This window comes from Phaeobacter italicus, from assembly GCF_001258055.1.
GTDB lineage: Bacteria > Pseudomonadota > Alphaproteobacteria > Rhodobacterales > Rhodobacteraceae > Phaeobacter > Phaeobacter italicus.
The window spans coordinates 1-45,801 of record NZ_CVRM01000008.1; the positions used below are offsets into that span (position 1 = coordinate 1).

A 45,801-nucleotide genomic window follows, 5' to 3' on the forward strand; every position below is an offset into this window, starting at 1 on the left:
GAAGGCCAGATTTGGCCTGCCAAATCTCTGCCGCAAAAACCGGGAGGCCCTGGCCTGCCTGTTTTTGTGGATGGCCCCCTTGAAGCTGACTGGCCGGTCTGTCGCGGCCTGATCATACCGGGGGGCGTGCGCCCCTTGACCGCGCAGCGCCCGGCACCAAGAGGAGGTCGCTGTAGGCGATCACCCGCGCCGGTGACGGCATACCTGGAACAGGGATCGGGCCGCCCCAAGATCGTCCCGGGGCGGCCCGTCCTCGTCAGAGGATTTAGTCCTGGGGATCTTTCGCGCTCGGTGGGAACATCACCAGCTCAGAGACCGCGACCGGGAAGTCGAGCTTGAGGCTGAAGAACTCCGATCCATCCCCGTTGCGGGTGTTGCGGAACATGGCACCCACGCGTTGGAAGCGGGTGCGCTCCTGGCCATCGGTGTCGGTGAACTTGACGGGGACGGTGACGACGTAGTGGTTGGTCATTTGGGTTACTCCTTGTTGCGATGGGGATCACCCGGCACGGGGGCAAGAGGCCCGGTCGCAAGCGCAAATGCGGAGGGTCCGCGGCCCCGCAGTGGAAGCCGTATTTGTGCTTGCCGAAGCGTCAGCGGAGGGCACGAACGGGCCGACCCCGTGCGATCCACATGCATAGCAAAAAGGAGGGACCCGAATGACCTCTGCCATCACGCAGTCGCCACCATCCGCGTCCACGTCCTGCCGAACCTGGCCGGGGTGCTGATGACGCCCGCCCGCGTGGGTGTGATGTTTAGAAACACACCCCGAGGGACGTGCAGGTCTTCAGCCTCATGTGCGACGTCTCGACCCCTCGCGTCTTGCTATGCTGACGATGTGCGAGAGGTGCGCACCATCCCCAGCCCGCACCGATGCGGATGGGCCAAACTCTGACGGACCGGATAGAGCGATGACAGTGCTGGCCGCAGCGAGTTACTGATCAAGTGTGACCGATCGCACGCGCCATGAGACATGACGAAAGGGCCGCCCGAAGGCGACCCTCTCAATTCACTTCTCCGCAGAGCTCTTCGCCGGGTCAGCAACCCGCATGACCGTCAGACCTTTCGCTTCCGCCTTCTGCCCGAGGTTCAGCGCGACTCCGTTGCCGCCGAAGAGGACAACCCCCGTCGCCGCGAACTTGTCGTCCAGCATCTCGTCGTTGCATTTGAACGGTGCCGCCCGCCCATGCGCAGACCAGCGAGGATCGAAGCGCGCCTGTGCTATCCCGCGTGCCCGGGCCCACCGAGCCGCGATCATCTCCGCCCCGTGCTTGCCACCTTTGTGGCAGAGGAAGATCTCCTGGTTGCGGTTCTGCTTGATCCGTTCGCGAACCTTGTCGAGCGTGTCGAAGATCACATCGACATCGGTCCAGTCGGTGGCGCCTGAGACGATCAGAGGCACCCCCTCGACTTTCGACTTCTCGGCGGTTTCACGGTCGTGCTGCTCCAGCAGTTGCCGCGCCTCGAAGACAGCGCCTGTCTCCTGCGCCCGAACACTTGCGCGCGACCCGGCTGCCGGGATGAAGGCGTGACCGGTCTCGATCTCGTAGCATTCCGCCGCCGCCTCGCTCATCACCTCGATGGCCCCGACGATCTCGCGCAGCTGCAGAAAGCGCGCCTGCGCCTCTTCGAGCGCGGTCTCAGCGATCTCTGATCCGTCATGGGTTTTTGCCAGGGCGCCAATCTTGTCGGCGGTCCGGTCGACCTCCTTGCCGAGCGCCACCTTGCGGCGCTGCAGGATCGTGGCGAGCCCGTGCGCCAGCGGTTCGATTTCTGCTTCAAGCCCAGTCCCTCGCAGCGGAGCGAGCAATGCCTCGAAGCTCTCGCGGATGATGCGGTCGGTCAGGATGTGATCCTCCGGGATCGGCAGCTGTGCGTCTTTCTCGGTCAGCCCGAAAAGCTCGATGGTCTCGTAGGTGTTTGCGGTGTCGTAAGCCATGTCTGGTCTCCAGTATTCGGTTGAGGAGCCACCACGCGAGTGTGGGGGCATGGCCGAATGCCTGGTTTCCGAATCTGCCCGGGTCAGGGACGGCGCAGCCGCCGGCTTGCCGGGCGCAAAAGTTTTCCGCGCGCGACACCCGACATACGCACACCCTCACGCACTGGACCGCCCCGCGCCACAGTCCCCGCCCTGGCCGAAAAGTTTTGCGATCCTTGACGCGGGCTGATTTGGGGGCCATCCGGAGGATATGCTTCCGCACTCATGTGTGTGTGTTTTGACGGTAGGTTTGCCCGACCCGAGCAGGCAAACGGCCCGACCGGGCGCGGGAGACGGATGAAGCGGCGGGATCGTTTTGGCCTCGGGCCAAAACAGACCAGAGCGCAATCCGGCGGAGCGGCCGGGGAGGGACGTGCTCGCGAGGCGGGCAAACCGGGACGCCAGGCGCAACGCCGCGGTGAGGCCGCATGGCCGAATGCGCGACGGACCGAAGGGCCGTTCTCCCCTGCGACACGCGAAGCCGAGCTGGGGAGGCCGCAAGGCTGTTGACGCATTTCACATTGTCGGCCTGCCCGGCTTGCCAGGTATAGCAATACTTGGTAGTCTATTGGAGCACCGAGGAGTTTGCCATGAGTGTTCAAAAGCAATCCGTCAGTTTCACCGACACCGCCTACACCTTCGCAAGGGAACTGGTCGAAGCAGGCGAGTACCCCAATGTGAGCGCCGCAGTATCGGGTGAATTGGCGAAGGCTAAGGCTGAACGTGACCGTGAGCGTACTTTGCTTGAGGCAGAACTGGAGCGCCGACTGTCCCTGCCACTCGACCAATGGGAACCCATCGGCGAAGCCTCCGACGTCACTGCAGGCGCACGGGCCCATCTTGCCGCGATGGCCAAAAAGACCTGATGCGTTTTGTTAGGCATCCGTTCTTCGAACGGGACGTTATCGGTATCGTTGATCATATTGTCGAGGTGACCGACGGTGACGTTGCAGCTGCAAGCCGCCGCCTGGATGAAATCGATGCCCTTATCCAAGAAATTTCTGCAAACCCAACATCTGGTGCTCGGCTCAGCGGCAAACTAGATGGATGGCTGGTGCGCCATGGCGGCGCCGGTCAGCGACTGACCATCGTATTCAAACCGGATGTAGACGCCGGGCAGGTTTATCTTGCTCTTGTCGCGTTCGGCGGCCGGGATTGGATGCGACTGGCGTCAGCGAGACAGGTGTTCGCTGACCAGCCTTAGAGCCATGGAGTGGCGGGGAAGTTTTAGACCGGACCTTCGCTGCGCTCAAGTTGAACGGACAAGATGCGGGACAAACCGGGCCTTTGTTCGATTGGCCAAGACTGGTGCGACCGGCCCTGACCTGCCATTCACAACGACACAAACATGCTGCACCGCGGCTCATCATTGCTGCCATTAGCCGCTTTTGCGAAGTCGGTGAACGGATGCCCGCTGCATCACTCCTTTGGCGCAGAATTTGCCAACTGCTCTGCAAAGGTGGTCAGCAGCTTGTGTTTCAATATCTTGCCGGTCGCGGCGGCGGGCAATTCGGTGGTCAGGATTATGCGTGACGGACGCTTGTAACTGGTCAATCGGTCGGAGACGAAAGCCCTGAGCTTTTCGGGGTCCAGTGCCGCTGGATCGGCGCATTGGACGAAGGCAAGGATTTCCTCGTTCCCCCCTTCAACGGCGCGGCCGATCACGGCAGACTGGATGACCTGAGGATGGTCGTTCAGGGCCGCCTCGACCTCAGGCGGATAGACGTTGAAGCCGCCGCGGATGATCAACTCCTTGCTGCGGCCGACCACGTGCAGGTTGCCAGCCTCGTCGATCTTGCCGAGATCTCCGGTGCGAAGCCAACCCTCTCCATCAATGGTTTTGGCGGTTTCGTCTGGGTTCTTGAAATAGCCTTTCATCACGTGTGGGCCACGGGTCAGGATCTCGCCGGTCTCGGTATCACTCTCGGCGCCGACCGATGTGTCGAGCCAGATCTCGATGCCTGGGAGAGGCGGACCGACGCTGGTGTCCGGCGTTCCGATCGGGTTGCGCGTACCGCAGATGCCGGCGGTGCTCTCGGTCATGCCGTACCCGTTCTGCAAGGCAAGACCATAGAACGCTTCGGCCTTGCGCTTCCAGGCGGGGTCCAGCGGGGCGGCGCCCGACGAGACATAACGCAGCTTGCTGTTTTCAAGGCGCGTGAACCCCTGATCGCGGGTGTATTGCATCAGCAGCGCGTGCATCTGCGGTACGCCGGGGAACACTGTTACGCCGTCCCTCAGCGCCTCGTAGACGCGGTCGGGACGGAAGCGGGTCTCAAGCTGTACGGTGGCACCGGCATGGCTCGCCGCCATCAGCATCGAAGCAAGACCGAACACGTGGGTCAGCGGCAGCACACCATAGACGCGGTCGCCGGGCGCCATGCCGCGGAGTTCGGCGGAAATGCGCCCGGCGAACAGCAGGTTGGCATGAGTCAGCATCACACCCTTGGGTACACCGGTCGTGCCGGTGGTATAGAGGATCACAGCGGTTTCATCTGGGCCGTTTTCCACCGGCTCCGGATTGCTTGGTGCGGTCACGGCCATGGCGATGGTGCCGAAAGACGTACGTTGGTTTTCGGACTGGGCGGTTTCTGCGTGGGCAGCAGCCGCGGTGGACACGGCGGTGGTGAAGATCGTGACACGAGGTGTCGCGTGATCCAGCACGCGACTGATTTCCGCCGGGGTCATGCGTGCGTTGACCGGAACGGCATAGGCACCCACTGTACTGGCGGCGAAGATGAGGACCGCTGTTGCATGGCAATTCTCGGAGACGATCGTAACTCGGTCACCGGGTTGAACGCCGTGACCGCGGAGGATCGCAGCAGCCTCAGAAATGGCTTCAAGGTGTTCGGCATAGGTCACCTCGCGCCCGTCACAATCCATGACGGCTACGGCGTCGGGCATCCGATGGGCCTTGTCGGCGACCAGGTGGTGAATGCGTGTGATTTGATCATTCATGAGGTTATGGCCTCGGCATGCTGTGTTGCAGTTTGGTGCGGGCGCAGACGCGACAGCGCCGTTTGCGCTTCCTGTTCCAGCTGCGCCACGATGTCGGCCAGTGGCGCGATACGATCCGTCAGGCCCAGCGATTGTCCGGCCGACAGCATCCCGCGCGACACGTCGCCGGTTTCATATGCCTTCCGGCCAATCGCGCCAGAAACGTGGGGCATAAGCGCCGCAATTCCGATATTCGGATCGTCAGCCTCAAGCTGTTTCACCATCTCGGTCGTTTCATTGCAGAGCGTTCGGACGGTGTTGCGCACGCTGCTCATCGTCAGCGTCGTGTCGCGTTCACTGGCTGCGACCAATGCCTGTTTGTACCCGTCGTGCGCGGTGACTTCCTCGGCCACAAGAAAGCGGGTGCCGACGACGACCCCGGACGCGCCACAGGCGAGCGCGGCAATGATCTGGCTGCCCGTTCCGATGCCCCCACCGATCAGGAACGGGATATCGAGGTCCCGCTCGGCCAGCGCCTGATTGACCATGCTTCCGATGAGATCCAGCCCGGGATGCCCGCCGCATTCTGCGCCGACGATCGAGACCATATCGACGCCAACCGCCTGCGCCTTCAGGGCGTAGCGCACGCTGGGCACCTTGTGCAGGACGGTGATGCCAGCCTGCTTCAGGATCGGCATGAAGGCTTCGGGGTTGCGGCCGGAGGTTTCGACGAAGCGGATGCCCTCGTCCGCGATCAGGCGGAAGATGTCGGCGATGTTTTCGCCTTCGACCAGTTTCGGAAGCATCGAGATGTTCACCCCAAAGGGGCGGTCGCCGCTCAAGGCGCGGCATTTCGCGATTTCCGCTCGCAGGACAGCGGGATCGGGAAAGCTTGCGGCAGTGATGAAGGACATGATGCCGGCCCGAGCGCCGGCGGCGACGTAAGACGCATCTGACAACCACATCAGACCACCAGCGACGATCGGCAAGCGGCAACCAAAGGCGCGTGTGACGGCGGTATCGAAAACCGGATCGGTCATGTATTCCGCCTCAGTTGCGCATATTCAGGCGTACGTTTCTCCAGGAAGGCGGCGATACCCTCTGCGGCCTCGGGCGCTGCGACGGCGTCAGCCATGGCATCGCGCTCGGCGTTCATCTGATCGCGTGGAGAAGCGGAGCGGGCGGCATTGACAAGCGCCTTGATCCTGCTCTGAGTGGCAGAGGGTCCGTCGCTGAGCCTGTCGGCAAGCGCGAGTGCGGCTGCAAAAACGTTTCCTTCTTCCTCCACCTGCGAGATCGCGCCGAGGGCGTGCAGGCGTTCGGCCGTGACGGGGTCGCCCAACAGCGCCATCTGCATCAGTGCGGCGCGCGGCAGATGGGCCGACAACGTGCTGGTCAATCCGCCATCGGGAACAAGCCCGGCCTTGACATAGGCGACGGTGAATTTCGCATTCTGATCCGCGACGATCAGATCGCAGGCAAAGGCGAGCGAGACGCCGGCCCCCGCGGCGCCGCCTTCGACTGCGGCAATCACGGGTTTGGGGCAGTCCATCACGGCGCGGATCACATCATGCAGGTCTTCGATTTTGGCCAGGCGTTCTTCTCGGGGCAAGTCGCGGCGGGTGGCGAGCAGGCCGAGGTCTCCGCCGGCACAGAAAAAGCCGCCCGCGCCGCGCAGGATGACCGAAGTGATGCGGTCTTCGCGGGCGGCAAGCTCCATCGCGTCGCGCAGAACCCGGTAAAGGTCGGGCGACAGCGCGTTGCGCTTGGCGGTGTTCTCGTTGACGACGACGAGGCGATCGCCGAGGTCCTGGAAATGGGCAAGCGGTTGCATCAGGCGTCCTTTCGTTCTGTTGGCGCCAGACGGTCCTGCGGCACTCGTTTGAAAACGCCGGTTGCCGTGGCGATGAGGGTGCCGTCGGCATCCCGTACCGTGCCGTCCAGGAACAACAGCGCGCGGCCGCCGCCGACCACGTGGCCGGTTGCCGTCAATTCGGCCCCCTTCCGGGCCGGGGCGACGAATTGCATACTGAGCGAGATCGTCAGAAACGGCGCACGCCCTTCGGGGTCCACCGTCAGGCTGGCAGTCGCACCAAGCGCATTGTCGAGCATGGCTGTTGCTATGCCACCGTGCAGCACACCGTGGCGGTTGAGGTGCTGATCGGTCAAGGACAGATGACACCGGGCGCACCTGTCCTGCTGGCCGACGTCCAGAACGTAGCCGATCAGACGCTGCGCGCCGGTTTCGTCTGTGATCAATCCCTCTGCGTTCATGGCTCAGGCAACGGCCAGCGCAACGAAACGTTCAAGGTGATGGATCGCGTCGCCAAAACGATGGTCGACCATGATCAGGCGCTTTGCCAGGTGGCCGAGTTCGTATTCTTCGGTCATGCCGATCCCGCCATGCATCTGGATGCTTTCCTCGGCCACCAGCTTGGCCGCGTTGCCGATCAGGTTCTTGGTGGCGCTGACATGCATTTCCCGTGTGTCGGCTGCGCTGTCGAGATGTCCGGCGAGGTTGATAACCGCCGACCGCGCCTGTTCGATTTCGATCAGCACATCGGCCATGCGGTGTTGCAGCGCCTGGAATTTCCCGATGGGCTTGCCGAATTGTTTGCGGGTTTTCAGATAGTCCGTGGTCAATTCCCGGATGCTTTCCATCAGGCCCAACGCCTCGGCGCAAATCGCCAGCGTGGCGCGGGCATTGACCTCGGCGATTGCGTCATAGGCACCGCCTTCGGGCCCCAAACGGGCAGCGGCACCAAGCCTGACATCCTCGAGCAGGATCTCGGCGGCCTGACCGCCCGAAACCAGGGGATAGCTGCGCAGAGCAATGCCGTCGATACCGGCGGGAACCAGGAACAGGCTGATGCCGTTCCGGTCCGCCGCTTGGCCGTCTGTGCGGGCGCTGATCAGGATGTGATCGGCGGCAGGCGCGTTGACAACGACGGCCTTACGGCCGTTCAGGACATAGCCGTCTCCGTCGCGGGTCGCGGTGGATTCGACCTGCGACATGTCATAGCGGCTGGATGGCTCGGCATGGGCAAAGGCGAGCTGGGTCGTGCCCGCAATGACGGACTCGATCTGCTGTTTCTGGACTTCGTTACCCAACGCCGCGATCAGGCCACCGCCCAGTACGGCCGTGTCAAGCAGGGGATCGACCGCGCCAACGCGGCCAAGCTCTTCAAACACAAGCGAAATGTCGAAGCCGCCGCCGGCAAAGCCGCCGTCATCCTCGGAAAACAGCGCGCCGATGACGCCCATTTCGGCAAGGCCGCTCCAGACATCCCGCGAAAACCCGCAATCGGCCTCGACCAACTCGGCCCGCAGCGCCGGCGTGTAGGTTTCCCTCAGAAAGCGGCGCAGGCCGTCCTGAAGCATCTTGCGTTCTTCTGTCAGTTCAAAATTCATGGTCTGTCCTTACAGTTCCAGAATGGCCTTGCTGATGATCGTGCGCTGGACCTCGTTCGATCCGCCGTAGATCGACAGTTTCCGGTTGTTGAGGTATTGCGCCGTGGCGCTTGCGGCGTAATCCGGACCGATGGGGCCCAGGTTGCTGCCCTCCTCCAGTGCCTCCGAGACAAACGGCATCGCGTACGGGCCCACGGCAGTACGGGTCAGCGCGTTGATTTCCTGGCGGATGGTGGTGCCCTTGATTTTCAGCATCGAGCTTTCCGCGCCGGGCGCCTGACCTGCGGCGGCCTGAGAAATGACGCGCAGGTTGGTGATCGACATGGCCATCAGATCGATTTCAACACGCGCAATCCGGGCCGCGAAATAGGGGTTTTCGATAAGTGGTCGGCCGTTTGACCGTTCGGCACGGGCTATTCGTTTCAGGTTTTCCAGACCGGCATTCGCAAAGCCCACGCCTGCGATATTGGTGCGTTCATGGGTCAGCAGGTATTTGGCATAGGTCCAGCCCTTGTTCTCCTCGCCCACCAGGTTTTCGACGGGCACTCTGACATCGTCGAAGAAAACCTCGTTCACCTCCGGCTCGCCATCGATCAGGATGATTGGGCGAACCTTGACGCCGGGGCTGTTCATGTCCACCAGCAGGAACGAGATACCCTCCTGCGGTTTGCCCTCTTTCGACGTGCGGACGAGACAGAAGATCATGTTGGCGTGCTGGCCGAGCGTCGTCCATGTCTTTTGCCCGTTGACGACATAGTGATCGCCGTCGCGGACCGCCGTCGTACGCACCGAAGCAAGATCCGACCCTGCGCCGGGCTCCGAATAGCCCTGACACCACCAGTCATCGCCATTCAGAATGCGCGGCAGATAGTACTCCTGCTGCTCCTTCGAGCCGAATTTTTGCAAGACCGGCCCGAGCATGGCCAGACCGAAGGGTACGATGCGCGGGGCGGCGGCCCTGGTCATCTCGTCCTCGAAAATGTGGCGCCGCACCGCATCCCAGCCGGCACCGCCGAATTTCTTGGGCCAATTGCCGGCGAGCCAGCCTTTCTCATTGAGAATGGCGTGCCATTCCTCGTGATCCTGCTTGGTCAGGGTCTTGCCCTGCTTGACCTTGTCCGCAAGTCGGGCCGGCAGCTTTTCAGCCAGGAAGCGTCGCACTTCGTCGCGGAACGCCTTTTCTTCGTCGGTGTAGTTCAGGTCCATCGGGCGGTCCTCTTCAGTAGATTTCAAACAAGCCGGCAGCGCCCTGGCCGCCGCCGATGCACATCGTCACGACGCCGAGTTTCGCGCCGCGCCGGTGGCCCTCGACCATCAAGTGACCGGTCATCCGCGCTCCGGTCATGCCGAACGGGTGGCCAACGGCGATCGAGCCGCCGTCCACATTGCAGATGTCGTTGTCGATGCCGAGCCTGTCCCGGCAATAGATCGCCTGACTCGCAAAGGCCTCGTTCAGTTCCCACAGGTCTATGTCGTCGACCTTCAGACCCTGCCGTTCCAGCAGGCGCGGAACAGCAAAGACCGGGCCGATTCCCATCTCGTCGGGTTCGCACCCGGCAACGGCAAACCCCCGGAAGGCGCCAAGCGGCGTTAGGCCCTGCCGCTCGGCCTCTTTCGCATCCATCATCACCAGCGCCGCTGCGCCGTCGCTGAGCTGCGAGGCATTACCGGCGGTGATGAACTGATCCAGACCGCGAACAGGTTCAATCTTCTTCAACGCCTCCAGCGTGGTCGAGGGGCGGTTGCATTCATCCTGCGCGATTGCCGTCTCGACCTCTGAAACCTCTCCTGTTTCCTTGTTCTTTTGCGCCATCGTGACGGTGATCGGGGCAATCTCCTGATCGAAGCGACCCGCCTCTTGCGCCGCAGCGGTGCGCTGCTGGCTTTGCAGGCCAAGTTCGTCCTGCGCCTCGCGGCTGATGCCGTACCGTTTGGCGACGATATCCGCAGTCTCGATCATCGACAGATAGAGTTCAGGCTTGTTTCCCTCGATCCAGGCCTCGCGCGAATGGCGTACCGGAGGCTGCACCATTGATATGCTTTCGACGCCCCCCACCAGCACGGCCTTTGCGCCTTCCCGTTCGATCAGATGCGCGCCCATGGCGACCGCTTGCAAGCCGCTGGCGCAGAAACGGTTGACGGTCGTGCCGGCGATGCCGACCGGCAGACCGGCGCGGATCACGATCTGGCGTGCGATGTTGCCGCCGGTGACGAATTCCGGATAGCCGCAGCCCCAAATGCTGTCCTCGATCAGTCCGGGGTCGATCCCTGCGCGCCGGACGGCTTCGGCTGCGGCGTGGCCGCCCATGGTCGCGCCGTGGGTGATGTTGAAACTGCCGCGCCCGGCCTTGCCGATCGGCGTGCGGGCGATGGAAACTATAACGGCGTCGGTCATGTGTCAGGTTCCTTTCAGCGCTGGTTCAGGCTGTCGAATGCGCGGCCCTCAGCCACCAGCTTTTCCAGCAGAGGAGATGGCGACCAGAAATGATCGTCCTCCTCGGCATAACTGCGAATGTCGGCGAGAATGGCGTCCAGCCCCGTCATGTCGGCGTATTTCATCGGCCCGCCGCGCCAGCGCGGAAAGCCGTAGCCGTAGAGAAAAACCACATCCACATCCAGCGGGCGCTGCGCGATCCCTTCATCCACGACGCACGCGCCTTCGTTGACCATCGCCGCCATGTAGCGGCGCACGATCTCGTCGTCCGTGAAGGTACGGGGGGTGATGCCCGCATCCGCGCGCGCTTGATCGACGATACGTTCCACCTCGGGGTCTGGGCGGCCCTTGCGGTCGCCCTGATCATAGATGTAGTAGCCGCGGCCGGTCTTCTGACCCAGCCATCCCTTGTGATAAAGCGCGTCGGCAAAGGACGGGTTGCGGTCGCGCGGATGCGCATCCGCGGCCTTGCGCTGGCGGGTGGCATAACCGATGTCCAGCCCGGCAAGATCCGAGACCTGATACGGTCCCATTGCAAATCCGAAATCCGTCATCGCTTTGTCGATCTGGTAGGGGCTTGCCCCGTCCAGAATCATGTGATCGGCGGCGGTGCGGTAGCGGGACAGGATGCGGTTGCCGATGAAACCGTCGCAGACGCCGGCACGCACCGCAGTCTTCCCAAGCTTCTTGGCAAGGGAAAAGGCGGTGGCGACCACGTCTGGGGCGGTCTTGTCGGCAACGACGACCTCCAGCAGTTTCATGATATGCGCGGGAGAAAAGAAATGAAGGCCGATCACGTCCTCGGGCCGCGACGTGGAGCCCGCAATTTCATTGACGTCGAGGTAGGAGGTGTTCGTCGCCAGAATCGCACCCTTCGCAAGGGTTGCGTCCAACCGCGCGAACACGTCCTTTTTCACATCCATGCTTTCGAACACGGCCTCGATCACCAGATCGGCACCGGACAAAGCGTCGTAATCCGTGACAGTCTTCAAAGCGTCCTGGAGGATCGCGTCACGTCTCTGTGCGCTGAGCTTGCCGCGCTTCACCGCGGCGTCCAGATTGTCGGCGATCGTCTTGCGAGCCTTGTCAGCCGCCGCGGAATCGCGCTCCACAAGCGCTACCGCCAGGCCGCTCAACACCGCCGAAGTCGCGATGCCTGCGCCCATTGTTCCGCCGCCAACGACGCCGATTTTTTCCACCTCGCGGGCCGCGATGCCGTCGATCTCCGGCAACTTGGCGACAGCCCGTTCGGCAAAGAAAGCGTGGATCAGCCCGGCGCGCTGAGGCGTGTCCATCAGGTGCAGGAACAACCGGCGCTCTTCGGCCAGACCGTCGAAGAAGGTGTTTTTCGTTGATGCTTCGACCGCGTCCACTGCGGTCAATGGCGCGACTTCTCCGCGGACCGTTTTCTTAAGTTTGGCGCGCCAGACAGCAATTGCGTCATCGGCCTTCGCCGCCGGCAGATCCTTGGTCGGACGGGCGGGGGCGTTGTCGGCCAACAAGCTGCGTGCATAGGCAAGCGCGGCAGCGCGGATGTCCGAACCTTCGCCAAGGTGGTCGACAAGGCCGAACCCGATGGCCGCATCCGCCGTTACGGGCGTGCCGCTGGTGATCATCTCAAGCGCCTTGTCGACGCCGACCAGACGCGGCAGCCGTTGCGTTCCGCCCGCGCCCGGCATGATGCCAAGCTTGACTTCGGGCAGGCCAAGCCGCGTTCCCGGCAGGGCCATGCGGTAATGCGCGCCAAGCGCGACCTCCAGCCCGCCGCCCAAGGCCATTCCATGCATCGCCGCGACGACCGGCTTGGTGCATGCCTCAATGTGGGTGATCACGTTGGGCAAGCTTGGGCTTTGCGGCGGTTTGCCGAACTCGGATATGTCCGCGCCGCAGATGAACATACGTCCAGCGCCGAGGATCACCGCGATGTCGGCGTCGTTGTCCGCCTCGAACCGGGCGAAGGTTTCGGACAGACCGCTCCGGACATCATGGGACAGGGCGTTGACCGGCGGATTTTCCACCGTCACTACCGCTACCCGGTTTTCGACCTCATAGGACACAGAACCCATCGTTATGCCTTTTCCTTTTTCAATTTCGTGATGCCGAATTCTGCCGTCACAGGTCCCGGTTGGCAGGGGCCGAGCCCTGACCCATGATCCGTTCAAGCTCCTGCACCGTGGCGTGAAGCTTGGGGCCGACCTCGGTCCGCATCCGCTCCACCGAAAGCATTTCGGGCAGCGCACCGCAGGTGAAAATCACGGATTCACTCAGGTCACGGGAATGGAACGGTACTGCGACGGCGTGGATGTTCGCCGCAAAATACTCCGCCGGATCGGCGATGACGAAACCGGAGGACAAAAGCTGCTGCTGAGCATCCTGGCGCACGGCGACCGCGCGGTCGGGCGTCAGCCCTCGGTCACCTTGCACCTCCGCCACCACGGAGTCCAAGTTCCCCTCAGACAGCGTGGCAAGAAACGCGTGACCAGACGATGATCCGTTGAACGGCAGGCGGTGGCCGACCTCCAGCCACAGCGACGCGACCGATCGGGGGCGCCAGGTCTTGACGATGAGCATCTTGCGGGCATCGCGCACCAGCAGAAGGCAGAGTGTCCCGGTTTCATCGGCGAGCCTCTGCATCAGCGGTGCAGAGAGATCCACAAACGTGATCGACGCGCTGGCCATGTTTCCGAGCGCGATCAACGCCGGGCCGGGGCGGTACCTGTCATTCCTGCGGGCATGGTTCAGATATCCGAGCGCCTGCAGGGTGAACGTCAACCGCGAGACCGTTGACTTTGGAATGCCCGTGCGCTCGGAAATTTCGGCATTGCCAAGACCGTCGTCCGAAGGACGAAACGCGCGCAATACGCTCAGCCCCCGCGCCAGTGTGGTTGCAAATCTGCGGTCTGTTGCTTCGTCCTTCATGCCTTTTTCGTCCGCCTTCCGTTTCATGGAACTCACATCGAATACGGGATCAGTAGGGAAATGATCGGGAAGGCCATGATCACGATCAGCACGATCACGTCGATGACCAGAAACCTGAGAATCCCGGAAAAGATCCTGTCGATCGGCACCTCTTTGCCCACCACGTTGGCGATGACAAAGACGTTCAGGCCAACGGGCGGCGTGATCAGCCCGATCTCCAGCAGCTTGATCACGACGACGCCGAACCAGATGAGGTCGAAGCCATAGGTTTCCACAAGCGGGATCATCAAGGGCAGCGTCAGAACCATGATGCCGATGGGATCAAGGAACATGCCGAGCAGCAGATAGATCACAGCGATCGCGGCCAACAGCAGGATTGCGGAGAGCTGCGCTTCGGTCACGAAGCTCACGATGGCCGGGGCGACGCCGGTCAGGGCGACGAAGGCGACGAAAATCTTGGCGCCGGCGGCGATCAGGAAGATGCTTGCGGTTTGGATGCAGGTTTCCCGAAGCGATTCAACCAAGCCGCGGAAGTCGAGCTTTCCCTGGACAAAACCGATGGCGACTGCAGCCGATACACAGATGGCCGCCGCCTCGGTGGGGGTGAAGAACCCGCCATATATGCCGCCGACAATGATTACGAACAGCGCGATCGCCGGCCAGGCTTCGAGCGCTGCACGGCCCCTGTCGCCCAACGAGATTTGCCCTTCGAACGCGGGGGCCGCCGCCGGGTCGCGGTGAACCCAGAAAAAGATGACCAGTACGAAGCCCAGCAGTGAGATGATGCCCGGAAGGATACCGGCAAGGAACAAGGCGCTGATCGAGGTTTCAGTGAAAATGCCGTAGATGATGAACAGGACCGACGGTGGGATCAGTGACCCCAGCGTACCCCCTGCTGCGACGCTGGCCGTGGCAAGACGTTTGTCATAACCCATCCGCAGCATCTCGGGCGAACAGATGCGGCCCATTGTGGACGCACATGCAATTGATGAGCCGGTGATCGCCGAAAACCCGCCGCAGCCGACCACGGACGCCATCGCCACGCCGCCCGGAACCCGGGCAAGCCAGACTCGCGCGGCATGGTAGATTTTCGTCGTGATTTCGGCGCGGTAAGCGATATGGCCCAAGGCGATGAACAGAGGGATCATCGACAGGTCGTAGGAATGGATCAGATCGAACGAGTTCGAGAAAACCAGCGAAGTCGTCGGCTTCAGCGCCCTTTCCGGCGTGAACGTGCCGGTGCGCAATGCGAAGACCGCGAAGGTGCCAACCGTGGCCACTCCGGCAAGCGCAAAGGCGATGGGTACGCGGATTGCCAGCAGCCCGATGACTGCTCCGAAGGCAATAATTCCGATCAGGGTGCCGTCCATCAGACGCTTTCCTCATGCTCGTGTTGGGGGGCCATCACGTGGTCGCCGGCACGGATCGTTCGGATGTCGCCGATCACCATCAGCAAGAGGCGCAGCCAGCAAAACGAAATCCCGATCAGAAAGACAACCCGGCCGGGCCATTTCGGCAGGTTGAGCTGGCCAAAGAAAAAGGCGCCGCTTTCCCAGGTATGCGCGACCTCTCTCCACCCTGCGGAGATAAGAGGGGACAACGCAAACAATCCGAAGATGCTGCCAAATACCACCAGCCAATCCTGGGCCCGAAGGGGCAGCTTTTTGCTGAGAAACTCGACTACGATATGCGCTCGGTCCAGTGTGGCTGCCGCCAAGGGCAGAACGATCGCGACCACCATCAATTCGCGCACCATCACGATGGTATCGGGGATGCCGGAGTTCACCGTGATCCGCAGAAGAACGCTGAGCGTGATCAGCGCCCCAAGGCCGAACACGGCGATGACGGCAAGGTCAAGCAGCAGTCTTTCGATACGACGCAGCATCCATCCACTCCGCAAGAATATTCAGGTAGGTATGTGTTGCGGCGCCGGTTTCAGGCGCCGCAACGTTGTGTGATGAAAAGGTCAGCTGCGGACCCAGGGATAGCCCTTGCTGTCACGCTCTTCGGTGTATTTCGTCAGCAGGGCGCGGTACTGTTCCAGCAGCGCCGCACCGTCCAGCCCGGCCGCATTCGCGCGCTCGACCCACTCGTCGACGTATTGCTTGCCCTGTTGCACAAGCTTGTCGCGCTCTTCCGCGGGCAGTTCGATCACCTCTACGCCTGCGTCCTTCATGGTCTGAATAGCGGCTTCGTTGTCGGCAGTGATCAACTCGCCCAGCTTGTCGGCCATGGCGACGCCAGCATCGGCCATGGCGGCTTGGGTTTCGGCGTCCAGCGCGTCGTATGAGTCCTTGTTCATGAAGATGCCAAGCGCGCCAACCTGGCCCCAGTCGAGGATGGTATAGCTGGTCATGACTTCCTGCTGCTTCAGCGCGGCCACCGCATAGGAATAGCCCTGCGAACAGTCGAGCAGCCCGGTGTCGAGCCCCTGGTAGGCGTCATAGATCGACATCGCGATCATGTTCGCCCCGAAATCGCGGAACGCGTCGCCATAGGCTCCGACGCCGCGGACCTTGAGCCCGTCAATGTCATCGACGGAGCGGATCGCGGTGTCCTTGCATCCGATATTGACTGCCGAGGTCGTGAAGGTTCCGAGGTAAACGAGGTTCTGGTCGGCGAGGCTTGCCTGAATCGCCTCGTTGGTCCGCATCAGTTCATCCGTTGCGCGCATCCCGACCCAGGCGTCGGCGTTGCGCAGCGGCAGGTCGGCAATTCCGTAGGCCAGCATTTCCTGCGGGAAATAGACGGCAATGATGGTGCCCAGATCTGCAACGCCATCGGCGATGGATTGTGCCGCCGCATTGGCTTTGAACAGCGCGCCGCCCCATTGGATGTCGAGTTTGACCTCGCCATTCGTGCGGGCAGTCACGTCGTCGGCGAAGGATTGCAGAGCTTCGGCCCGCGCTCCGCGGTTTGGGCCTGCCTCACCCAGAATCAGGGTCGTTTCGGCGGTCGCGATGGACGCAGCCGCCAGACAGAGAGCGGTTGCAGTGCTTGCCAGTAGGGTCTTCATTGGGTCTCCTCCCCAGAATAATTCCACTATGCGGAATTCTATTCTAACATGCGGCACAATAGAATCGACGCCAGCAGAAATCAAGGGAAAGTGTCAGAGTAAGAGAAAACCCGCTTTCCGACCGGTAGGAGAGCCAGTTCACATGTTCCGCGCAATGGCAGCACTGTTCGGTGCAATTGGCTGGAAACTTCAAACCTGGGTTTCAAGAAAATGCGTCTGTGGCGCCGTAGGACCGGTCGCTTGGAGGACTTTGGATCAGCACAATCTGGCGGCAGAAGAATATCGGGCTTGGAGTTGTATTTCCTGGTACGCAGCGGAGCGATGCAAGAGGAGACCGTGCCTTTGACCTATTGGAAGTCGCAGACGCCTCCGAGCGCGGTACCTGAGTAATAACCGCATAAGAACACGGCGACGGTCAGCTTGGGCAAACCGGTCCAGCACGGACAGCCTTAGTATTCCTTCTCCGGTGATTGCACTAACAGGTCAGATTGTACCAATGTCAGCTTTTCAGAATTCCGCCCGCTGGTTCGCCTATTGCGGCGAAAGTCCGGATTCCGCCCTTCGCGACTCATGCTGCGGGATACATCAATGAGTTATATGGGCTCGGAGCGGGCCTTCTCTGCGACAGACACGAACGACTGCAATTCGGAGGCGTCACCATGGACGGCCACAACACAGCAAAAGGGGAGCCGTGATCCCACGGCTCCCCTTTCGGTTCAGATCGTCTACCCCTCCCGGGCTGATCACGCGACCAGCGACAGCCCCGCGCCTGCGTCCTGCGGCTGCTCGCCGCTGTCGATGAACGGGATGATCGAGAAGGCCTGCCCGCCGCGCTGCTCTTCGTTCTGCACGGCGTTGACGCGCAGGTCGCCATCAGGCGTGTTGATCAGCAGTGACAAGTAGTCATTGCCCGTGCGGCTGCTTTTCGCCATCCAGGCCGAGCCGACGCGGATCGGTGTGCCCCGGGGCGAGCTGACCTCGATCCGGTAATCCGGGTGGGTCTCTTCGGTTTTGTAGCTGTTCTCGATCAGCGTGAACTCCAGATCGAACATCATGTTGGCGATGTAGCCGGTGAAGGCGTTGTCGGCGTCCATGGCGGTCAGCTCGCCCGAGATCGAGCCAGATTTCATCAGGCCGTTGGAGACCAGCGGGATGATCTCGAATTCGCCGCTCTCGGCCGCGCGCGCCTCTTTCGTCTGCACCGCGTTGACCCGGAAGGGGCCCAAGCCGACATCGATCTGCATCGAGATGTAGGGGTTGCCGCTGGTGTTGCCGGTCTCGTTCCAGGCCGTGCCGATGCGCACTTTGCGGCCGGACTTGTTGATCGCCGTCACGTCGTAATCCGGGCTGCGCGCGGACATCTTCGGGCGGGTTTCAAGCTGGATGGCGATATCGAAACGTGTCGAATGGATCATGCCGGTGTACTGAGCGGTTGCGGTCTCGACGTTGCGGGTGAGGGTTCCTGCGAACATGGGATAGTTCCTTCTTGGATTGGCCGGTGCCTGACGTTCTTGCCAGCGCATCCGGGATTGCTTTCTCGACCCCTTGAGGGATCACAGAACAGAAAGCTCGCTTTCCTTTCTTCCCAACCTTCAGTTCAGCGCTGGTGCCTGAGAGACTGTACCACCTCCCCGCCGGGTATGACGCCCCTCCCCTGCCCGTCTGGTCTTGATTGGCTGCCCGGATTTTCCGCGCTGTCCTCCGATCGCGCGATGAAGAACTCCGCTTCTCTTCCGTTCAACCGGTTCCCGCCCCGGTCGGTCAGGCCGATGCAGCTGCCGTTCGGCAGATAGGTGATGAGGTACTGACCGAGCCGGTCCTTATGAACAACGTAACCGGTATTGGCCCAATGAACGGTCTGCCCGGCATCGACCGCAGCCTTGATTTCTTCGAGTGTCATGCGATCCTCCTCGCTATTCTGCTGCCACTGGAGCCACGTCTTCTGTAGCATCTGGTGCCAGCCCAACGATCCGGTCCAGAATGGTCCCCGTGTCGATCCCGCCCCCATGCGGTAGGAACACCCGTAGCTGGAATGCGATGATCTCGGTGAAACACCCCATTGCCTTGAGGCCTTCGATCATGCCCCGATCAGCACCAGCGAGCTCGAGGCGCATCTCACCTGCGACCCGGCGACGGGTCAGGGTGAGACCCCGGCCCAGATCGACCGGCGCGGTGGTGCCGAGGACAGCAGTCAACATCTCCTGCGGTGTTTGCGGGTTGGAGACGAGGAAGCGGGCGCGCAGCGCGGCCCCCCCTTCTTCGCTCAGCGTGCGCCCGATCATGGCGGTCGCCCCGTCCGGCGTGACGCGGTAGATACGCTCATTGGTGGTCGGGATGTCCTTCCAGATCGGCAGCAGGAGACCGGTCAGCAGATAGAGCTTGGTCGTGGTGGTTTTTGGCAGGGCAGCCGCCTCTTCATCCCAGAGCCGAATGAACTCAGACTTGCCGATCTCTTCCCAGGCCGAGGACTCGAAGCGCATCTCCTCAAGGTAGCTCGACCCGTTGGGCCGTACCGCCTTGCGCATCAGCGTCACGATATCCTCGTCATACATCTGCATGGGGCGGGCCGAAATGAGCGCGGCGCGGCCGGAGGCGCGATTCACCATCTTGGTCTTGTCCAGATTGCGCGATATAGCCTCTTCGGCCCCAAGAACGTGGACAGGGTCCGTCACCTCGAGCCCGATGATCCGCGTCACGGCGCCGGATTTCGGGCAGGTCCAGAGATCCTCGGTCGAGACCTGTTCGATCTTTTCGCCGCGCAGGGTTTCCACGCCGAGATCGAGCGTGCCCGCCGCGCGCGCCCGTTCGGTCTGATCAGCGATCCGGCGCATGAACTCGGCAAAGAGCGCGTTCTGCATGTGGATGGGAAGGGCCAGCACCCGATTAAGGAAGCGCTGGATCGGCGGCAGCTCCTCAAGGAGCACCCCGTCCTTGTCGATCAGCCGCAGGGCCGTCCAGTCGGTGAAGCTCTCGTAGCTCATCGCCTCGGCGCGCCCGGCGGCAAGATCGGCGAAATACCCACGCAGCGCCGCTCGCGCGATCGGGCTTTCGAGATTGTCCTCCTCCCGGAACATGCCCTGCGAGCCGGTCTCGCGCTGGCCCTTCGTCAAGGCCCCCAGCTGGTCGAGGCGCTTGGCGATCGTCGAGGTGAAGCGCTTCTCGCCATGCACATCGGAGGTGCAGACCCGGAAGAAAGGCGCGCTGACCTGGGCCGATCGATGCGTGCGCCCCAGCCCCTGGATCGCCGCATCGGCACGCCAGCCAGGCTCCAGAAGATAGTGCCGCCGCCGCTTCTGGTTCTTCGCCGTTTGGGCCGCGTGATAGGATCGGCCCGTGCCGCCCGCATCGGAGAAGATCAGGACATCCTTCTCGCCGTTCATAAAGGCCTGGATCTCGGAGGAATTGCTGCTGGGGCTGCGCTTTTCGATGAAGAGATGGCCGTCCTCGGCCTTGAGGGGCCGGATCGATCGGCCCGTGACTTCTGCGACGGCCTCGTCGCTAAAGGCCCAGAGGATCTGGTCGAGCGCCGCGGGGATCGGGGCCAGCGTCATTAGCTCTATCATGGCCGCGTCACGCAGGGCGAGCGCCTCGCGCGAGACAACCAGCGCCCCGGTCTCATCCCGCAAAGGTTCCGCCACCATATTGCCGTCGATTTCCACGAGCTTTTGCGCGTGGATCGGGAAAGCCTGTTCGAGGTAGCCCAGAACATAGTCGCGCGGCGTCAGGGCACCCTCGACGAGCTCGTCGTCGGGGTCCATCGTTTCAAGCCGGCGTTTCAGCAGGCTCTCGCCTGTCGAAACCACCTGAATGACGCAAGCGTTGCCCGCCGCGAGGTCATCCTCGATGGCGCGGATGATGGTCGGGGCTTTCATGCCCATCAGGAGGTGGTTGAAGAAGCGCTGCTTCGTGCTCTCGAAGCGAGATTTGGCCGAGGCACGTGCGGCCGAGGCATTGGTCTCGCCAGAGGCGTCGTTGACGCCAGTCGCCGTCAGCGCCGCCTCGAGATTGTGGTGGATCGTCCGGAACGCGCCCGCATAGGCATCGTAGATCTCGATCTGGGCCGGGATGAGCGCGTGTTCAAGCACGTCGTACTCCACCCCATCAAAGCTGAGGGCGCGGGCCGTGTAGAGCCCGAGCGTCTTGAGATCGCGCGCGACCACCTCCATGGCCGCGACACCGCCTGCCTCCATCGCCGAGACGAAACTCTCGCGGCTCGGGAAGGGGTATTCCGGCCCCTGCCCCCAAAGACCAAGACGCGCAGCATAGGCGAGGTTGTGCACGCTCGTGGCACCCGTGGCCGAGATGTAGAAGACGCGAGCCCGGGGTGCTGCCAGTTGCAGCCGCAAACCTGCAAGGCCCTGCTGGGAGGGTTTGACCCCCCTGCCCTGCTCGGACCCGGCGGCGTTCTGCATGGCATGAGCCTCGTCAAAGGCCAGCACGCCCTCAAAGTCGTCGCCCATCCAGTCGAGGATCTGGCTCAGTCGCGTGGTGCCGCATTTGCCCGCCGAGCGCAGCGTGGCGTAGGTGACAAAAAGGATACCGTCCCCCATCGGGATGGGCTGGTCGGGTTTCCATTTGGAGAGCGGCTGGATGTCGGCAGGCGAGCCGCCAAGATCGGTCCAGTCGCGGATCGCGTCCTCGATAAGCGTGGCGGATTTGGAGACCCAGATCGCCTTCCTGCGCCCGGCCAGCCAGTTCACCAGGATCAGCCCCGCGCATTCGCGGCCCTTGCCACAACCGGTGCCGTCACCGAGGAAGTAGCCGAGGCGATAAGCATTGGCGTCCGGGTCATCATCGGCCCGGGTGAGCTTGGTCTGGTCGTCATCGATGGTAAACCGACCGGGCAGGTCGCGCCCATGGGCATCATGCGCCATGATGATGGTCTCGAGCTGTGCCTCGGAAAGATGCCCCTCCTCGATCAACCGTGCGGGCAGGCGCAAGTCATCACGGCCCGTGTTTGAGGGCACGGGCGGCGCGACAGAGGCCATGGCGATGCTTTCGACAAGCGGCGTTGGATGTTCCTGCGCACCCGGGATCTCGATCCGCTGCGGACGGTAGCGCGCATAGATGTCCGAGACGGGCGTGTTGTCGCGCGGAGCCTCAAGGCTTGTGAAAGTGAGCGGTATGGCGGCGTTGGTCTGAGCGTTGGACGCCGCAACTCTGGCAACTGGGCGCTTGCGCGTGACAGGTACTGGACCGACCGATCGCGCATGAGGGTTTTTCGCCGCCTGTTGTGCGGGGCGCGTCTCAGACCGGGTTGCGGCCACGGCGTCGACAAAAGGAAGGGCTTCATCCAAGTCGCTGACGCTGGCGCGGATCATCTCGCCGTCCTCCTGCACCTTGTCGAAGACCATCAACTGGGTTTCCACAGAGGTGCCGAGCTTGCGGTAAACCTGTCCCGGCATCGTGAGGGCCAAGCGCGGCGTCAGGAGACCGCAAGCGCGGGACCAATGCGCGGCATCGCGTTCGGGCGTGAATCCCGGCGGCATGATCGCCACCAGCCGCCCGCCATGCGCGAGACGCTTTGCAGCCGCAATGAGATGTTTGGCGGCGATGTGCTTGTCGCGGGAGCGATCGACCGAGGAGGCGAAAGGCGGGTTCATCACCACGATGTCGGGTAGAACCGGCGTCTGCAACAGATCGTCGATATGCTCGCCGTCATGGCTCGTCACCTCGCCACCGAAGACAGCGCGCAGGAGGCGCTGGCGAAAGGGATCGATCTCGTTGAGGAATAGCGTGGCACCAGCCCGTGCCGCGAACGCGGCAAGGGCACCGGTGCCAGCCGAGGGCTCCAAAACAGTCTCGCCCTTGCGGATCGCCGCCGCCCGCAAGACCAGCGCCGCAAATGGCAGCGGCGTGGAAAACTGCTGCAGCCGGGTTTGCTGCTCTGACCGGCGGGTTTCTGTCAGCAGCCGTGAGGCAAGGAGCTTTGCGGTGGCGATGTCACCCGCCGAGTTGTCCCCACGAAGCAGCACCTGGATGGCCGCGGCCTGCATCAGGTCGTAGGCCATCCGCCAGTCCCATGCGCCGCTGGCATCACTGCCGTTGAACGTCTCGCGCATTATGCGCGCAAGCGCTGAACTGCACAGGGGCTGGTTGTCGATTTCCGCGCCAATCTGTGCGAGGGCGGAGACGAGGTCAGCGGCGGAGATTAAGAGAGCCGAGTTTGCCGGTTTGGGCTTGGACATGAGGTTTTCCTTTGGATCAGGGTCTGAGTTCCAAAGGACAAAAAGCCTGCTCTACACTTTTTGAGCGCGGAGCAGGCAGTCATGAACCGCAAGTGAATAGCGGTCCTGTCGCTCAATTCCCCTGCCCCGCCAAAAACTCGGCGATCACCGGGCTGGCCTCGCCCTTTGCGGAGCTGAGCAGCTCCGAGCCCGCAAGCGAGGCCTTCGACAGGCGTACGAGCCCGCCGGTTTCCTCGATGCGGTAGCAGCGTCGTTTTTGCCGCCCCCGCCTGTAGTGGGTCGCGGTGACGATCTGGCAGGCGCTGCCATCGGTCAGGGTCACAGGCGCGGCGAGCTTGATCCTGTCGCCTTCCTTGTAGCTCGGGATCGCGGCCCAGTCCCGGCAGCGCTGGCGCCATGCATGGGCGTAGCTGTCCGGGTCTTTCAGGTCGGAGAGGAGCTCGATCAACCCAAGGGGGGCAAGCGACTCGTTCGGGCCAGCGCTTTCCTCCATGTCCTTGTAGCCCCAGCAGCCATCATCGTATCGGGTGAGGAAGACAGCCCCGAAGGTGATCGAGCCATCCGCATCGGTCACATAGGTCGCGTCTTCGACAGGAGTGCCGTCGAGATTGGTGACCCTTGCCGCCGCATACCAGGTGGAGCCGACCTTACAGGCTTTGACCAGTTCGGTCTTGCGCGTGTCGCTCTCGAAGCTGCAAAGCCGGGTGATCTCCGCTTTCTCATCCGCATAGGTCTGGACGCGGCGATCAGTATAGAAGAGCCATCCCATCAAGCCACCCTCCGGTCATCGATTTCCATCAGCGCATCGAGCGGCACGCGATACGGCTGCATGGCGTCGAAATCCTCGCAATTGCCGCAGTTCTGCACGATCGCGAAAGTATCGCAGGCATCCTTGAGGATAACCCTGAAGGTGCCACCGAGGCCCGAGGGCACGTCGTAGGTCCCGCCGATGAGATAGTCCGAGGCCCGGCGCACGAAGACACGGATGCTGTGACCATCGGTGGCAAGCCGGACCGTCCCTTGGCCACGGTCGATGAGCACCTGCACATCGTCGAGAATGTCCGTGTAGAACTGGCCGGTCAGATCGCGAAACGCCATGCGGCGCTGCGCCATCCAGTCAGTGTCCCGAAACGGGTTCATGCCGTCGGCAAAGGCAAAGGAGGGATCGGCCTGTTCGGTGGTGACAATGCGGGTGGTCGTCCCATCAATGCCGTTGGAGCGCAGATGCACACCATTGCCGACGATGAGGATCAGGGCGGGTCTGTCCACGGGTCCGTTCCAGTTGGGCAGGAAGGTTTTGCAGGCGCGCGCATGTGCGATCTGCGCCGCGACCGCAGACGCAGAGAATTTGAGAATAGCCATGGGGATGTCTTTCCGTTGGGTGTGTGAGAGGCGACCCGCACGAGCGAAATGCTTCGCGCGGGTCGCGTGAGGACTCAGGCCGCTTGCGCGACCTCACTGTCAGGCTCCTGGGTTTCCGCAGCGGGCTCCGCCTCATCACAGGCGATACCGGCGGTCTGCATCATCGGCGGGCACCAGGCGGCCACGGCAGCGCGCTGCGCGTCCGTGAGTGTGGCGAAGGGTTCGGCGAAGAGCTTGTCGCAGAAGGCGACGATCTCTTTCTTGCTCGACGAGGCGAGCGTCACCGCCTCCTGGGCGAGACCCAGATCCTCGCCGAGGATCTTCAGAAGCCAAGCCTTCTTGAAGCGGTTGAAGAGCGCCGCATTCGGCGTCCAGTGGGCGCGGATGTCGGGCATGATCTCGATCTCGAACGCATGCATCAGGCTGTCGCGCTGGCGGTCCCGCGCGAAGCAGGACTGCGTGGTGCTGGCCGTGGCATAGGCCACGAGCTTGGCCTTCTCGCCGACCTCCAGCGCGCGAAACGCCGCGAACTGATCGGCGGGCGCGCGGGTGTCATCGAGCCACGAAAGGTCAAGCGCATCATGCGCCGCCGCCACCTGCTCGAGCGAGGTCTCGTCGATCTCGTCCATCTTGGCATGGCTGCGGTATTCCTTGCGGGCATCGATCTTGATCGCCTGCGTGACACTCATGCCGCTGGCCAGAACGTCACTGACCAGCTTGAAGAGCGTCAGATCGAGCGTGGCTTCCGGATGCAGCGCCATCGCGGCCCCAAGCGCCATGGCTCGCTCGGTCTTGAGGTCCTCAGCCAGCGAGGCCGGATAGGCGATCTCGCCTGGGTCGGGCTCATCCTTACTGGTCTGGTTACCGGAAGGGCTCTGAGACGCCTCTTGCTTGTCCTCCGGGCGCACGAGGCCCACATGGAGCGTGACCTGACCGCCCGACCACGACGCAATCACACCGGCGCGGGCAAGGTCCTCGGCGCTGTAGGCCTCCTGCAGGTCGCGGGCTTCCTCTTCCAAGGCGTCCACACGTTCGTAGAGCGCCGTGTAGGCGTCGTCCTCGAGCCCCTCATCCTCCATCTCAAGCTGGAGTTGCTCGAGCGCGGCGGTGATCTCATCGATGCGCTTCTGGGCAGCCTCATCCGGCTCGATCGGGCTGGGATAGACGCGGCCATAGTCGGCCATGGTCGCGTAATCATAGCGCACCATCGCATCGGCCCAGGCAAAGCCCAGTTTTGCGCGGGCCACTTCGGCGGCAGCCCCGAGTTTCTCAAGCAGGATGGTCTCAACCAGCGCGGCGTCTTCCAGCACGGAATGCTCTTCTAAGAGATCGGCCGCGATGGCCCCACCCCGCGCTTCGTAGTCCTCACGCACAAAGGCCCCGATATCGTCGCTGACCTGCACCCCGCGGGATTTGAGAGCCTGGCGGACAGTATAGGCCTGCAGGTAGCTGTCTTCCTTGGTCAGCGCGTCATAGACTTCGCGTTGCACCTCCTGGCTCGGATGCTCAGCAAAAGCCTTCATCGTATCGAGCGTGATCGTCTTGGCCCGTGCAGCCGCGCGGATGTCGGGGTGGATCAGCCCATAGCGCAACCGGCCTTTGACGGCGACAACGGTGGTGCCGAAGGTCCTGGCGATGGTCTCGGGCGTCTGGCCGTCGACCTCCATCATCCGGGCGAACGCCTCGAACTCGTCGATGGCATTCATCGGCGCCTGGGTGACGTTCTCGGCGAGCGACAATGCCGTGGTGACATCGCAATCCTCGGGCACGAGGCGGCAATCTACCTTGGTCTTAGCGGTGAACGCCTTGGCGGCCTTATCTGCCGCCAGCTCCTTCAGGGCGGCATGGCGGCGACCGCCTGCGAGTACGGCATATTTGCCGTCGATCTTCTGAACCAGTAGCGGCTGGAGGAGACCCAGCACCGCGACGCTGGCTTTCAGATGTGCAATGTTCTCGGGGTCATAGGTTTCCGGGGAGTTGCTGCGCACATTGGCGGGGTGAGCTGTCAGATCGCCGATGGCAACGGAGACAGGTTTGAAACTTGTGGTCATGGGATATCCTTCTCGATGGCTGGAACACGGTCTCACCGCGGATCTCGACCGACCCGAAATCATGCCAGCCTTCTGGATCGTTCTCAGGCTCGAATGTATTGAACTCCCCGGTCGCCTTCACCGCCTCGGCCATGAAGCCGTCACCAGCCTCCATAATCGAGCGGGTGACATGCATGCGGCCCTGGATGGGCTGCGCGGGCGGTACTCCAAGGCATGCGAGCCTGCGAAACGCGTCGTTCTGCGCCGCGATCACACTCGGATCAGGGCGGTCTGTCTGGGGTTGCGCGGTGATGGTCATGGGGCATTCCTCTGTGAAGTTGAAACACCCTTCCCAAAGCCTGCTTTCCCTTTACTGGCACAAACTGCTCAAGCGGCCTGGACGCCCGCCCCTGCCCTACCCGCCTCTGACCGTGCGATCAGGTAGTCGCAGGCGCGCTGCGCGTCAGCGGCGTGCTTGAAGATGGCGCCCTTGTCCGAGCGCAGAACGCGCAACCAGTTGTGGAGATAGGCGGCATTCGTCTCGAGCGTATGCGCCGTGAAGCCGAGCGACTGACCCAGGAACACCGAGGCCAATTCCGCGACGATCTCCTCGCGCGCATAGGAGGTGTTGCCGAACTTCGATAACCCGAAATCGCGGTTCAGTCGATGGGGGGCCTTCGTGGCATGGGCCTTATGCCGACATCGGCATAAGGCCCATAATGCCGAGGTTTGGATTATGCCGCGCCGATCTCCAAAACCTGTTGTTCAGCGAGAAGACTGGCGCGGCATGTCGGCATAATTCAGAGTGCTTCCAGGAAGGCGAGCAGTTCATCTCTCGGTCGATACCGTCCGCCAGTGCTGTCGACGGGCTTCGTCAGCGCCATGGCTCTTTCCTTCAGTTCGATATCGGCATGGATATAAACCTGCGTCGTCTCAATCGATTCATGGCCGAGCCAAAGAGCAATGATTGTTCGATCCACACCGCTCTGCAGAAGCTGCATTGCGGCGGTATGGCGCAGAACATGGGGCGTGACGCGTTTCAATCTGAAGGTGGAACTGGTCGAGGCGGCGGTGGCCGCGTGTTTTCGAACAATTCGCTCAATCGCATCTCTGCTGAGCGGCCTGCCACGGATCGTTGCAAACAAAGGATCGCTGGGTTCGGCTTCAATCTGGGCAAGCCAGGATCTCAACGCATCCCGACTGTCTGCCCGAAGTGGCGTCGCGCGTTCCTTACGGCCTTTGCCCATGCATCTCAGATGCGGCCCCGTACCGAGTTCAACATCCCTGACGCGCAAGCCGATCAGCTCCGATACACGCAGACCGGTTTGGAGCATTGTGAGGAGCAGGACCCGATCTCGCCGACCAAACCAGGTCGATTGATCTGGTGCCTTCAGCAAGGTCTCCATTTCATCACGGGTCAGGAAGTCCACGACACGTTTTTCATGCCGCTTGGAGGGCATCGCCAGAACCTTTTGGCAGTGATGCAACAACTGGGGCTCACAGCCCGCGACGTATTTGAAGAAGGATCGAATGGCCGCGAGGCGCGTGTTGCGGCTTCGCGCGCTGTTGCCGCGTTCCTCCTCGCAGAAGGTCAGGAACTGCCCGATCATGTCGGCGTCTACGTGGGCGACGTGCAGGTCAGTCGGCGGCAGCTTGGTTTGCGCCTCCGCGTATTTTAGCAAGAGACGGAACGTATCGCGATAGCTGGCAATCGTGTTTGGGCTTGCCCGCATCTGGGTCAACAGTCGCTCGGTGAAGAACCGCTGCACATAGACGGGTAAAGGATAGGTTGCGATCATGATGTACTCTCCAAAACCCGTCGTTCTGCACGCTCCGCGGCCAACTGCATCAGCTCGGGCACGGCCTCGATGTACCAGAATGTGTGCTTGGGCTCGGAATGGCCGAGATAGGTGCTGAGCTTGTACATCTCAGTCTCAATGTCCCGTCCATCCTGGAACCAGTCCAGGATGGTGTGAACAGCAAATGTGTGCCGCAAATCATGGATGCGTGGCCCATGTCCGTGGCGGTTGAAGGCTTGTGGCGACCGCAAGCCAAGGTTTTTGCTGACCTGCGCGAAGTTGTAGCGCGCGCCGCAATCCCCTGCTGGTTGACCGTCTTCTTTGATGAAGAACCGCGAGGCTTGCTGGGCAACCAGCCGATCTCGCAATCCGGCATAGTGGGCAAGTTGGGCAACGGTGTCCCCTTTGACAGGCAGCTGACGGTCCTTGCCGTTTTTGGTGTTTCTGAGCGTGAGCACGGCCCGATCCAGATCGACATCCTGCCGATCAAGCGACAAGGCTTCGCTGACGCGCATACCCGTTACCGCGATCAGGCCAAACAGGGTCTGCCACAATGCGGCACGGAGACCATAGGGTGACGGCAATCGACCGGCCTCAGCAACAATATCTGCAATCTGCTTGGGCGCGTAAATGTATGGCACGCGTCTTCGATAGCGCCCGATGACAAGCTGACTGGATGGAACCTCAGTCCGATCATCGTGCTCCGCAAGCCAAGAGGCGAACCTGCGCACCATACCGAGGCGATGAGACCATGTGTTGTTATCCGCACTGCCGTAGTTCGCTTTCCAGTCGAGGAACAAGGGCGTCGTGATTCGATCGAACCCATTCTCATCGCCATAGTTGGCGAACTTGCGCAGGACCCGTTCGTCAAAGGAGAGAACAAACCCCATCGAGCGCCGCAGGGCCAGATATTCATCAAGTCTTTGGGAAAGCGTCTTCATTGGGCGTCTCCCGAAGTTGGCCAAGGCCGCGAGATCGAGCGCAGGGCATCAACATCATGCTGCGCATAGATCGTTGTGGTCATCGCCGACCTGTGGCGCAGAACGTCGCCGATCTCGGCCAACGAAGCACCTTTTCGCAGCATGTCGGTGGCCAGGCTGTGCCTGAGAATGTGGCTACCGACATAGGCTTGTGGTGGACTGATACCGGTTGCGTCATAAGCATCCCGCAATATCCAGCGCAGGATTTGTGCGTCCTTGAACCTCTTGAACGGCGGTTTGACGGAGACGAACAGCGCCCGATCCGGACCTCGGCGCTCATGCTTGATGTAATCAACAATTGCCTCGCCAACTTCCGGCGACATTGGCATTCGGTCGTGCAATTGCCTCTTGCCACGGATCAGGATTTCTCCGGCCCGCCAGTCGATATCATCCAGTTCAATGGCCGTAACTTCCGGCGCTCGAAGGCCAAGCCGGGCGATCAGCATAAGCATCGCATAGTTGCGTCGGCCCGTTTTCTTGTGGCCGCGCACCACCTCGATGAGACGATTGACCTCTTCCGGCTCAAGATATCGCGGAATGCCGGTTGGTTTGGGTTGGCGCGCCTTTGGCACGGCGGCGCTCAAGTTGCGCTCGGTCTTGCCGCTCCAGAACAGGAACTGGAAGAGATTGCGAAGATGCGATGGGCCTGTCTTGTCCCGCGGCGCGTTTTGCTTCTCGCGCAATCGAAGTATGAAGCCCGTGATGTCGTCGGGCTTGATGCTATTGAGATCACCTAGACCGGCACCGAACTTCGCTGTCAGGAACCGATCAAAGAACCGCAGGCAATGGTAGATGGTCTCCTCGGAGAGGCCGCGTTGGACGCGAAGATAGGACTCGTAATCACGTTTTAGGACTGCCCTGGGCGACATGTCGAGCGGCGGCTCAGAGCGCGGCGGTGCGCCCGCGTGTTCGATCAGATAATCCCTGAACCGGTTGAGTCGGTATCGACAGTGCTTTTTGTCCTTTGCTGATGCAGCTTTGATGATCGGGACCGCAAGCTCGTCCATGATGTCATCTGTAAGATCAGCAGGACTGAGCTTGGCCGACAACAGGGCTTCACAGAGCGCCAGAGCATTTGACTTGTACTTGGCTATCGAACCTTTGCTGTATCCCTCATCTTCGATGCGCTCGCCGAAGAACTTCGCATATTTGATCAGGTCTGGCAGAGATTGGTCTGCGCGTGATGGCTTCGTTTTCATAAGCATTTCCTTCAGTTGGTTGAAGGTCGTGCTTATGGCAGCTCTCCGAACCGGACGTTCAAAACGCAGGCAAGCACAGTCACCATGCGGAATTTGGTTGGGCGGTGGTTATTGATTGGAGCAACACCTGTCATATAGCTCGTCCAGAAAGGGCGATTTGCCGTCGAGATATTCGGCAATGCCCGTTTGATTTTGTTTTTCGAGACTTAGCTTCAAAGTTGCATAAGCGGCTCGGTCCTCAGCGTTCGATCGCAGGTGATCGCGTATTTTGAGCATCCTCGTAACTTGCGGATGCCCTTGTATGCAGACATGCAACTTGTGGGTTCGCACGCCATCCACATCGCGTTTAAAGAAGTGGTGGCCTTGGACCAGATCACCGCCGCGCCTATAGTCCAAGTAACTCAGCTTATCCTGCCAAATTTCTAGAGGTTCACTGTCTGTAACAATCACCAAGACGTCAATCTCAGGTTTTGCCGCCAAGCCTTCGACAGCGGTACTACCGACGTGATGGATGGAAACCAGTCGGCTGGCGAAGATCGGTCGAAGGCGCTTGGCTTCGATCTCAAATTCAAGCGGCCAGCGGTTGTTGTACTTCGTGATCTTCCTCGTAAGGGGCATTCTGCGACCCTAATCCTAGAAGGGCTGTTGCTAAAGGGGTTCTCTGATTGCAGTTTCGTCAAGGGCAGCGTTTATGCCGTGTCTGGTCGCCAAAATCCCTACAAAACATCAGGTTTTGGAGATCGGCGCGGCATAATCCAAAACTCGGCATTATGGGCCAGCTCATGGGCCCAGACCCCGTAGAAATTCCGCGGGTTCTCGAACCGCGTGATGGGCGGCATGAAGACCTTGTCCACGGGTGGTAGATAGTAAGCTTCCGTGCCGGTAAAGACGGTTGTGATGTCGATGGCATCGAAAAACGCCTGCATGTGCGGGATGGGTTCGGACGGCGGATGTTCAGGCGCTGGCTCGGGGTCCGGATAGAAGCTGTCCGGCAGACCCTCGATCTGGCAGGCATTGAACACGCGGTAGGATTTCTGGAAGCGGAAGACGCGGGCTTCCTCAGAGCTATCATCCCCATCGCTGCGACCGTCCTCATCGGCGGCGTTCGTCCGGCTTTGTCCGTAGTAGACGACGACAGACGACTTCTCGCCCTTGCGAACCTTTGCGTCCAAGGCATTGGCCTGCGGCAACGTCATCCAGAAGGGCGAGCTGTGGCCCGCCATCACCGTTCGCATCGTCAGCAGGAAGTTGTTCACGCCCTGGTAGGGTTCACCGCCCACGCGCAGGGGACGAGAGCTGCCGCCAGCGGTCCAGGGCTTGCGCCAGGGCAGGACGCCGCGCTCAATGATACGGATGATTTCGTTTGTGATGACCTCGGAGGCATCGAATTTGGGCGTGCGAGATCGGGCCATGGCTGGCCTCCTTTCGAGTGTTGGTGAGAAAGACAGACCGGAGCCCGGCCCGGACCCGTCCGAGGGACCCCCAAGGTCCCTCATCTGTCAGTCACAAAACCGGAAGGACACTTTCCCTTTCTGCCAACCCGGAGGCACAGGCTGAGGAATTCTGGGGCCGTCAAAACCGCGGTTCACCTTCATTGCATACTACACCCAAAGATCGGCAAGCCTCACCGGTGCTTGGCTGATACTTCCTTGGAGTCGGCGTTTCGGGCTTCGCGTGTGACAAGCCTCTTTACGTCGCCGTCAGGGAATAGCTGGTGCTGCGTCCACCAGCCTCATCTTTCTCCAAGGCGCCCAAGTCGATCAGATCGAGGATGTCGCGATATGCCGTGTCCTGCGAACACTTTGCGATCTTTGCATATTTCGACGTCGTGAGTTTGCCTTCGAACCCATCCAGCAGGCGGTTGAGCATGTCCCGCTGCCGGTCGTTTATGTTCGCCGCTCCGTATTTCTCCCAGAACCGCGCCTTCCGGAACACGGCCTCAAGGATGATCTCGGCACCATCGAATGCGCGGTCCAGGCAAGCCAGGAACCAAATGAGCCACGCCGTGACATCAAGCCCGCCTTTCTGCGTTTTCTCGAGCATGTCGTAATAGTCGCTCCGCTCCTGCCGAATTTGCGTCGACATGCTGTAGAACCGCTGGGCGCTGCCTTCCGATCGCGCCAAGGCCATGTCTGCGATCGCGCGCGCAATGCGCCCATTTCCATCATCGAAGGGGTGGATGGTGACAAACCACAGATGAGCGATGGCGGCACGTATGACGGGATCTGTTTCGGGGGGCTGGTCAAACCATTCCAAAAACCGCGCCATCTCCGCTTCCAGTCGGTTGGCCGCAGGCCCCTCAAAATGCACGCGTTCGCGGCCATAGGGTCCTGATACAACCTCCATCGGACCGTCACGCCAATTTCCCACCCTGATCCGGGTCATTCCGCTTCGCCCGGTCGGAAAGAGAGCCGCATGCCAGCCAAACAGACGCTCCGCGTCCAGTGGCTGGTCATACGCTTGGGTCGCGTCCAGCATCATCTCGACAACACCATCAACATGGCGATCAGACGGGATCAGTCCGCCAATTTCCAGACCCAACCGCTTTGCGATAGATGAGCGAACCTGATCCTTGTCGAGCGTCTCCCCCTCGATCTCGCTGCTTTTGACGACATCACTGGTCAGTGTTCTGAGCATCGCCTCGTTGCGAAGATCGAAGCCAAGACCCTCCATGCGCCCCAGGAGCTTGCCTTGGCGGTGACGGACCGCAGCAAGTTGTGACGACAGCTTGGCCTTATCCCAGGTAAACTGGGGCCAATCAGAGAGTTGGTGAATATAGGTCATATTTTACGCATTCCTTGCGGAGATTATACGGCACAATCTCCGCAAGACAACTCCAAACACCGCAAATTGCGCGGAGAATAAGGGTGGCAATCTCCGCATACTCGCCCTGGAACGTAAGAAAACTACTTCCCTTCCCATCACGCCGCCTGTCCGCTCAACCGGCCATAGAAGCTGCGCTCGAGATGCAGCTCTCCTGCGCCGGCCTTCTCCACAATACCCCGCAGATATCCGCCTGGAGACGCCACTTCGCCGGCGCAATGCTTGTCGAACGTGAGAACCAGCGCTGCTGTCGCGACCTGGGGCCCGAGGCGTTCCTGAGCAAGGTTCCAGGCATGTTCGGAAACGCCGATCATCGGCCTCAACTGCCCTGCAACCCGGTGCAAATCGCCCCAATCCTTCAGATACCCGCCCATATTACGCGCCCAGGACGCAAATTCCGGACAAGCCTGCATCAGAGTTGGTAAATCGAGCGCTACCCCGCGTTTTTTCCGGGTTTCAGCAACCCAATCTTCCAACTCCCTATCCAACTTCTCTTCCGGTGGCGCATTGGGCACCACGCCCGCCGCTTGCTCAGGTTCTGAGCGATTACAGGTTACAGGATTAAGTTGGGTTGTAATTAGTATATGAGGTTCAGAAATGACCTCCTTGGGGTTCATTTCTCGAGTCTTTTGAAACCCTTGTTCAGTGGTTGCGGGCATGTTTTCCACAACTTCATCCCCTCGAACTGCCTTGAGATAGGTCGCCTCGACACGCTCCTGAAGTTCCCTGAACCATTCCAGAAGCCGCACAAGCGTCTCAGAGGCCGTGTTCCGGCGTGGCAGGCGGTCCAGAAGATCCTCAAAGAGGCTTGAGAGCTGTGTCCAGGGGCCTCTCAGAGCACCGTTGAGGGCTGCCTCGATCCTCGCGCGGATCATTCGGCGCGCAACTGTGATCTGCCGCTTCAGACGCTGGCAGAGTTCACGTTCGGCCTGCAGTTCAGCATAGAGCTGCTCAAATTCTTCGGCGCGAGCCGACAGCGGCGACAAATCAAAGCCGTAGGCCTCGATGATACGGCCTTCAGCGTCCCTGTGGCCCCACCGCTTGCCATTGGGGCTGTCCTTGAAGGCAATCACGCCGATCTCGGCCAGACGCCGCGCATGGCGCTTGAGCGCCGAGAGCGAGAAGCCTGTTTGCTCCATCAGATAAGAGTTGGACGCCCAGACGATCGGACGCTGTCCCTCTTCCCAGTCCTGGGCCTGTGTGAAGGCCCCAAGCGTGTCGAGAAGCAGCATGTCGCCCGCCTTGAAGCCAATATGCGCTCCAACGCGTTTCACGGCGACAAAAGCCTGTGTCTTGGGCACGGCGGCTCTTTCACCAGCTTGTGCGTGTTGTTCAGCAACCGCGAGTCCGGCCGTCGCTTTGCGCCACCCCGAGGGTTGGTTGATATTGGACAAACCTCCACCGTTCTGAGGCATGACTGTCCCAGTCACTCCTTGCGGAGCATCATTGAATTTTGTCATTTCTTAGCTAGGCACAGAAAACCTGTTCGCCCGAAGACGTTTTTCGTTGTTTAGCGATTCGCGGGCTGCTAGGATTGTAGTGTCAAAACAAATCGCGCCTTGTGCGCAGCAGCCCTCGGGACTTCGGTTTCGAGGGTTTTTCTTTTGTGCCGTCCTCCTTTCTGCTCATTGCCTCCGTCTTGGCGGTTAACAGTTGTTAACCGCCGCTATCCTTCTTGGTTCTCTGATTGGAACCGATTGAAGGAATCTTGAATGAGCTGGTCCAGATTCTGATCCAGCCAATTCGCGAATCTTGTGTTCTCCCCTGCCCGCTTAACGGTCACTGAGAGACCCGATTTTCCACTCTTGATCTGCACACCGGGAACGGGCGAGCGCTCATCGACGGATCGCTCTTGCTTACCACGCTTGCCAATTTCCTTGATGACGAGGTCCAGCCGCCCGTCGGAATCAAGGACGTCAGATTGACCAAGCACATCCAATACACGCTTCTCCGTGAGTTGTTCCTTCTCGAACGCCGTTGCGAGAGTGGTCCACTTTGGGCGCCCTGCGCCTGGAGCCGCGCCGATTGCCTCACCGACCGCTACGGGCACAAGCCGATTGATACGCTCAAGCTGCGAGAGAGTGTTCTTGCTGATCGCCAAAGCTTGGCATGCCTCCGCACGGGAGTATCCCTGCTCCAAGATCGCCTGTGCGAACCGAACACGTTCATAGTAGCTCAGCTCCGCACGGCCGGCATTCTCGAGCCCCTTCGCCATTAGAGCATCGGTATCATCGAGTGTGCGGATCAGAGCCCGCACCGGCATCCCTAGGTGGCGACATGCAAGTATGCGTCGCTGGCCATAGATGACTTCAAAATGGCCGTCACGATCCTTTGATGGACGCAAAAGCACTGGAACTTGCTGTCCGGACTCAGCGATGCTGGCGGCGAGATCTTGAATGGATTCATTTGACGCGTCACTGTTAACAGCTGTTAACTCGATATCCAGCCGATCCTTTGGACCCCAGGCGAGGATCAAGTTGGTGTCGATTTCCTGAATGCCCCCGAGGCCTGCGCGGACCGAACCGACAGTTCCCTTCGGCAAGGTCCGGTGGGCCCTGTCGGACGCACCCTCCTTTGAGGCCTCGCTTGCCGCTGTTATCGCTGCCATGATACCGGTCTTATTCTTTCCCATTGCCATGACTAACGCCCCCACGCCTGTTGAAGCATGCCTGCGATTTCCGCACCTACTGCATCCATGCTGTTTTTGGCCCGATCGTAGGTTGATCGCGTCATCTCGGATCGTGCAACCTCATAGATCGACATCTTGAGCATCGACGCATCGCCAATTGCCGTACTGCGCAGTCCAGTCGCCCCAACGACGCGATCTTGGAACAGGGCGCGCATCAAGCTCACAATCTGCTGACTGGGAATGTCGCTCGGATCGTCCCGCGTAATGAGAAAAGAGAAGAAATCATGATCGAGCTTGACGCCCGTGTCCTCGATCACCCCGAGATAGGCAGATGTCATTTCGACAAACTGCTGTGTAGAGGCGAGGTCGAGCATGCTTGGCGTCATCGGCACGATGACAGAGGTCGCGGCATAAAGGCCAGTCAGGGTCAAAAACCCCAGAGCTGGCGGGCTGTCGATCACCACCACATCGTAGTCGCTCTCAACGGACTGGATCGCTAGACTGAGCTTCTCAAAGAACGCTACACCGCGTCCTGCATTGACCGCTGTTTCGGTCTCAAACTCGCTCAGCACAAGCCGGGCAGGTGCCAAATGCAAGCCAGGGAAATAGGTTTCCACGACAGCTTCTGACATCGGCACTGGATCGTCATAACGCAGTGCGTCGTAAATCGACGCGCCTTCAAACTCCAGTTCAGTTTGAATCCCGCAAAAGCCCGTGAGGCTCCCTTGTGGGTCCAAGTCAATTGCCAGCACCCGGTAGCCGCTCAAAGCAAGGTAGTGACACAGATGGATCGCAGAGGTGGACTTTGCAGATCCACCTTTGAAGTTCATCAGCTGAATGACCTGAAGCTTGTCACCCTCGCGACGCCCAGGAAGATACTTACCCGGCTTTCGAGAGCTTGCCTCCAAGAAATGGCGCACTTGCAGGATCTCTTCCCCGGAATAAAAGCGCCGTCCGTTCTTGATGACTTTTGGCTCAGGCAACGATCCATCGCTATGGCACTTGCGCAAGAATTGACCGGTCACGCCGAGCAAGTCAGCAGTCTCTGTTGCGCTGAATAGTCTCAAATTTTTACGCTGATCGGGCGCGTACGCCTGTTGAAGATGCGTCGTGAGCGCCGTGTGTAGACGCGCGGCCATCTGGCTTGTAAGCTCGGATTGGGACGCCGCTTCGATGGGTGCCGTCTGAAACATAGTTGCAATTTCTCTGCTCGAACGCGCTTATTTGCGCAACTTGACTCTAATGGCCGTGATTCACCCTGTTAAGTCAAGGATTTTATCCACAAATTGTGCTGTTGAACCAAACCGCTACTAGGGAAGCCACGCACCTTTCTGAGTTAACAGCTGTTAACAGCACCCACAAACTTGTGGTTCACGAGCGCATCTGGCGCAGACTGAATGTCGCTAGCGCCTGACTTCTCAACGGTGTCGTGACCAAAATTCGGTTGGCGTGAGATACAGTGAACTCAGGACGGATCAGACATCGCACCGACAGACCTGCGACAGATCCACGGCCCAATTGAATCTACATTCAAAGTTACATTTACGCTTGGGTGCCGAGTGACCTGCCTCTGAACTTTCACCCAGCGGAAACCGGAGTCCTTCGGGTTGATACGCCGAGTGGCGCAGGTGGAGCAACCGACAGATGTGCGAAGCTTTCAGGTGGCGCAGCGCGGCTGTCGGTTGCGGTCAGCAGGTCCTCGGCGAACGCCTTTGGGGTCTGGTAGCCGAGAGCGGAGTGGGGCCTTTCTTTGTTGTAGTCTGCGGCCCAGGCCCGGATTGCGGATCGGGCATGGGCCATGTCGCGGAACATGGTCTCATTCAAAAGCTCATCGCGCATTCGGCCATTGAAGCTCTCCACGAACCCGTTCTGCATCGGTTTGCCGGGGGCGATGTAATGCCATTCGACGTCGCGCTCGGCCGCAAAGGTTAAGATCGCGTTACTGGTCAGCTCGGTGCCGTTGTCACTGACGATCATGCCCGGCAGGCCCCGTCGCTCCATCACGCGGGCCAGTTCTCTTGCAACGCGTCGGCCTGAGATAGACGTGTCCGGGATCGCCGCCAGACATTCCCGGGTCACGTCGTCAACGACGTTCAGGATGCGAAACCGTCGCCCACAGGCGAGCTGGTCGTGGACGAAATCCAGCGACCAGCGGGCATTGGGCCGCGCCTCGACCAGGATCGGGGCACGCGTGCCGATAGCCTTGCGCCTTGCCCGGCGTTTGCGCACCGCCAGCCCTTCCTCGCGATAGAGCCTGTAGATGCGGTTGATGCCCGACGGCTCGCCCTCGCGGCGCAAGAGCACGAACAGCCGCCGATAGCCGAACCGGCGCCGTTCATTGGCCAGGTCGCGCAGCCGCTGGCGCAGTTCCGTCTCCGGCGGCCTGACGGACCGGTAGCGGATCATCTTGCGATCCGCCCCTACAATCTGGCAGGCCCGCCGTTCCGACAGGCCCATCCGGGCCCGCAGATGCGCAACGGCCGCGCGCTTCACGGCGGGCCCTACCATTTTTTTTTTGAAAGCAGTTCCTTCATCGCCGCCGCATCGAGCATCTGTTCGGCCAGCAGCTTCTTCAGTCGGGAATTCTCGTCTTCAAGCGCCTTGAGCCGCTTCGCATCCGACACCGTCATGCCGCCAAACCTGGCTTTCCAGTTGTAGAACGTCCCTTCCGACATGCCATGCTTGCGACAGAGATCGGCGCACGTCGCGCCAGCCTCATGCTCGGTCAAAATGCCGATGATCTGTTCTTCCGAAAATCTTGATCGCTTCATCGTCCGTCCCTTCGTTGGGTCGGACTCTAGTTCCAGATGGAGGAAAAATCCCGTGGCAGGTCACGAGCCCAAATGGTCAAATCAAACGCGTTGCATGAGCATGGATGGTCAAGGCTCTGTCGGCTGAGGCGTCAATGATCCCCAGCAGGGTAGGGGGCATCACGACCATCCGCGTCGTGGGAACAGTATCCGGCACAAAGCACAGTGTTGTCAGGACGAATTCAACCACACCTCACCGACCCGCGAGACCTATCTGATGAGACCAAATTATAGAGGGGGGAGGAGACGCGATCCGCGACATTCATGGTTCCAGAGAATGTTCAATGATCATGGGTTCAAAACTCAAAGAAGCGGATGCGCTTGCTCGACTGCTTCGGAGAACATTGGAAAGCAACCGCGGACCACGTTCTTGCTTCAGCAAAACCTATGGCTCCCGTCACCGATAGTCTGAGGGCAGATTGCGCCCAGTTTTGTAGTTCAGGTGATCCGCGTAGAATGATCGATTGCAGATACTTTCCGAAGGCTCAGGAACCGTCGTCGAGAATACTAAGGCAGGGACCTCAATCATTGTCCCGGTACTGGCTAAATCGATTGTCAGCTAATGGAGACAAGTGGAAATCATTGGGAGCGCACCGTAGCTCGATTCGACGCAATCTCAGGTTCGTGCCCGGTTGAGGATTTGTGTCTGGCCCACTGATCGCCACGTGCCAGCATTGAGGAGCCGGAAATTGCACGACGGTTTCCGCGTGAAACATCGGTTGCGCGTCGTGAACCCATTCTCCTGCCCGCAAAGTGCGCTGCAACATTGCAATCGTCCCATGGCGTGGAAGATTCTCAAGGTTGTTGTTGATGCGCGGACCTTAGCAACCCCAGCTTTTCAGCACGCTCCAGCAGCATTTTGACCGATGACGGCTGCCAGCTGGTGCGGCCTCGAGGGGTGCGCTCACGCATAGACTCAAGCCGGTCGCAGATTGCCTGCAGCGTGATGTCCGGGTCCGCACCCTTAATCGCCGCCACGATGGCAGGCAGGCGGTCATCGGTTTCGCGCCGTCCGGCGCGGCCAAGCACCTCATCGGTTAGAAACCCGTCGCGCACATAGGCCTTCACGGCACGGAGCAAGCGACTTTGTGTCCAGCGGCGGTCGTGGGGCAGGGGGCCATTGATGATCCGCAGGACGTCCTCCCAAGCCATATCGGGGCGCAAACGGCGCACATGGGGCACCCAATCCTGCGCAGTTTCGTTCAAGCGCTCCATGTAGCCGTCCTGTCGCGCCAGTCGCACCTTGCGCAGCGCGGCGGGGTCTTTGGCGCGAAGTCCAGGGTTGCCGCCTACGCGCCCTTTGGCGCGTGCCGAGGCAAGCCCGGCCTTGGTGCGCTCGCGGATCAGGGCACGTTCGAACTCGGCCGCCGCGCCCAGAACTTGCAGCGTGAATTTGCCCTGCGGGGATGAGGTGTCGATTGGATCCTGCAGCGAGCGGAAGAAAGCTCCCTTGGCCTCCAGACGTTCGATCACCTCCAGCAAGTGCGACAGAGACCGCGCAAGCCGGTCGATCCGCACGACGACCAGCGTATCGCCGCTCTGGACACGTTCGAGCACGCGCGCAAGCACAGGACGCGCGCGATTGCCGCCTGAGGCGTGCTCTTCGAATATCTCGACGCAACCCGCAGTTTGCAGGGCCTCAGACTGGGGCAGGGGGGTCTGATCCTCTGTGGAAACACGGGCGTAGCCTATCAGGGGCATGAAAACTGACCGTTTGCAATTTAAGATATCGCTAATAAACGACCGTTTGTAAACGAAAGCAAGTAAGTGCTCGCTCGTCGTGCTCGTCCAAAAACCCTTGGTTTCCTTGCGCTGAGCGCGATCAGAGAGCCCTCGCCGACCATCGCCCGCGCGTGCTATCTAAGAAGCGTGGGTCCACTCTGACAAAACCCTTGGGTAAAATGCAAAAATCCAGTATTTTGCACATATGAAGCCTCAAGCGCCTGCCTTTCATGATGAATCGGACGCTCTCTTTCTCGATGCTGAGGGGGTGGAACAGTCGTCCGAGGACGATCTTTGGTTCTTGCCCGGTCCCATGGAAGAGGAGCCGGATTATCTGCCGCCCGGACCACGGGCCGAACCGCGCGAAACCGAAGTCCTTGATGAATGGCGGAAAGCAGAGGCGGGTCTCGCCGCGCGTCTTGCCAGTGTAGCTGGTCGCGTCGGCGCGCTGGACGACCGCCTGAAGCGCGGCCCCGAAGGATGGCGACACAGGCTTGCCCTGATCGAGGCAGCTGACCTCAGCTGGTTTGTGGGTGATCGTATCGTCCCGGATCGCCTTGCTCTTTGGATATCCATGCGCCTGTCAGGCGTTCAGGAGGACACCGCAGCACTCGCGCGTGTCGGATGGGCAGTTCGCCGTTTGAGCGGCGGGCCGGGGCCCGAGGTGGACCTTTCCGCCTTTCTCGACCGCCGCGACCCCGAGAACCTTGGTGATGATGCCGAACCTTTCATGAATCGTGCGAGCGGCTGGCTGGATCTGATGGCGCGAGCTGTCGATCTGCATCCGATCAGCCGCGCCTGCATGGGTTTCCACCTCTGGAACCTCGCTGGTCTTGGACAGCACGGAGACGGGATGGAGGCGGCAGTCACAGCCGCAAGGATTGCGGCCGGTGAGGGAAGGGGGGCAGTCTTTGCACCTCTGGCCATGGGCGGATCAGGGGGGCTGCGCGCTGGCGGCCCACCCGCTGACCGTCTGGCGCGTTGGCTCGATGGGATGATGACAGCATCCTTGAGCGCGATGCGGCACCTAGACGACATAGAGGCATGGGCTATGCGCGCAGACGCCGAAATGGCACCGCTCTCGGGCAAGACGCCACCTGCTCTCCGCGCCTTACTGACCGAGTGGCCACTCGTCTCTGCACCGATGACCGAAATCTTGACTGGCGCCAGCCGCGCCGCCGTCCAGCGCAACCTTGGCTGGTTGGAAGCGCGGGGTCTGATCCGTGAGGTGACCGGGCAGGGGCGCTATCGGATGTGGCGTGCAACGATATAGTAGAGAAGCCTTTTTGGATTTAGCCCTTTGCTGACCCAGTTGGCGCGTGAACGTCTAGCATTGAAATCGCTATTCAACCCTCTGCTTCTCGCGGTTAAGTGAAAATTTAACCCTTGAACCTCTAGTTGCTAGACGTTTTAGCGTGGAGCAAATCGATCTGACAGATCCGACACCGAAATAGAAACTGCGCGGAGCACGATACATGCTGACAAGACGACACTTCATCCAGACGACTACCGCATTGTTCTCGGCGTCTATCTCGAGTCCGCTCCTCGCTGACACCTGGCCCACTGAAGCGGAAAAGGCTGCTTGGGATGCACAGGTTACACCGCCGGGCTATAATCCAGCCACATCAAACCCGTGGGGCCTGCATCCGCGCTTTCTGCCGCAGCGGGTTGTAGCTAAAGATGGTCTTGTGGCCGGTGACATCCATGTCGATGCTGTTGCGCGCTATCTTTACCATATCGAGGAAGGCGGAACGGCGATGCGCTATGGCGTAGCGATTGCTCGTGGCAAACTTTATGAGCCGGGTGTCTACACGATTAAGCGCAAGGTCAGGTGGCCGCATTGGCAGCCAACACAGAACATGATTGACCGCGACCCGGAGCTCTACGCCGATATCGCTGACGGTATGGAACCCGGACCTGAGAACGCGCTCGGGTCACGGGCGCTTTATCTCTTTGTCGGGGACCGAGACACCTATCTGCGCATCCATGGTACACCACAGCCGCGAAGCATCGGCGGCCGAGCAAGTTCCGGTTGCGTCCGGATGGTCATGGCGCACATAAACGATCTGTATCCGAATGTGGAGATTGGCTCGATGGCGTTCCTATATTCGGCCGAGGACAGCGTGACTCCGCAGAGTTGACCCAAGTCGCGCCGTCAATCCGACGCTTGGACGCGTCAATCAGGATTGGCGCGCGACGCAGATGGGATTGCCGCCTGCCGATCGCAACGGGACCAAGGTCGTTTCCACAGGCCCACTATGCGCATACCAATAGCAATTATCTTCGGGACGTAGCCGTGCCGTGTTGAGATCCTGGTCGGGTGCAGCGAGGGCTGCGACAGATTCTGGAATATTCCCGACCCTGAATGGATCGTTGTCTTCCTTCGGAGGTACCGCACAGCCAGCCAGGGCCAATGTTGCAACCATGATCACCGCATATTTTTGAAGCATATCTATCTCACTTTTTGGCAGGTCAGCCGCGTCCACAGACTTGGCAACGCGTTTCAAGGTTCCGCAGATCGGTGTCCTTACTTGACCAAGTTTCTGTTTTAGCTCTTGAAGCTCTAGTTACTGTAGGGGCTATCTCAATGTGGAATGAACGAATCCCGAGGTCAATCCCATGTCTTCCAATGGCCACCGCCACGACCACAAGCACAGCTCTGACTGCAGTCACGATCATGTTGATGATCACAAACATGCGAGCGTAGCTCGCTACTCTCATGGAGATGGTGCTGCGTGCTGCGGTGCTGGAGCCAACACGGGACCGGCAGAATCCATCCCGTCGAATGGGCGAAGTTTTCAAGTTTCCGGTCTGGATTGTGCCGAAGAGGTGGCAATCCTGAATAGGGTGGTCGGTCCAAAAGTCGGCGGGACTGAGCATCTGGCGTTCGATGTCATCAATGGGCGGATGACAATTCTGGATACCGCAGTCGGGATTTCGGACAACGAGATTTCGCAACTGGTCGCGAGTACCGGCATGAGCGCAAAACCGTGGGACGCCGACAACGCAGCAGAGAATCAGGCCGCGCATCTGGCACGTCAAAAGCGGTTTACCGCGCTCAGCGGCGGCTTCTGGGTGGCAGGTTTTCTCTACCACATCGTCGAAACCGGCATGGGTGGTGCGCTCGGGCTATTCGCAGGGCACGGAGAAATGCCGATGCCACTCGCGGAAGCAGGGTTATTCGCGGTGGCAATTCTCTTCGGGGTCTGGCTGGTCGCGCCCAAGGCTTGGTCTTCCGCGCGACGGTTTTCCCCTGACATGAACTTGTTGATGGTGGTCGCAGTGGCGGGTGCCATCGGGCTGGGCGAATTCTTCGAGGCCGCGACGGTTGCGTTTTTCTTCTCACTTTCGCTTTACCTTGAGAGCTGGAGTGTGGGGCGGGCCCGCAACGCGGTATCGGCCTTGCTGGATCTGGCGCCGCCGACAGCTCGGGTGATCCGATCAGATGGCAGCGAAACCGATGTGCCTGCGGCAGAGGTCGCCGTGAACGATCGCTTCATTGTGCGCGGCGGCGACCGCATCCCCCTCGACGGTGAAGTGGTGGAGGGGGCGGGAGCCGTCGATCAGGCTCCCATTACCGGAGAAAGCGCGCTCGTGCCAAAGGAGCCGGGCGATGAGGTCTATGCCGGCACGATCAACGGCGAAGGCACACTGACGGTACGAGCGACCAAGGCAGCTTCCGACACAGTGTTGGCCAAGATCATCCGTCTGGTCGGTGATGCCCATGCCCGCCGCGCGCCGGTCGAGCAATGGGTGGCGAAATTCGCGCGCATTTATACACCCATCGTGATGGCGGTGGCGATCACCATCGCGGTGGTGCCGCCACTCTTGCTCGGCGGCGCCTGGGACTATTGGTTCTACAATGCGCTGGTCCTTCTTGTCATCGCATGTCCTTGCGCACTGGTCATTTCTACGCCGGTGTCCATTGTAGCAGCGCTGGCCGCTTCGGCGCGAGCAGGGGTGCTCATCAAGGGCGGCGCTTATGTCGAAGCGCCAGGGCGCACCACAGCGCTGGCGATGGACAAGACGGGAACGATCACCATGGGCGAGCCTGAGGTGGCGGCGGTTCACCCGCTGGGTGAAGCCTCCGCTCGCGAAATCATCACGCTGGCAGCCAGTCTGGAGGCGCGGTCCTCGCACCCGCTGGCACGCGCCATCCTCGCGCGCGCAGAAAGCGATGGTGTTTCCGTGTCTGCCGCAGAGGACACGCGGACCGTGCCTGGGCGCGGGCTCGAAGGACGCGCCGACCGGCGCGCGATCTGGCTCGGATCAGATCGGTTTGCCCAAGAGAAAGGTTTCAGCAATGCCATTCCGGCGGATCTTCGGGACCGGATCGAAGGGGCAGGCAGCACCCTGGTTGCCGTGGGTGACGAGACCGGCGTGACCGGCGTGCTGGAGCTTCGTGACCGCATTCGCCCCGATGCAAAGGGTATCGTTGCGCGTCTGCACGCGCAGGGTGTGAAGACAATCGTGATGTTGACGGGCGACAACGAACGCACCGCACGTGCGGTGGCGGCCGAGGTCGGCATTGACGAGGTGCGCGCCGAACTCTTGCCAGAAGACAAGGTGAAGGCCATCGAGGAACTGGTGGAATGCCACGATATGGTGGCGATGATCGGCGACGGCGTGAACGACGCGCCCGCAATGGCGCGCGCGCATTATGCCATTGCCATGGGGGCTGTCGGATCGGATGCGGCGATCGAAACGGCAGATATTGCACTGATGACCGACGATCTGGCTCGAGTGCCGTGGCTGATTACTCACTCTCGGCGGACAATGACGATTATCCACCAGAATATCGGTATATCGCTGGCAACAAAGGCGCTGTTCGTCGGGCTGACCGCGTTCGGGATGGCCTCGATGTGGGGCGCCATCGCTGCGGATGTAGGCGTTTCCCTGTTGGTGGTCGCCAATGCGCTGCGGCTTTTGAACGGCCATCGGATCAAGGACGGGCCTTCGGGCGGTGAACCGGTGGGCGAGCAGATGGCGAAGGGAGCACTGGCGCACGGTCATTGATCCGACGTCTTCGGTAGAGTAACCTCTGGCACCAACAGACCTCGCAAAAAGGGGCGTCGAGCAGTGACAAACACCAGATTTCCACGGCGCGCCTTTTTGATGGGCGGATTGGCCTCCTTCCTGTCAGGTTGTGCCAGCAAGTTCCGGTCTTACAACGGACCCGAAGTGACCCGGCTACGCATGTATAAGTGTCGCGTAGCCCTTAATTGTGAGATGGGAAATCCAACGGGAGTGGACAGAACATGGGGGTCGTCGTCGGTGATCTGGCCTGTGCTAAGGTAAGCTCTTTGTATGGGGGGCTGCCATGGACGTACGGATTACAATCGAAACTACCTTCGACAACGGGGAGAAGCGCACTCATCAGCTTGACGGCATTTCTCGACCATACCGGGTGACCTGCCCAGACGGGATCGGGCTGCGCCTCGAGGATGGGAAAAGGATCCTCGAACAGATCCAGAGGGTAATCCTTTACGATCAGGTCGATGAGATCATTCGAGAAAGCCGCGTATGCCCGGATTGCGCCTCGGTTCGTGCCATTCATGACTATC

The 45,801-nt window shown here is 60.7% G+C and carries 37 protein-coding genes and 4 pseudogenes; 7 read left to right on the forward strand and 34 right to left on the reverse strand.

Going from position 1 to position 45,801, the window contains the following annotated elements; translation table 11 throughout:
* Positions 1-265: 265 nt before the first annotated feature.
* Together NIT7645_RS02680 and NIT7645_RS02685 are read right to left on the reverse strand one after the other, a co-directional pair.
* On the reverse strand, positions 266-472 hold the full coding sequence (locus NIT7645_RS02680; protein WP_050686035.1) for a hypothetical protein: 207 nt from the start codon (positions 470-472) through the stop codon (positions 266-268).
* A 537-nt stretch (positions 473-1,009) separates the two neighbouring features.
* Positions 1,010-1,939: a DUF2493 domain-containing protein gene (locus tag NIT7645_RS02685; RefSeq protein ID WP_050686036.1), complete on the reverse strand. Its 930-nt coding sequence runs from the start codon at positions 1,937-1,939 to the stop codon at positions 1,010-1,012.
* A 629-nt stretch (positions 1,940-2,568) separates the two neighbouring features.
* On the opposite strand from NIT7645_RS02685, the gene NIT7645_RS02690 reads away from it, so the two are divergent.
* Together NIT7645_RS02690 and NIT7645_RS02695 are read left to right on the forward strand one after the other, a co-directional pair.
* Positions 2,569-2,844 (forward strand): hypothetical protein, encoded by a 276-nt coding sequence (locus NIT7645_RS02690; protein ID WP_050686038.1) that lies wholly within the window; start codon positions 2,569-2,571, stop codon positions 2,842-2,844.
* Positions 2,844-3,182 carry a hypothetical protein gene (locus NIT7645_RS02695; protein WP_050686040.1) on the forward strand — a complete coding sequence of 113 codons (339 nt, stop codon included), beginning with the start codon at positions 2,844-2,846 and terminating at the stop codon, positions 3,180-3,182. The genes NIT7645_RS02690 and NIT7645_RS02695 overlap by 1 nt, the downstream gene beginning before the upstream one ends.
* Before the next feature lie 215 nt (positions 3,183-3,397).
* Here the strand turns inward: NIT7645_RS02695 and NIT7645_RS02700 are convergent, their stop codons facing one another.
* The 31 genes and pseudogenes from NIT7645_RS02700 to NIT7645_RS02850 all read right to left on the reverse strand — a co-directional run bounded on the left by NIT7645_RS02700 (position 3,398) and on the right by NIT7645_RS02850 (position 40,216).
* Positions 3,398-4,936 (reverse strand): class I adenylate-forming enzyme family protein, encoded by a 1,539-nt coding sequence (locus tag NIT7645_RS02700; protein ID WP_173644448.1) that lies wholly within the window; start codon positions 4,934-4,936, stop codon positions 3,398-3,400.
* Positions 4,933-5,955 (reverse strand): NAD(P)H-dependent flavin oxidoreductase, encoded by a 1,023-nt coding sequence (locus NIT7645_RS02705; protein WP_050686042.1) that lies wholly within the window; start codon positions 5,953-5,955, stop codon positions 4,933-4,935. The genes NIT7645_RS02700 and NIT7645_RS02705 overlap by 4 nt, the downstream gene beginning before the upstream one ends.
* Positions 5,952-6,749, reverse strand: a complete 798-nt coding sequence (locus tag NIT7645_RS02710) for an oxepin-CoA hydrolase, alternative type (protein WP_050686044.1) — start codon at positions 6,747-6,749, stop codon at positions 5,952-5,954. The genes NIT7645_RS02705 and NIT7645_RS02710 overlap by 4 nt, the downstream gene beginning before the upstream one ends.
* Positions 6,749-7,174: a PaaI family thioesterase gene (locus NIT7645_RS02715; protein ID WP_242656150.1), complete on the reverse strand. Its 426-nt coding sequence runs from the start codon at positions 7,172-7,174 to the stop codon at positions 6,749-6,751. Before NIT7645_RS02715 ends, NIT7645_RS02710 begins: the two co-directional genes overlap by 1 nt.
* An 18-nt stretch (positions 7,175-7,192) precedes the next feature.
* On the reverse strand, positions 7,193-8,326 hold the full coding sequence (locus tag NIT7645_RS02720) for an acyl-CoA dehydrogenase family protein (protein ID WP_050686048.1): 1,134 nt from the start codon (positions 8,324-8,326) through the stop codon (positions 7,193-7,195).
* Positions 8,327-8,335: 9 nt separating this feature from the next.
* Positions 8,336-9,532, reverse strand: coding sequence for an acyl-CoA dehydrogenase family protein (locus NIT7645_RS02725; RefSeq protein WP_050686052.1), 1,197 nt, complete (start codon positions 9,530-9,532; stop codon positions 8,336-8,338).
* A 13-nt stretch (positions 9,533-9,545) separates the two neighbouring features.
* Positions 9,546-10,721: an acetyl-CoA C-acyltransferase gene (locus NIT7645_RS02730; protein ID WP_050686054.1), complete on the reverse strand. Its 1,176-nt coding sequence runs from the start codon at positions 10,719-10,721 to the stop codon at positions 9,546-9,548.
* 14 nt (positions 10,722-10,735) lie between these two features.
* Positions 10,736-12,826, reverse strand: coding sequence for a 3-hydroxyacyl-CoA dehydrogenase NAD-binding domain-containing protein (locus tag NIT7645_RS02735; protein ID WP_050686056.1), 2,091 nt, complete (start codon positions 12,824-12,826; stop codon positions 10,736-10,738).
* A 46-nt stretch (positions 12,827-12,872) separates the two neighbouring features.
* Entirely contained in the window at positions 12,873-13,706 is an 834-nt protein-coding gene (locus NIT7645_RS02740; protein WP_242656151.1) for an IclR family transcriptional regulator, read from the reverse strand.
* 5 nt (positions 13,707-13,711) lie between these two features.
* Positions 13,712-15,049 (reverse strand): TRAP transporter large permease, encoded by a 1,338-nt coding sequence (locus NIT7645_RS02745; protein WP_050686058.1) that lies wholly within the window; start codon positions 15,047-15,049, stop codon positions 13,712-13,714.
* Positions 15,049-15,564, reverse strand: coding sequence for a TRAP transporter small permease (locus NIT7645_RS02750; RefSeq protein ID WP_050686064.1), 516 nt, complete (start codon positions 15,562-15,564; stop codon positions 15,049-15,051). The genes NIT7645_RS02745 and NIT7645_RS02750 overlap by 1 nt, the downstream gene beginning before the upstream one ends.
* An 81-nt stretch (positions 15,565-15,645) precedes the next feature.
* The gene (locus NIT7645_RS02755; protein WP_050686066.1) at positions 15,646-16,695 is read right to left on the reverse strand and encodes a C4-dicarboxylate TRAP transporter substrate-binding protein; all 1,050 of its coding nucleotides are present in this window, start codon (positions 16,693-16,695) and stop codon (positions 15,646-15,648) included.
* 743 nt (positions 16,696-17,438) lie between these two features.
* Complete coding sequence (locus NIT7645_RS02760; protein ID WP_050686068.1) at positions 17,439-18,167, reverse strand: DUF736 family protein; 729 nt, start codon at positions 18,165-18,167, stop codon at positions 17,439-17,441.
* A 125-nt stretch (positions 18,168-18,292) separates the two neighbouring features.
* Positions 18,293-18,595 carry a hypothetical protein gene (locus tag NIT7645_RS02765; protein WP_050686125.1) on the reverse strand — a complete coding sequence of 101 codons (303 nt, stop codon included), beginning with the start codon at positions 18,593-18,595 and terminating at the stop codon, positions 18,293-18,295.
* A gap of 13 nt (positions 18,596-18,608) precedes the next feature.
* Entirely contained in the window at positions 18,609-22,883 is a 4,275-nt protein-coding gene (locus tag NIT7645_RS02770) for a strawberry notch family protein (RefSeq protein ID WP_050686070.1), read from the reverse strand.
* Positions 22,884-22,995: 112 nt separating this feature from the next.
* A complete protein-coding gene (locus NIT7645_RS02775; RefSeq protein ID WP_050686072.1) occupies positions 22,996-23,652 on the reverse strand; it encodes a DUF6927 domain-containing protein in 657 nt (218 codons plus the stop codon).
* Positions 23,652-24,245: a hypothetical protein gene (locus NIT7645_RS02780; RefSeq protein ID WP_050686074.1), complete on the reverse strand. Its 594-nt coding sequence runs from the start codon at positions 24,243-24,245 to the stop codon at positions 23,652-23,654. The genes NIT7645_RS02775 and NIT7645_RS02780 overlap by 1 nt, the downstream gene beginning before the upstream one ends.
* A 74-nt stretch (positions 24,246-24,319) precedes the next feature.
* Positions 24,320-26,296: a ParB/RepB/Spo0J family partition protein gene (locus NIT7645_RS02785; RefSeq protein ID WP_050686084.1), complete on the reverse strand. Its 1,977-nt coding sequence runs from the start codon at positions 26,294-26,296 to the stop codon at positions 24,320-24,322.
* Positions 26,205-26,594: a DUF3768 domain-containing protein gene (locus tag NIT7645_RS19100; protein ID WP_110732328.1), complete on the reverse strand. Its 390-nt coding sequence runs from the start codon at positions 26,592-26,594 to the stop codon at positions 26,205-26,207. Before NIT7645_RS19100 ends, NIT7645_RS02785 begins: the two co-directional genes overlap by 92 nt.
* 68 nt (positions 26,595-26,662) lie before the next feature.
* Positions 26,663-26,965: pseudogene (locus NIT7645_RS02790) on the reverse strand (zincin-like metallopeptidase domain-containing protein); the annotation flags it as partial.
* A gap of 110 nt (positions 26,966-27,075) precedes the next feature.
* Positions 27,076-28,074, reverse strand: coding sequence for a tyrosine-type recombinase/integrase (locus NIT7645_RS02795; RefSeq protein WP_110732329.1), 999 nt, complete (start codon positions 28,072-28,074; stop codon positions 27,076-27,078).
* On the reverse strand, positions 28,071-29,015 hold the full coding sequence (locus NIT7645_RS02800; RefSeq protein WP_050686090.1) for a tyrosine-type recombinase/integrase: 945 nt from the start codon (positions 29,013-29,015) through the stop codon (positions 28,071-28,073). The genes NIT7645_RS02795 and NIT7645_RS02800 overlap by 4 nt, the downstream gene beginning before the upstream one ends.
* Positions 29,012-30,253, reverse strand: a complete 1,242-nt coding sequence (locus NIT7645_RS02805) for a tyrosine-type recombinase/integrase (protein WP_207509043.1) — start codon at positions 30,251-30,253, stop codon at positions 29,012-29,014. Before NIT7645_RS02805 ends, NIT7645_RS02800 begins: the two co-directional genes overlap by 4 nt.
* Positions 30,254-30,361: 108 nt before the next feature.
* On the reverse strand, positions 30,362-30,871 hold the full coding sequence (locus tag NIT7645_RS02810) for a GrpB family protein (protein ID WP_050686097.1): 510 nt from the start codon (positions 30,869-30,871) through the stop codon (positions 30,362-30,364).
* 152 nt (positions 30,872-31,023) lie between these two features.
* Positions 31,024-31,665: pseudogene (locus NIT7645_RS02815) on the reverse strand (ArdC family protein); the annotation flags it as partial.
* A 277-nt stretch (positions 31,666-31,942) separates the two neighbouring features.
* Positions 31,943-33,037 carry a Fic family protein gene (locus tag NIT7645_RS02820; protein WP_050686099.1) on the reverse strand — a complete coding sequence of 365 codons (1,095 nt, stop codon included), beginning with the start codon at positions 33,035-33,037 and terminating at the stop codon, positions 31,943-31,945.
* Positions 33,038-33,174: 137 nt separating this feature from the next.
* Complete coding sequence (gene repC / locus NIT7645_RS02825) at positions 33,175-34,491, reverse strand: plasmid replication protein RepC (RefSeq protein WP_050686101.1); 1,317 nt, start codon at positions 34,489-34,491, stop codon at positions 33,175-33,177.
* A 251-nt stretch (positions 34,492-34,742) separates the two neighbouring features.
* The gene (gene repB / locus NIT7645_RS02830; RefSeq protein WP_242656153.1) at positions 34,743-35,684 is read right to left on the reverse strand and encodes a plasmid partitioning protein RepB; all 942 of its coding nucleotides are present in this window, start codon (positions 35,682-35,684) and stop codon (positions 34,743-34,745) included.
* A gap of 32 nt (positions 35,685-35,716) precedes the next feature.
* A complete protein-coding gene (gene repA / locus NIT7645_RS02835; RefSeq protein ID WP_050686105.1) occupies positions 35,717-36,898 on the reverse strand; it encodes a plasmid partitioning protein RepA in 1,182 nt (393 codons plus the stop codon).
* Positions 36,899-37,283: 385 nt separating this feature from the next.
* Positions 37,284-38,476, reverse strand: a protein-coding gene (locus NIT7645_RS02840; protein WP_110732330.1) for an IS3 family transposase whose coding sequence is annotated in 2 segments (ribosomal slippage) — positions 37,284-38,219 and positions 38,222-38,476 — 1,191 coding nt in all. Because the reading frame shifts where the segments join, the coding sequence is not laid out codon by codon here.
* An 834-nt stretch (positions 38,477-39,310) separates the two neighbouring features.
* A complete protein-coding gene (locus NIT7645_RS02850) occupies positions 39,311-40,216 on the reverse strand; it encodes a recombinase family protein (protein WP_050686113.1) in 906 nt (301 codons plus the stop codon).
* 226 nt (positions 40,217-40,442) lie between these two features.
* On the opposite strand from NIT7645_RS02850, the gene NIT7645_RS02855 reads away from it, so the two are divergent.
* Positions 40,443-41,510, forward strand: a complete 1,068-nt coding sequence (locus NIT7645_RS02855) for a hypothetical protein (protein ID WP_050686115.1) — start codon at positions 40,443-40,445, stop codon at positions 41,508-41,510.
* Between the two features lie 202 nt (positions 41,511-41,712).
* Entirely contained in the window at positions 41,713-42,378 is a 666-nt protein-coding gene (locus NIT7645_RS02860) for a L,D-transpeptidase (protein ID WP_043872284.1), read from the forward strand.
* A 39-nt stretch (positions 42,379-42,417) separates the two neighbouring features.
* On the opposite strand, the gene NIT7645_RS19635 is transcribed toward NIT7645_RS02860, so the two are convergent.
* Entirely contained in the window at positions 42,418-42,687 is a 270-nt protein-coding gene (locus tag NIT7645_RS19635; protein WP_050686128.1) for a hypothetical protein, read from the reverse strand.
* Between the two features lie 169 nt (positions 42,688-42,856).
* On the opposite strand from NIT7645_RS19635, the gene NIT7645_RS02870 reads away from it, so the two are divergent.
* The 3 genes and pseudogenes from NIT7645_RS02870 to NIT7645_RS19115 all read left to right on the forward strand — a co-directional run.
* Positions 42,857-45,253 (forward strand): heavy metal translocating P-type ATPase, encoded by a 2,397-nt coding sequence (locus NIT7645_RS02870; RefSeq protein WP_234994810.1) that lies wholly within the window; start codon positions 42,857-42,859, stop codon positions 45,251-45,253.
* 99 nt (positions 45,254-45,352) lie between these two features.
* Positions 45,353-45,442, forward strand: a pseudogene (locus NIT7645_RS19845) (L,D-transpeptidase family protein); the annotation flags it as partial.
* 115 nt (positions 45,443-45,557) lie between these two features.
* Positions 45,558-45,801, forward strand: a pseudogene (locus NIT7645_RS19115) (ISKra4 family transposase); the annotation flags it as partial.

Coding starts and splice junctions, on each gene's coding strand:
- NIT7645_RS02805 (WP_207509043.1), bottom strand. CDS start 30,253: ATGAAAACGAAGCCATCACGCGCAGACCAATCTCTGCCAGACCTGATC.
- NIT7645_RS02870 (WP_234994810.1), top strand. CDS start 42,857: ATGTCTTCCAATGGCCACCGCCACGACCACAAGCACAGCTCTGACTGC.
- NIT7645_RS02710 (WP_050686044.1), bottom strand. CDS start 6,749: ATGCAACCGCTTGCCCATTTCCAGGACCTCGGCGATCGCCTCGTCGTC.
- NIT7645_RS02795 (WP_110732329.1), bottom strand. CDS start 28,074: ATGATCGCAACCTATCCTTTACCCGTCTATGTGCAGCGGTTCTTCACC.
- NIT7645_RS02705 (WP_050686042.1), bottom strand. CDS start 5,955: ATGACCGATCCGGTTTTCGATACCGCCGTCACACGCGCCTTTGGTTGC.
- NIT7645_RS02735 (WP_050686056.1), bottom strand. CDS start 12,826: ATGGGTTCTGTGTCCTATGAGGTCGAAAACCGGGTAGCGGTAGTGACG.
- NIT7645_RS02860 (WP_043872284.1), top strand. CDS start 41,713: ATGCTGACAAGACGACACTTCATCCAGACGACTACCGCATTGTTCTCG.
- NIT7645_RS02680 (WP_050686035.1), bottom strand. CDS start 472: ATGACCAACCACTACGTCGTCACCGTCCCCGTCAAGTTCACCGACACC.
- repA (WP_050686105.1), bottom strand. CDS start 36,898: ATGTTTCAGACGGCACCCATCGAAGCGGCGTCCCAATCCGAGCTTACA.
- NIT7645_RS02820 (WP_050686099.1), bottom strand. CDS start 33,037: ATGACCTATATTCACCAACTCTCTGATTGGCCCCAGTTTACCTGGGAT.
- NIT7645_RS02720 (WP_050686048.1), bottom strand. CDS start 8,326: ATGAATTTTGAACTGACAGAAGAACGCAAGATGCTTCAGGACGGCCTG.
- NIT7645_RS02745 (WP_050686058.1), bottom strand. CDS start 15,049: ATGGACGGCACCCTGATCGGAATTATTGCCTTCGGAGCAGTCATCGGG.
- NIT7645_RS02775 (WP_050686072.1), bottom strand. CDS start 23,652: ATGGGATGGCTCTTCTATACTGATCGCCGCGTCCAGACCTATGCGGAT.
- NIT7645_RS02765 (WP_050686125.1), bottom strand. CDS start 18,595: ATGACACTCGAAGAAATCAAGGCTGCGGTCGATGCCGGGCAGACCGTT.
- NIT7645_RS02810 (WP_050686097.1), bottom strand. CDS start 30,871: ATGCCCCTTACGAGGAAGATCACGAAGTACAACAACCGCTGGCCGCTT.
- NIT7645_RS02690 (WP_050686038.1), top strand. CDS start 2,569: ATGAGTGTTCAAAAGCAATCCGTCAGTTTCACCGACACCGCCTACACC.
- repB (WP_242656153.1), bottom strand. CDS start 35,684: ATGGCAGCGATAACAGCGGCAAGCGAGGCCTCAAAGGAGGGTGCGTCC.
- NIT7645_RS02755 (WP_050686066.1), bottom strand. CDS start 16,695: ATGAAGACCCTACTGGCAAGCACTGCAACCGCTCTCTGTCTGGCGGCT.
- NIT7645_RS02740 (WP_242656151.1), bottom strand. CDS start 13,706: ATGAAACGGAAGGCGGACGAAAAAGGCATGAAGGACGAAGCAACAGAC.
- NIT7645_RS02750 (WP_050686064.1), bottom strand. CDS start 15,564: ATGCTGCGTCGTATCGAAAGACTGCTGCTTGACCTTGCCGTCATCGCC.
- NIT7645_RS19100 (WP_110732328.1), bottom strand. CDS start 26,594: ATGACCATCACCGCGCAACCCCAGACAGACCGCCCTGATCCGAGTGTG.
- NIT7645_RS02695 (WP_050686040.1), top strand. CDS start 2,844: ATGCGTTTTGTTAGGCATCCGTTCTTCGAACGGGACGTTATCGGTATC.
- NIT7645_RS02685 (WP_050686036.1), bottom strand. CDS start 1,939: ATGGCTTACGACACCGCAAACACCTACGAGACCATCGAGCTTTTCGGG.
- NIT7645_RS02855 (WP_050686115.1), top strand. CDS start 40,443: ATGAAGCCTCAAGCGCCTGCCTTTCATGATGAATCGGACGCTCTCTTT.
- NIT7645_RS19635 (WP_050686128.1), bottom strand. CDS start 42,687: ATGCTTCAAAAATATGCGGTGATCATGGTTGCAACATTGGCCCTGGCT.
- NIT7645_RS02730 (WP_050686054.1), bottom strand. CDS start 10,721: ATGACCGACGCCGTTATAGTTTCCATCGCCCGCACGCCGATCGGCAAG.
- NIT7645_RS02780 (WP_050686074.1), bottom strand. CDS start 24,245: ATGGCTATTCTCAAATTCTCTGCGTCTGCGGTCGCGGCGCAGATCGCA.
- NIT7645_RS02760 (WP_050686068.1), bottom strand. CDS start 18,167: ATGTTCGCAGGAACCCTCACCCGCAACGTCGAGACCGCAACCGCTCAG.
- NIT7645_RS02700 (WP_173644448.1), bottom strand. CDS start 4,936: ATGAATGATCAAATCACACGCATTCACCACCTGGTCGCCGACAAGGCC.
- NIT7645_RS02770 (WP_050686070.1), bottom strand. CDS start 22,883: ATGTCCAAGCCCAAACCGGCAAACTCGGCTCTCTTAATCTCCGCCGCT.
- NIT7645_RS02725 (WP_050686052.1), bottom strand. CDS start 9,532: ATGGACCTGAACTACACCGACGAAGAAAAGGCGTTCCGCGACGAAGTG.
- NIT7645_RS02850 (WP_050686113.1), bottom strand. CDS start 40,216: ATGCCCCTGATAGGCTACGCCCGTGTTTCCACAGAGGATCAGACCCCC.
- NIT7645_RS02800 (WP_050686090.1), bottom strand. CDS start 29,015: ATGAAGACGCTTTCCCAAAGACTTGATGAATATCTGGCCCTGCGGCGC.
- NIT7645_RS02785 (WP_050686084.1), bottom strand. CDS start 26,296: ATGACCACAAGTTTCAAACCTGTCTCCGTTGCCATCGGCGATCTGACA.
- repC (WP_050686101.1), bottom strand. CDS start 34,491: ATGCCTCAGAACGGTGGAGGTTTGTCCAATATCAACCAACCCTCGGGG.